We start from the raw sequence: 46,281 nt of genomic DNA on the forward strand, positions 1-46,281 counted from the left end.
TCAATAGTAAACGACCACACTTTACCTGTTGCCATATTTACCATATCAATCGGATCGCCAAAATATTTCAGATCTCCTTTGTTAACTACCACCACCTGATTACAAGAGCTGGAAATATCTTCAATAATATGAGTAGAGAAGATTACGATTCGTTCTTTGCTTAACTCTACCAGTAAGTTACGGAATCGAATACGTTCACGAGGATCAAGTCCTGCGGTTGGTTCATCTACTATCAGGATACGAGGAAGGTGAAGCAATATCAATGCAATACCGATACGTTGTTTCATCCCTCCGGAGAAAGATCCAATTTTCGCATCCTTCCGTTCGTACATGTGTACCGACTTCAATACGTATTCAATACGTTCTTCGCGAACTTTCTTATCTGTAATTCCTTTCAGGATAGCCTGATAATCAAGGAACTCCCAAGAAGACATATTCTCATAAGTACCAAACTCTTGTGGAAGGAACCCAATCAATCCCTGCAATTCTTCCCGATATATGCGGCTATCCAGACCATTAATCCAGATACTTCCGTAACTCTGTTCAAGGATACCGCAGATAATACGCATCATAGTAGACTTTCCGGCTCCATTGGGTCCCAACAATCCGAACATTCCGGTTTTAATCTCAAAAGAAACACCCCGCAATGCCTTAAATGGTTTACGTTGCTTACCAATTAGAGGAATACTTTTTACCATACGGAAATACGGACGTTTAAAGCCTGCAAAGCGTCCTTGCACCCGTTCAATATTTATTTCCTTATTATAAAGGTATTGAGAGGTTACATAAATAGCAATACAGAAAGCCCAAAGAACGCCAACACCAATCACAAATTTGGGGTTATCCATTCTCATCAACATCATAAACCAAATGATGGGAGGTATACTCCAAAAGATAATTCGATTGATGTTCTTTACAGTCTTACTTTCGGCAGACTTGAAGTAAAGGTATGTACGTATCTTCCTCCAAAGATTTAGAGTCAATGCATAGACTACAAAGGATAACAGGAAGAACCAAAGTTTACTATTTATAAAAAAGTAAGTGAAATATATGAGGAATCCAAATAGAGCAAACTCCCAAATCGTATTCCTGAAATCTTTCAATGAATGATATTCGGTGCTTAACCCCAGTCTCTTACGGATGTTCAATCCACTCTTCCACTGGCGACTGAAACGTCCGGGCCAATCATATATTTTCACCAGGTTGCGTACAGTAATGCGAATCTCTTCATCCGGATTCACCACCTCGGCATTTGCCCGGCGCAGACTGGTTTGTATGAAATAAGTAACACCCGGAATCAAGGCTGTCAATGCTACCAGGTAGATAGATTGCCAGAGCATACCATCGGCATACAGATAGATAGCCAACACTCCAACCACATAAATAACCAAATGCAATGCCCACAATTTACGAGAAAGTGAACGATACCATTGAAGTGTATTCTCAAGCCCCATACAAACAGTTGGAATAAACACCAAGGTGAGAATAGCTGAAAAAGCCAATCCACCAATTACCGTAATAGCGAATGGAGCACCAATAGCACCTGAGTATTCGGAATCTCCCATAGCCAAAGGCATCATGGCAATAATGGTGGTAATGGAAGTAATCAGGATTGGACGAATACGAGATAAACCCGCCATCATCAATGATCTGTTTCTCCGATATCCCCGTTTGCGTAAGATGTTCGAATAATCAATGAGGATAATACCGTTATTCACCACTACTCCCAATAAAATGAGAAAACCGGTTAACGTATTGGCATTTAACAGACTATTACTTGTCAGTAATAAAGCCAACAAAGAACCAATAGCTGCCAAAGGTATGGTAAACAGCAATACAAAAGGAGTAGATATTGATTCAAACACGGACGCCAGAATCATGAATATCAATATAAACGCCGCAAATATCAAGAACTTAAAGTCTGCAAATTGATCTTCTTCATGAAATACTTCCACGGCTACACCAGCCGGAAGATTGTAAGTAGCCATAAAGTCATCAATATCTGCACGATATGCTTCCAATAAGGTTTTAGAAGATTCTGCATTACGCGAAAAGCTGTAGAATACCTCCAACTGTTTATCTTGGTTTACACGCATAATCCGCGATCTTCCTCTTCCATAATTGATAGAAGCTAAATCACTCAAGTCATGTAGCCCTCCTTCCGCATTTTGTATTTGTACGGCTTTCAAGTCATCTACATTCTTCTCCCTCTTCAACAGTTCCTCTTCTTCTTCCGTTTGAGGAGTATTGGAACGAATGATGATATCATAAGAGTCGTCTCCAATCTTAAGATTAGTTCCGGATGAGAACTCATTATTCAGCGAAGAAAGTCCGGAAGATATATTATTTCTCGTTATATTGTAAGTAGTTAAGAGGATGGGATCAAAATCCAATCGCAATTCAGCTTGTCTTCCTGTATAAGAAACCCAGGAACCTCTGATAAACTCTTGTTCATTTACAAAATAGCGTATATCTTCGGCTACGAGTTGCATCATATCATAATCGGAGCCTTTCACAACAATACGTTCGCGGTTATCTCCAATTCCCATCATGCGCATAAAGTTACCAAGCCCACTCATGGCAGCAGAGGCTCCACCTCCTCCACCGGAAGCTTCGGCAATGTATATATCGGCTCTCCCGGTATTTGACAGTTTGCCTTGAACATCGGCTTTAATATCAGCAATGTTTCGTTTACTTATTTTCTGATAGTCTTCCTGCAAAACCAATGTTAAGACTGCCTCCGACTCCCGAATACGACAGATGAGTTCTTTCTTTTCCGGAAACTCTTCCAATCGTTCTTCCATTACCTTCACAATAGCATCTGTGTTTTCGAGGGTGCTTCCTCTGGGCATAGTAACATAAATATTGAAACGATCGGAGTTAACATCCTTCATTTGCTGCACATTGAGCGTAATAGAAAGTATCAGTGTTACAAATAATACGATAACGGCTCCAAAGATTGTAACTCCCGGATTCCTCATGGCTGTCTTCAACAATACCAAATAGATCTGTATAGGACGCTGAGTGATGGATATCTTTTCATAGAAAACACTGTTTCCATTCTTCTTCTTTAAAATCACATACGTTACCATAGGTACAAACAGCAAAGCAACAACCAATGATATAAGTAAAGTAGAAATAATGGATACACCAATATGATGCCCTATGAGTTTTATCAAAAAATTATCCGAGAAGATAAAAGGAAGAAATACAGTAACCGTAGTCAATGTGGCAGCTACAATAGACCTCCAAACCTCTTTAGTACCTTGAAGCACAGAGCGTTCGGGTGTTTCACCGGCTCCGGATAAACGATAGATATTCTCCAAGACGACGACACTATTATCCAGCAACATCCCCACAGCCAAGGCCATCCCTACCAATGTTAAACTATTGATGGTAATACCAAAAGCATAAAAGAAATTGAAAGCAGTATATACGGAGATAGGTATGGATAAAGCTATCAGAAACACTAATCTTAGATTCTTCAAGAAAAGCCATAAAATAAGAATGGCCAATAATCCCCCGGTAATTGCCAGATTAATAATTTCATTGATATTCTTTTCCATCACTTCGGCTGTATTCTCTTGAACAACAATCTCTACATCGTACAGAGCCAGCTTCTCATTTAGTTTATCAATCGCATCGACAGCCCTGTGAGATAATTCAATCAAGTTGGCTTGAGAATCATTTGTCAGCGCTACCGAAATAGCATCTTTTCCATTTACACGGCTATAAGATGTTTCCTCTTTCAAATCAAAGAAAACGGTGGCAATATCTTTCAAATGAATGGGCCCCGGAGCAACCACAATGTTCTCAAGATCGGAAACCTGTGTATATAAAGAATTTACATGTACAAAGAACTTTCCATCGGGTTCGTTGCTGTAACCTACAAATGCTTTTTCCTGAGTATTCTGAGATAATGTGTTACTGATACCTGCCGGAGTCAGATTCAATGCTTTACACATATCAGGGTCCAGTTGTATTTCAATGGCTCTTTCACGTCCTCCGTATATGTTTACGGAAGCAACTCCGTCTATGTTTTCCAACTCCGGACGGACTTCTCTATCCACTACATTCCTAACACGATCCACTCCTCCGGACCCGCGCACTTGCAGTGTAATAAAGTTATTTGCCATTTGGGCCACATCAACTTTCTGTACACGAACATCAAAACCTTCCGGTAAAGTAGAAGCCACTTCAGCAATCTTTTCCTCCAACTTAAGCGAAGTAATCTTAAAATTCACATTGCTTTTAAAATCAATGCGTATATTTGATTGCCTGTTATCTATATTCGATTGAATCTTATCAACTCCTCCAATGGCGCTTATAGCTCCTTCCAAAGGAATAACCACTTCCGACTCTACGTAAGAGGGATCCATATCCTGAGAGGAAGAAACCTGAACAAACAAAGTCGGGAGTTCCGCGTTGGGCAATAATTCAACTGGCAGTTGCTTATAAGACACATACCCAAGCAGGGTAAGTGCAATAAACAACATGCTAATTGTTATTCTTCTATGAAGTACAAAATCCATTCTCCCTTACTTTTTTAGTATCTTATTCTTTGTTTGCTCCAATATGTAATATACACACGGAATCACCATCAAACTCATTAGAGTAGAAGTTATCAAACCACCAATCACAGCAATAGCCATCGGAGAACGCAAAGACGCTCCCTCTCCAAAACTGAGAGCCAATGGAACCAATGCCAAAACAGTAGTCAAGGTAGTCATGATAATAGGGCGAATACGTTGCTGACCAGCCTGTACAATCGCTTCGACTAATTCCATACCACCGTTTTTCAGTTGATTGATGCGGTCTACAAGAATAATTGAGTTATTCACAGCAATTCCCACTAACATAACAATACCGATAACTCCCATAATATTAATGGTAGTACCTGTGACGAAGAACAGTAGAATTGCTCCAACCACAGCCAAAGGTATAGTCAGCAATATAGTGAAAGGATGCAATAAGGATTCAAACTGAGAAGCCAGCACCATATATACCAGTATCACAGAAAGTATCAATGCAAACATTAAACTATTCATTGACTCTTGTCTTTTCTCTTCTTCCCCTGTAACAGTAATTGAATAATTAAGCGGAAGTTCGATGTCTTTTACAGCTACTCGAATATCCTGAGCAGCTTTATCCAACGACACCTTAGAGTCTATGTTAGCCAATATTTTACTGATTCTATTTTGATTTCTTCTAAATATCTCTTTGGGCGCATTGGAATGTTCAAGAGTTGCAATTTCCTGCAAACGGAATTTCTGCTCACCGCTCTTGATTATCAAGTTGTTCAAAGCTGCAAGATTTACATCGGGAAGTTTAATCACGATATCGCGCATCTCGCCTCTGTATTCCATCTTACCTGCTTCTTTTCCGCTTAATTGTTGTTTCAATTGTTCAATGACGGTACCCACACTTAAATTATTAATTCCTGCCATGGTGCGATCTATGGAAACAATAACTTCAGGAGCTCCATCTTCGGTAGAAGTCATGATGTTAAAGAGTCCATCTACTTGCATCATCCTGTCTCTTACTTCCTGGGTAATCTTTGCTATTTCATTTAAGTCTTCACCTTTTACCTCTACTACTATAGGAGCATCTTCGCCACCTAAAATATTACTTAGTGAGTTTTCTTCTTGTTTAATGGTAAGTTCTAATACACCGGGGTTTTCAGCAGCGGCTATCAAATGCTCAATAACGTATTCGGGAGATACAGGGCTACTCTTTGAAAGATTCACCTTCATTGTAGCTGTGTTTTCTCCTTCAAAGATTGAATTTTCGGAGTTACTTCCTGTACCCACATGGCTGTATACGGTACATAGAGAATCACCGGAAATGGAATAAATAAGCTCTTCGAGGGTTGCCACAGCATCAGAAGTACGTTCTAATTGTGTTCCTTCCGGAAGTTTTACCTGTACGGAAAAACTTCTTCCCTCTGTTCGTGGCATATATTCAGTACCGATGAAAGGAAGACAGAAAAGCGACAAAACGATGAGCAATAATGATATTCCAATAACCACCCAACGACGATTGATTAACTTACGAAGTGTTTTGGTATATCCGGTTATTTGAAGCGACTTCTTATCCTCTACCACATTCTTTTTACTTCCCATTTGTTTATACAACATAGGAATAACCAGAATAGCCACAAATAAAGAAGATACCAAAGAGAATGTTACCGTCCATGCCTGGTCTTTAAACATTTCGCCGGTAGCACCATGAAGATATACTATCGGCAGGAATACAACAATGGTGGTAAGCGTAGATGCGATAACGGCTCCTGCAACCTCAGAAGTTCCTGTAATGGCCGCCTCTTTTATACTCATCCCTTTCTCCTGATTCCTGAATATACTTTCAATTACCACAATCGCATTATCAACTAACATACCGGCTCCTAAGGCAAGTCCTCCCAGAGTCATGATATTCAATGTTAACCCATTAAAGAACATCAAGTTGAAAGTAGCAACAATGGAAATAGGAATAGCCAAACTGACAATTAACGTTGTGCCAATTCGGCGTAAGAATATAAACAGAACAACAACAGCCAGAATAACTCCCAGGATGGCACTTTCTTTTACATCATCTATAGAGCTTTTGATGAATGTTCCCTGATTGGTAATAATCTTAAAATTATATCCGGGTAATGCTTGTTCAATAGCCGTAAGTTGTTTGCTAACCACATCCACCACTTTCACCGTATTGAAACGCATTTCTTTATACACAGAAAGGCCAATACTTCTTTCTCCATTGATGCGAACGATGTTTTCGGGTCTTGCATTCTCAAATCTAACAGTAGCTACTTCTTTTAATAATACCGGTGCCTTGTTTTGATTTGTCGATTCAGATCCTTCTGTTAGGGTTTCTACAGGTTTGTAGCCAACAATAAGGTTCTCAAAATCAACTTCCTGAGTAAAACCGCTGTTACTTTTTACCAAATATTGAATACCCAACTCCGAAACCCGTCCACCGGAAATACTTTGATTGTTGGCTTCAATCTTCGAAACAATCTCATCAATATTCAGTTTAAAAGCCTCTAACTTATAAGGATCGGTATGAATGAATAATGAAGTAACCTCATCACCCGAAAGAGTAACATCGGCCACCCCTTCCAAACGAATTAGCTCATTGCGAATATAGCTTTCGGCCACTTTGCGTAATTCGGACATATCCTTAATGGTTCGGTGCGACAATCCCACCAGAATTACAGGAGAAGTATTAGGATCATGTTGCGTAATCTTAAACTCTGTAATATCCGGATTTTGAGAAAAGGCACTCATTGCTTTCTGCAGATCGAGAAAAGCTTCATCCATATCTTTTCGCCAAGTATATTCCACAGTTACACGTGCCGAACCGGCTTTTATTATGGAAGAAACCTGTGTAACATCGCTCTGGCGAATAGCCATCGACTCTATGTTCTTTACAAATTGTTTTTCTATTTCCTCGGGAGGACGTTCTCCTGCTTTTATTTCTATAAACAGGCGCGGATTATTCAAATCAGGCAGCAAGTCTACACTTAACTGATCGTATGATATTTTACCCAATAACAAAATAGCAAGTATAACCATACTAATTGTTACCGGATTACTAACCGCAAATTTTACAATATTCTTCATCGGTCGTATGTTTTCGGCTGTTTATCTTTGAACCTTTACTTTGCTGTTTTCTCTCAATGTTTCGAACCCTCTTACCACCAGGTTATCATTAACATCAAGCCCGCTCAATATTTCTATATTATTTTCGTCTTCCATGCCTGTATTGATATCCCGACGAATAGCCGTGTTCTTCTCTACAATATATACATACTTTCTGTTCCGATGAGATTGAATAACATTCTTAGGTATGACAATGGAGCTATCAGCTCTATCTACAATAACATCTGCCTTTACAAACATACCGGGACGCAACTTCAATTTATCATTCTGAATGGTGATCTTTCCTTTAAAAGTACGGGTTTCCATACTTACCGCAGGAGATAATTCGGTGATGGTTCCTTTCAATGTATCATGAGGCAAGGTATAGTGTGTAATAAATACCGGTTGAGATACTTTCACATCGTTAATAGCACTTTCGGGCAGGTTTACATCCATGTACATTTGCGCATAGTCCATAATTCCTACCATCGGTTTACCTTGTTCTACTTTTACGCCGGGGGTATAGTGTGGCAAATTAACGATTACTCCATTAAAAGGAGCTTTAACTGTCATCTTTTCAAGATTCAACTTTGCATTCTCGTAATCATAACGGGCATTGGTTACCTTTACTTCGGTATTGCGCATTTCGCTCAGTGTTACTCCTCCTTTTTCATGAAGAGTTTTCTGTTTGCTTTGTTCTTGTTCTGCTATTTCAAGACTTAGTTTTTTGCTATCAATAGCAATTCCGTTTTCATATTCAACATCTGTAAGACGTATAATAGTTTGTCCTTTATTAACGGTATCTCCCAATTTAAAAGGTTTGCCCGTTTTAGGATTTATCTGGAGTTTATAATTTCCGGCAATCTGCGAATTTAATTCTACTCCATAAGTAGGATTGGCTGTTCCTGTTGTATTAAACAGTTTACTGATAGAACCTTTTTTTAATTCTGTAACAGAAACAGGTGTAGCAATATCATTCTGAGATCCCTGAGGCTGATTATTACAAGAAGCCAATACAGCTACAACAATAACAGACAATGCGATAGTATTTATAGTTTGTTTCATGACTGGATTTATTTTTCGGAGTTAATATCTTTCAGTGGTACAATAGCCATATTATTCTCAAAATCGTATAGAGAAAGGATTTTCAGGTTTAATAATTCAATTTTATAATTGATTAAAGCCTGAGAATAAGTCATTTTCTTACTTGATAGCTGTGTTTGGAATTGATTCATATCCATACCTGTAATGTCTCCTTCGCGATAGCGAATGATATTCAAATCATACGTAAGTTGTGCATTCCTCACATTTTGCTCGGCTATTCTAATCTGTGTTTTGAGGTTTTCCAAGCTACGCCATGTTTGACGAATATTTAATTCAATATCTTTTCTTTCTTCATGAGCTTCAAGCCTGTTTATTTGTTGAGCTATTTTTTGTGCACGAATACGGGCTTTCTTTTCTCCCCAGTCGAACAAGGGAACGGAGAAACTTACAGAGATAGTTGGACTCTGCATCCGATCTTTATAAATATGCTCAAACTTTTCATTTACTCCAGTGAAACCAAATGATAAATCTACATTTCCTTTAAATTCATTTAGAGCTTTTGTGGTAATCATTTGAAAGTCTAATTCCTCTGTGGCTATTTCACGTTGTCGCAATTCAAGTCTTGAATTTAGTCCTTGTTCTATTGCTTTATTTAGATCAACCTCAACTTCGTTTATCTTTACTTCGGCAAAGACAACAATATCTTCATCTAATCCCATTCCCAATGTTTGTTTCAACTGATCTTTTGCGTTAGATAAGGATACGATTCGCTCTTCAACAGAGGAGTTTGCTGTTGCAAGATTCAACTCAGCCTGAAAAAGCTCATCTTTAGCAGCCAAATCTGCTTCTACCTTATTCTTTATAATATCATAGCTTTGTTGCGCATTGGTTAATTCTTCTTTACTAATCTCCAAATTGCTTTGAGCCATATATACCATATAGAACTGATTCGTAATCTGTTTTTCTGTATTCAGACGTTGTAGAGCATAACTTATATTGGCATTTTCCAAATCAAACTCAATTCGCCTCAATTCCATTTTTCTTCGGTTATAGGTAAAAATGGGTTGTTCCAGTCTTAATGATAAATTATTATTAAATTTTTTATTACTACCTTCCTTTTGACTACTGGAGCTACCATTCTGCCATCCAAATGTATTCGTCAAAGAAACTAACCCATCTGTCCACAATATAGGTTGTTCAATACGGAAAGTACCATTTGAGTTGAAATTTTCACTGTTATACCATTTAGAATTAAAGCTATCAAAATTACTCCTTTTACTATAATCTATAGGAGTTATATTAAGTAAAAACTTAGACTTGAGAGAAGCTCTTTGAGCTATAAGATTCTGTTGATACCGCTCTAAGTTCATAAAAGAGGTACGTAAGTTTGGGCTGTTTTGAGCCGCAATATCCATCGTTCTTTCTAATGTGAGCACTTCCTGTCCATAGACGAGTGACGAGGTTCCCATAAGGATGCTCACAGCAAGAATAATCTTCTTCATTCGTTGAAACTTGCTTTGCATAAGTCTGTTTAATTTATATTACTGTCTTTTTACTATTTTCACTGCATCGGCTGTTACACTTCTGATTTTACTCTCATTGGTTAATGTAACTTTCACTGTATCTGTATCAAAATAATATACTCCAAGTTGTTCCCATTCTCCGTTGGGGTTTCTCATATTAAGATAAGCATCTTCTTCTTCTCCGTTGTATGCTACTTTAAAATGATATTCTTTTCCGTCGTGCCTTCGATTCCAGCTCTCACTATCGTAGGCCCAATAATAAATTTCATAATATCCGGCACCATTAAGAGGTGCTTTCCAGGTGGCTGTTTGAGTACCGTCTCCACTCTTTATTACATAAGCCGAACGAATGTACTCTCCGTAATATCCACCATTGGTAGTAGGTGTCCATTGCAAAGGAGGACGCCAGGACTGCACTCCCATATACTTAAATCCACTATCTTCAATTCTATCCAGCCATTTGGGAAGAAGCCCTACTATGGCAGGTTCAGATAATGAGAATAAGGGGTCTTCATTATCTATGATAATTTCATTGGGACTTTGTTTAACACCTCCCTCAATTACAAAATCGCCTTCTTCATCAACGGTTGTTCTGTTTTCCTTCACAATATTACGTACAGGAAGGTAGATGGTTGCCGGTAAGTTATTAGATATAATAGTATTGACTTCTATATTACGAGGTTCTTCTTCCCATACAGAAACCAGCATCTTTGTTTCATGAGGCTTCAATGTAACCTTCCGGCTGGCTCTTGGATCGGGATCGTCATTCCAATACCCTCCCACGCGTGTATTAACGTGTACTATACCATCGTGATCGGAAAGATTTGAAATAGTTACCTTAAGCACAAAACTCTCTTTACCCCTATTTATAATATGAGATACTTCGGGCGGATAAACCGTAAAATACGGAAGAGGAGTTGGATGATTCCATTTTGTTATTTCCGATCGAATATCTGTTTGAGTTATATGCCCTAATGTGTCTAATAGATTTTCAAACTGAATGTTTTTAAATGTATTTCTTCTTAGCATTGTATACAATGAGTCTTTAAAAGCATTTACCCCAATGCCCATTTCAGGGACAGAGAAAAGCACCGCCGCTTTAAGACCTATAATATTATCTTGAATATCCCGATACTTGGCATCTCCTAATAACTCCTTAAATGAATGTCGATCTAACAATAAATTTGCTTTTTCATTATTGGATATACCATTGTAATTTCTTTCCCAGCCGCCATCTTCCGACTTTCTTTGCAAATAAAGCTCTACAATTCGGTTAGAAACCGACCATTCCGACGAAAATATATTATATCTAAAATTATAGAACTGAGGAAATACATAATAAGGATTGGCTTCCGAAGTTATCTCCATTCTTCCGCGTTGGCCCATAGAAAAATCAACCTTTCCTTCCGAATCCATGAAATTGTACAAAAGATCATCAAAAGTTCTTATCTTAGCTTCGTATTCATCAATTTGCCGATCCCATTTAGACCATTCAATGCGGTTTTTCCATCTTCTGCGTATATCCATTTCATCAAATATCCATCCTTTTTCCGGAAAGAGTACCATCTCCGGTTGCATGGTTTCTTGCGATTGCGACCAAGCATGCACATACGTATGGAATTGAGCCGGCACTTCAATCAAAGAAAACTGCTTAAACGGATAATTGAGTTTAGTTTCCCTCTCCATGCGTTGTTTGGCTTCTTTCAGCAAATGAGGAATGGTATCTTGAATACTGTCGAGCTCGGCACTAAAGAAATCATGCCCTTCTATATACCAGGCATTAAACAAAACACTATCGGCCTCAATACTTTTCCGTGCATATTTGCCAATAATTAATGAAACAGCCTGTACCGGATAGTCTGTAGAATACACATATACACCTTCTGCTTCAGAAATATTTCTTCCTTGTGATAGGGGTATTAAACCGGGCAAAGGTTTAATTGTAATGTTGAAATCGCTAAAATAAGATTGTAGCCAGTCGGGATTTTCATCACTAAACGAAATCCCCGGACGTGGGTACCAATAGGTTTCCGGAGTAAATAACAAATAATTATCTGTTTGAAAAGAATATTGTTTATCTACATTAATCAACATTCTTTTGTTTTCCTTTTGAAGTACTTCTTCGGGAATATCTAAATAACAAAAGTCGTTATTTATCTTACCATGATATTTAATGGTAAGGGAAATACTGTCTCCCTGAGTTATTTCTTTTTCAAAATCGGCAAGAATAATCTGATGGTCACGAGTATACTTAACAGGGGTTCCTTCATACTCTATATGATCTACCTGCAACCCCGGATTTAAACAAAAAGCAAATACAGAAGAGCTTTTCAGAGCTGTACCCTTCACCTTTACCTCGGCGGTAATAGAGGAAGGTTGTTGTTCCACCCAGATATCATATTTATCAATAACCATTTTAGGTGTATTCACATATTTGTTATTGATTTCCGTATATTGTTTACGCACGCTGCCTTCGTGCAATATCAGACGGATGTGGTTAAAACCTGCCGCTCCACTCCCAAGCAACATTAAAACGCCTAATGCAACCCAGGGATAACTGCTTCGGGAATAATTGGGCAAACGATTGAAAAGAGAGATGGTTAAGCAAATAAAAGCAATACCGGCAAAAAGATAAATTGCTCTATGATTGAGTACAGTTACATAATTGGTAAATCCAACAATCGAAGACTTCATTAACGGAAGGCTGTATGCCATATAGTCAAACAAATAATAGAATTTGTTTCCTATATAAAAAATGGTGAGCCCGATATATCCAAGTAAAATAACAAAAGTCAAAGCCTGGTTCTTTAATACCAGCATCATAAAAATAGAAAGGCCGATAATGAAAATTAAAGTCGGAACACAAATAATAAAGAAATATTGAAGGTATGCCAGTAAATCAACGTATGCTCCGGTTGACATATAATTAAATAAAAGCGTCATTCCCAATACGATGAGATTCAAGATCAGAAAAACCCGTAGATTTCCCCAAATCTTACCAATTACATACTCGGCATTACTCAAAGAGTGTACATAAAAAACTTCGGAGGTATCGAGCTTTTTATCTCGTTTAAGAAAGTCTGAGGCCAGAAATATGGCAATAACCGCCTGCCCTGTATTTAGCAACAACAAACTAACATAAGGAATATTGGATGAAACGGCTTTCATCATCCAACTGCCCCAAGCATCTTCGGATAACAACATGTTACCATTATAAATACCCAAAATCAACAAAGCCAATACTGTAAACACCCTGAAAAACCAACTTCGTACCAGGAGTTTACTTTCGTACTTTGCTACCGACTGTACATTATGAATAAATGACATAGGATGATAGTTCGTTAAAATAGTTTAGTTTGTTAGTTGTTTATTAATCGTTCGTCCAGAGGTTTAGTTCGTTTTCCATGTAGTACACGTATGCGTGTTCCAGATTTGGGGGATAGGGTTCGGCATCAAATCCCACTACTTCCTCGGTAACGACTTGCACCTCCCAGCCTGTTCCGGAAGGAATGGTAGAGATTACCGGATATTTTTTATCCACTTCGTGCAATTCATCTGCCGATACTTTAATTCGCCAAACTTTACCTTCGGTACGCTTTATCATTTCTTCGGGAGAACCATAAAAGGCAACTTCTCCTTTATTCATTAAAGCCATGTGCTTGCAAGAGCTGGATATATCGCCCACAATGTGGGTGGAAAGTATAATGGTTACTCCGTTTTCACTTACTTCAGATAGCAGGTTACGGAAACGGATTCTCTCTTCCGGGTCGAGCCCCGTGGTAGGTTCATCCACTATAATAACTTTCGGATTGTGTATTAAAGCCTGTGCAATGCCCAAACGGCGTTTCATCCCTCCGGAAAGTTTATTGGCATATCGTTCGCGTACATCAAACAGTCCTACACTTTCGAGCATATTGTCGACAGCCTGTTTACGTAATTTGCTATTATTCATACCGGAAAGACGCGCTGCATAATCTAAAAACTCATACGTTTTATATTTAGCAAAAAAACGGAAATCCTGAGGTAAATAGCCTAATATGGCTCTGATTTCTTTGCGTTGCTTTCTTAAATCATAACCAAAAACATTCACCTCTCCGGAACTGGGTTCCATTAAGGCAACAAGTATACGCATCAAAGTAGATTTACCTGCACCGTTAGGACCCAATAATCCAAACATGCCGGTAGGTATTTCAAGGTTTAAATTTTTAAGTGCATGGTTCCCATTGGGATACACTTTATTTAAGGCTTTAATAGATATGCTCATCAATTGGTAGTGTTAACGAGGGCTAAAGTAGCATTTTTTTAGTTACATGTTCCAAATTCAAACTTGTTTTATGAAAAATACATGAATGAGGAACATTTTTTATGATTTGAGAACAATTGAAGATCGTTTAATGTACTTATAAGTATCTCTTTTGCACAAGAAAACTATTATTATTTCATGCAAAAACTATTTCATTTCCTTGCAAAAATTATTCGTCCACCCGCGGTGTACGTTTCGTCCACCCGTGGTGTACCTTGCGTCCACCCGCGGAGTACTTTGCGTCCACCCGCGGGTGGACGAATAACTTTTGCTAAGAAAAAGAATAGTTTGCAGGTGAAAAAGGAATAAATTTCAGCTGGATTACAAAAAAACCGATATGCTATTATTGCATACCGGCTTAGAAACTGTTTTGAATTTTATTCTGTGATAAATTAGTCTTATTTTTTGTTTAGCTATTGCTTTATTTATAAGGAGCATAGCGGGCTATGTGACTGCAAATAAAGTGATAGATAAGCGAAAAAGAAGGCTGATTTAGCCAGATATAAGCAATAATAGATTATTCCATAAAATTCAAAACGGTTTCTTACACTATATTTCTGTTTAATACTTTAAAACTCAAATCCTAATTTGAGGCTTACTCCGTGTGATTCCGAGTCGTAATACCAATTATCATAATAATGCCAACCAAAATCATACTCATCATACGACTGATAAGAATAGGAAAGAGAAAGATTTAAGGCTGTTCTTCCTGCTAATCCAATACGTACTCCGCCACCTATCGTTGCAAATCCCCCTTCTACATCACCAACAGTACCTCCGGTTCTCACATCTACAAACGGAGAAACTTTTGATTTTAAAAAGTTGGCGCGGAAATTTGCATAAATCGGCACGGAGTGTTTTTCAATATCTGTGTAGTAACGATATCCCATACCTCCCCCTACAAAAATATGGTTATTAAACTGATAACCGTGTGTAGTTGTTACCTCAAAATGATTCAGGTTAAACCAATCGTCATAATCACCTCCCATAAAGGCATAGCCAAAATCAACGAATCCTTTATAGCCGCGCAATGATGATTTTTTAGGAGCATACTCTTGTTTCGTTGCTCTCCTATAATTGTTTTCTTTTAATATTTTCTCTACCCGATCCATGTTATACACAAAAACACTTCCATCATAAGTTTGTATTTTTACAGTTTTATCAGGTATTTGTTCAAGAACATGCCCCTTAATTATACTTCCGTCTTTTAAGTAAAGAACATCAATGTAGTTTTGTGCAAAGGAGTAAATATTCGCCCCTAAAAGTAACACAAATAATAGAACAGCTTTTTTCATTGTTTTAATATTATAGTTAAGTTTTGTGCAAATATATAAGTAATATCTATATCTTTGTCGCAAAGATTCTATTAATTTATTCACAAACAAAACTTTATTTTGCTTTATGGAAAAATATTCTATTCGTTCATTCATTCAAGAGACAGCACAAAGTGACACAAAAAATGGTTTATTCGAACTTGAAAAAGAACATCTGTTGGAACTCAATATAAACAACCAAACAATTATGATAAAAAAAGGAGCTATGGTTGCTTATGATGGTGAAATTAAATTCACCAGAGAAGGTATGTTAAGTAAAGGAGTGGGCAACTTACTTAAAAAAGCTGTTAGTGGAGAAGGAACTTCTATGATGAAAGCTTCCGGAACCGGCAGAGTATATGTAGCCGACTTAGCTAAAAAAGTTCGCGTACTCTACCTGGAAAATGAAACTATCAATGTAAACGGGAATGATGTATTGGCGCACGAAGAGTCTATCAAGTCAGATATAAAGATGATGAAAAGCGTGGCCGGAATTATGGGAGGAGGTTTATTTCAAGTCCATTTAAATGGTACAGGACATGTAGCTATCACTACTCATGGAGATCCTCTTACATTATTGGTAAAACCCGGAAAACCTGTATATACAGATCCTAACGCCACAGTTGCATGGTCAGGCAATTTAACTCCTAAAATTAAAACCGATATTTCTCTTAAAACATTTATAGGACGTGGCTCGGGAGAAAGTTTTCAGCTACAGTTCGAAGGAGATGGTTGGGTAATTGTACAGCCGTACGAAGAAACTTACGGAACGGCGGAATAAACTGTGCTTGAACACAGAGACACGAAGACACAGAGCTATTAAATAAAAATTTCTGTGCCTCCGTGTCTTTGTGTTCAACTTAATAAACTCATTTACTCCCAATCCAGAATAACTTTACCGCACTCTCCCCCATCCATAATTTCAAATCCTTGTAAGAAATCATCTACGGATAAACGATGAGTTATAATTGGATTTAAATCTATGCCCGAAATAAGCATTTGTTCCATCTGATACCAGGTTTCCCACATTTCGCGACCATAAATACCTTTTAATGTCAGTGCTTTAAAGATAACTTTATCCCAATCGATGGCAGTACCTTCTGGTTGAATACCCAGTAATGAGATTTTAGATCCATTGTACATACTGTCAAGCATCTCATTAAAGGCTTTGGGAGAACCCGACATTTCCAAACCAATATCAAAACCACTCATGTGTAGTTGCTTTACAGCCTGTTCGATTGTTTCTCCTTTAGCCGGATTTATAGTTAAAGTAGCTCCCATCTGTTTGGCAATATTCAGTCTGTAATCGCTTAAATCGCTGACAACAATGTATCTGGCTCCGGCAAACCGACAAATAGCTGTAGCCATAGAGCCAATCAGTCCGGCACCTGTAATCAATACATCTTCGCCAACAATAGGAAAAGATAAAGCTGTATGTGTGGCATTTCCAAATGGGTCCATGATACTGGCCATTTCATCCGAGATACGATCATCCAAGCGCACCACATTCTCTGCCGGAATAGATAGATATTCAGCAAAAGCACCGTCTCTATTCACCCCAATACCTATTGTATTTTCGCATACATGTTTCTTACCACGACGACAGTTACGGCAATGCCCGCAAGCAATATGCCCTTCTCCTGTCACCCGATCTCCAACATTAAGGTTTTTTACCCCCTCGCCTATTTTAGCCACTGTACCTACATACTCATGCCCAATAATCATGGGAGTTTTGATCGTCTTCTCCGACCATTTATCCCATCTATATATATGAAGATCTGTTCCACAAATAGCGGTTTTCTTGATTTTTATTAAAACATCATTGACTCCAATTTCAGGCATTGGAACATCTTCCATCCAAAGACCTTTTCCGGGACGTGATTTAACTAAAGCTTTCATTATTACGTTTTTTTTTAACAAGGTTATAAATATCAGAAACTATTTTGAATTTTATGGAACAATTTATTTATTGTTTATATCTGGCTAAATCAGCCTTCTTTTTCACTTATCTATTGCTTTATTTTCAGTCACATAGCCCGCTATGCTCCTTTAAAAAAAGCAATAGCTAAACAAAAAATAAGACTAATTTATCACAGAATAAAATTCAAAATAGTTTCTGATTCAAAGGTATATTATTCTTTTGGATTATAAATAAGAAATCCCACTTGTTTTTAGCAGTAACGCTAAATCCAAGTGGGATCTTTTGTTGTATTCATTTCCTCTTTAAACTTTTCCGATCTAATCTTAAAACAGATCGAAAATTAAACTTTCTGTTAGCTGTAAATTAAAACTAATTTCAATTCAAGTAACTAGAAAGATCAGCTGCAGAGATGTTTTTGGCTATAATCACACCATTAGCATCCAGTAAATAGTTAGCGAAACCACGGTTTAGATTGTACTTTCTAAATAAACCAGATTCCTCTCCTTTTGTTTCAACGAAACAGGTGGGAGTAACTATTTGATCCCTACGAATAGTCTCATCAAAAATCGATTGATATTCATCAAACGAAACAGAAACCATTTGTACATTAGAGTGAGCAGATTGAGTTGCATGGCTTAAACTTGCGTTAAGCATCCGGGAATGCGCATCATAACTTGCCCAAAAACTAAGCAAAACGTATTTACCTTTCAACTCGTTCAGGTGAGTCGTTTGCTTATCCGACATATCTTTGATTTTAAAATCCGGGGCTATGTCGCCCGTGTTTAAACCTCCGGTAGGTTTATCTTTCGCAACGAAAGAAGTCAAGGAACTAATGAGTAATACAACAAAAATCCATTTTACATGCTTCATGCATTGGGGTTTTGGTTAATACTATTCCGGGAACTGTTATCACAGTTATTTCTTCCCGGAACCTTATCTATAACAAAACATTGATAAAATAGTTTTGCTAATATCAGTATTCTCAATACTGAAATCGGGCGCAAAGTTATGCAGTTATTGTAATACGATCCAAAAAAACAAGCCTTTTTCTCTCTTTTTTGGGTTATTTTTTATGTTATTTAGCATAAACAGAGGTTTTTTTCTTACTTTTGCATAAAAAATCAAGACTCTCTAATTTGAATTATGCAACAATCATCCAACACCGAATTAATTTTAATTCGTATCACCGGAGAAGATCGTCCCGGGCTTACAGCTTCAATTACAGAAATCCTGGCTAAATATGATGTTACCATTCTTGATATTGGTCAAGCTGATATTCATAATACATTATCTTTAGGTATTTTATGCAAAACCGAAGAACAACATTCGGGATTTATTATGAAAGAGTTGTTGTTTAAAGCTTCTTCTTTGGGAGTTACTATTCGTTTTTATCCTACTTCGACCGAAGAATATGAGGAATGGGTAAAAATGCAAGGTAAAAACCGATACATCTTAACCCTTCTTGGGCGTAAGCTTTCAGCCCGTCAAATAGCTGCGGTTACTCGCATCCTATCGGAACAAAGCATGAATATTGATGCCATTAAACGACTTACCGGTCGTATTCCTTTAGATGAGAGCAAGGAAAGCGCCAGAGCTTGTATTGAGTTTTCGGTTCGTGGCACTCCCAAAGATCGCGTAGCCATGCAAGAAGAATTAATGATACTTGCCCGTGATTTGGAAATGGACTTCTCCTTTCAGTTAGATAATATGTACCGAAGAATGCGCCGTCTTATTTGCTTCGACATGGATTCTACACTGATTGAAACCGAAGTTATTGATGAGCTGGCCATACGTGCCGGAGTTGGCGATCAGGTAAAAGCGATTACAGAACGTGCCATGCGTGGCGAAATAGACTTTACGGAAAGTTTTAGGGAACGTGTTGCATTATTAAAAGGACTGGATGAATCTGTAATGCGAGAAATAGCCGAAAGTCTTCCTATTACAGAAGGAGTTGATCGCTTAATGTATGTTTTAAAAAGATATGGATACAAAATAGCTATCCTTTCCGGAGGATTTACCTATTTCGGCAGATACTTGCAAGATAAATATGGTATTGACTATGTATATGCCAATGAACTGGAAATTGTAGATGGAAAGCTCACCGGAAACTATTTGGGAGATGTTGTAGACGGAAAACGAAAAGCTGAACTTCTTCGCCTGATTGCACAAGTAGAAAAAGTGGATATTGCACAAACCATTGCTGTAGGCGATGGAGCTAATGACCTTCCGATGCTTGGTGTAGCCGGGTTGGGTATTGCTTTCCACGCTAAACCTAAAGTAGTAGCTAATGCCAAACAGTCTATCAATACAATTGGTCTGGATGGCGTACTTTATTTCTTAGGTTTCAAAGATTCATATTTAGATGAACGGGGCAAACTCTAATTTTATTGATTATCTTTGCTCACAAATAAAAATGAAATGAAGTTTTCTGAACTAAAGTTAGAAGAGAGTGTAGTTGAAGCACTTGATGCAATGCGGTTTGATGATTGTACACCTGTACAAGAGCAAGCCATACCTATTATATTAGAGGGAAAAGATTTAATAGCAGTTGCACAAACCGGCACCGGCAAAACCGCAGCCTTTCTTGTGCCCATTCTCAACAAACTAAGTACGGGAAACTATCCGGAAGATGCCATCAATTGTGTAATAATGTCTCCGACTCGTGAACTCGCACAACAGATTGACCAGCAGATGGAGGGCTTTTCTTATTTTATGCCTACATCAAGTGTGGCTGTTTACGGAGGAAATGATGGCATTTTATTTGAACAACAAAAAAAAGGTTTGGTATTAGGTGCCGATGTAGTAATAGCTACCCCCGGACGCTTGTTGGCGCATTTGAATCTTGGCTATGTAGACTTCTCTAAAGTATCTTTCTTTGTGCTCGACGAAGCAGACCGTATGCTTGATATGGGATTCTTTGACGATATTATGCAAATAGTTAAGTATTTGCCCGAAGAACGGCAAACTATTATGTTTTCCGCAACCATGCCTGCCAAGATTCAGCAAATGGCAAAAACCATCCTACGTAATCCGGAAGAAATTAAACTGGCAGTATCTAAACCGGCAGAGAAGATTATACAGGCAGCCTACATTTGCTATGAATCTCAAAAATTAGGAATCATTCAAAGCTTATTTGCAGATCAGGTACCAGAGAAAGGAATCATATTTGCTTCGTCCAAAATAAAGGTAAAAGAGGTTACCAAAGCACTTAAAAGAATGAAACTGAACGTTGGCGAAATGCATTCCGATCTGGAGCAATCGCAACGGGAAGCTATTATGTATGAGTTCAAATCCGGCAAAATAAATATTCTTGTAGCTACAGATATTGTATCCAGAGGAATTGACATTGATGATATCCGATCGGTAATCAACTATGATGTTCCTCATGATAGCGAAGACTATGTTCATCGTATCGGCCGAACCGCCCGTGCCAACAATGATGGGGTGGCAATTACTTTTGTCAGCGAAAAAGAACAAAGCAATTTTAAGAGCATTGAAGATTTCTTAGGCAAAACAATCTATAAAATACCCGTACCAGCCGAACTTGGAGAATCGCCGGAATACGCTCCCCGAGCAACGAGATACACAGGTGGCAGAAAACCCAGAAAGAATTATAAAAGCAATGGGGGAAATAAGAAGAATACCCAAGCAACTTCTAAAAAGAAATAATTCTTTTTACTCCACAGCTGATATCAATAGTTTACCATCAAAACTTATCAGCAAATTAATAATATTACAAACCGGGCTATCAGGTATACATAAATTAGCTTGGTACAGAAATCCCTCTTTGTCAACATGAACAAATTCCATATCGGCAAGGATGGATGTAATATAAAGATCTTCTGAGATGTATTCTTTCAATTGCTCTTTGCGAATATCGCTTGCAAATAAACAATTCTTTCCTTCATACACACAAATATGCATAATGTTATCATAGTATACATTATCTACACTCAATCCGTCTTCTGAATAAATGGTTTTAGTCACTTTCATTGTAGAAGGATTAATATAGACATAAGCCCTATATCGTACATTATTATAATATACAACAGAATCTCGTTGGGTTACCTCTGTATAAGTAGGAATAATATGGTGCGAATTATCCGGAAATGCCAAAGAATCAGATTCATTTTCTGATTTATAAAGCTTTACCTTATTTCCGGATAAGGTCTGAAAATAAAAAGTGTAATCGGTCTGCCTATCTATATAATAACGGGCGACCTCATTTCCATAAGTAAAAAGACTGTCTTTGATTATTTGAAAATAAACCGGTGTAGAATTGGAATCTGTATGGTAGATTGTATCACCAACAATATACAAATACGGAGCATCTGTTTCTTCATCAAGCCAGATTCCCTGTAACAATTGTTTTGCTTTCTGATTTTCAGCCCTTCCAGAAGACGTTATAAATCCTCTACTTGTACAAGATGCCAACAACAGAATAGTCATTATACTTATGATACTCCTTGTCATAGTCAAAGTTTTGTGCAAATGTACACAAAACTTTGAAATAAGCTTATTATTTACCTATACAATAATAATCGAATCCTTGTTCCTCTATTTCTTTCTTCTCATAGATATTCCGCCCATCAAAGATCACGTGTTTATTCATTGCTTTTTTGATAACTGCCCAAGAAGGCAAACGAAATTCTTTCCATTCAGTAATAAGCATCAAAGCATCGGCATCCAGAACAGCATCATACATATCATTGGCATAATAAACGGCATCCCCTATTTTTCCTTGAGATTCCTTCATGGCTACAGGATCATAAACGCGTATATTACATCCGGCCTTCAACAACAAATCAATAATAACTAAAGAAGGCGCTTCTCGCATATCATCTGTTTCCGGTTTAAAGGCAAGTCCCCATAAAGTAATCGTTTTCCCTTTAAGATTTCCTTGAAAGTGTTTTTCTAATTTCCGGAACAAAATACTTTTCTGCAAATCATTCACTTCTTCAACAGCCTTTAATACGCGCATGGAATATCCGTTCTGTTCCGCAGTTTTAACTAATGCTTTTACATCTTTAGGAAAACAAGAGCCCCCATATCCAATACCCGGATACAGGAATTTTCGTCCGATACGAGTATCCGAACCAATGCCATTGCGTACCATATTCACATCGGCCCCTACTAACTCGCAAAGATTAGCAATATCGTTCATAAAGCTGATACGTGTAGCAAGCATAGAATTGGCTGCGTACTTTGTCATTTCAGCAGAAGGGATATCCATAAAAATAACACGGAAGTTATTTAGCAAAAATGGTTTATAAAGTTTGCTCATCAGTTTTTCTGCACGTTCCGACTCCACTCCTACTACTACTCTGTCAGGACTCATAAAGTCGCTGATAGCATTTCCTTCTTTTAAGAATTCAGGATTAGAAGCTACATCAAACTCAATATCCTCCCCTCTTTTATTTAATTCTTCTTTTATAGCATCTTTCACTTTACATGCAGTGCCTACAGGAACAGTACTTTTAGTCACAACCAATACATATTTTTTCATATTCCGACCAATCGTACGGGCTACTTCCAATACATATTTTAAATCGGCGCTTCCATCTTCGTCCGGTGGAGTACCTACAGCACTAAAAACAACCTCTACATCATCCAATACGCTTTCGAGAGAAGTGGTAAAGTTCAATCTCCCTGCTTTAGAATTACGAAGAACCAGCTCTTCCAACCCATTTTCATATATTGGGATTATGCCATTTTTAAGAGACTCTATTTTTTCGACATTCGTATCAACGCATGTAACATTCACTCCAATTTCAGCAAAACAGGTTCCTGTAACCAAACCCACATAACCTGTACCCACAATTGCTATTTTCATTCTTTTATCAATGCATTAAGTTTAAGAATCAGATCATAAGTAAAGCACAAAAATACAACTTTTTTTCTCATATTCATCAACACAAGCAAGAAAGCGTTTATAAATTGTTAATAACAAAAAGCAATCCTTCTTCTCATATCTGCAATTTATATACTACTTTTGCACTCATGATTGATTTAGCCCAGCATATTGAAGTTTTATTATTGGAAAATGATTGTGTAATTATACCTGGTTTCGGAGGGTTTGTTACTCATTATTCCCCAGCTCATTGGTCGGAAGAAGAAGCTATCTTTCAAGCACCAACTCGCATTATAGGCTTCAATCCTCAGCTAAAGATGAATGATGGCATACTGGTTCAATCATATATGGAAGTATATAATACAAGTTTTGCTGATGCAAGCCTTATTATTAAATCTGAAGTAGAACAGCTTATCAATACACTTCATAAAGAGGGAAAAATTGAACTTGCAAACATTGGAGAGTTATCATACTCCATAGATAATTCATACATATTCAATCCGTATAATCACAACCTAATATCTCCTTCTTTATATGGACTGGATACTTTTGGCATTACAGAGCTGAAAGATCTGCTTAAACCAACAGAGAAGCCACTTGATTTACCAGCCGTTCAGCCAACTTCCAAAAAACATTATGAAATTAAGATTAACCGTACCTTATTAAGGAATACAGTTGCTGCTGCCATAACCATTATCTTGTTTTTTGCCTTATCCTCTCCTATTGAGAATACACAGATAGAACAAGTAAATTATGCACAATTAATACCCTCCGGCTTTCTCGAAAAAATAGAGAAACACTCTCTTTTAACATCACTCGTAGGAATACAGGCAGAAGAAGAGCAACAACGCCATCAGCCCCAACCACAGCCCAAGGTTCAAGTAGAAGAACCAATTAAAGAACCTCTACCTATTGAAACAGAAACAATAAAAGAGCCAATAGTAGTAGAGAAGAAAGTGCAAAAGGCCTCTAAACAAAAAACAATTAAAAAGAAACAACATACTTATCATATTATCGTAGCCAGTGTCGCAAATTCGAAAGAAGGGAAAGAGATTATTGAACAGCTTCATAAAGAAGGCTATAAAAATGCCCAAATAATAACAAAAAACGGCAAAACAAGAGTCAGTATTTTCTCATTCTCCGATCGTAAAAAGGCCGACAATCAACTACTTAAATTACGAAAAAACAAAGCATACAAAAGTGCTTGGCTACTACCTGTTAAGTAAAAGAAAACCTAAAATGAAACGAATACTCTGTCCCAAATGTGAAAATTATCTTTCTTTTGATGAAACCAAATATAGCGAAGGGCAATCATTAGTCTTTGTATGCGAACATTGTGGAAAACAATTCAGCATTAGAATTGGAAAGACCAAAATGAAAGCTACCCGAAAAGAAGAAGAGTTAAATGAAAAGGTTGAAGGCTCTGAATTCGGAAGCATCATTGTTGTTGAAAATGTTTTTGGTTATAAACAAATACTCCCATTACAAGAAGGAGACAATATAATAGGACGACGTTGTGTGGGAACTACCATCAACACGCCTATAGAAACGGGTGATATGAGCATGGATCGCCGGCATTGCATTATCAATGTAAAGCGAAATAAGCAAGGAGAGATCATCTACACACTAAGAGATGCCCCAAGCCTTACCGGAACTTTCTTAATGAATGATATATTGGGAGATAAAGACAGAATCCGTATTAATGATGGGGCAATTATAACGATTGGAGCTACTACACTTATTCTCCGGATTTCTTAATTAGGGTTTCTATTTCATACTTAAAACACCAAATAGAAAAATCGCATGAAAGGTTTAAAACCATCCATGCGATTTTTATATATTCGGAAACACTACTCTTTATACTCAGTAGGTAGAATCTTTATTTCCATTAGTTTTTTCTTATTCTTGCCGAAATACAAATAGTCGAAAACAACATCATGCTTTTTCAAGTATTTCATGTCCTTAGAGGTTTTGATGCCGGTTATTATTACTTCACGCAAGTTACTGTGCACAGCATTCAAATCCAGACTATCCTCATTAATGCCAGAAAGCGTATAACAGTATTTTATATTACGACTATTTTTCGGAGATACAACACTGTCAAGTCGTGTAAACTCATCCATCATCTTAGGGCACGATTTACTCATCTCTACCGCTATTTTCCCTATTTCATCTTCTACAGACGTACTGAACAAAGAAGAAGATAGTGAATAAGCAACTACAAATCCAATCGCACTAAAAACTATCAGAGCAATTTTTTGCTTTTTAGATAGAGAGTTTAATGTTTTTCTATTCATCGTGTCTTCTATCAATACACTTCTATTTCTGCAGCTATTCTTTTAGCCTTATCTCGCAACGCATCCATGTCGGCACCTAAAGGAGCATAGCACAATACAACGGCCATTCTTCTGTTCTTTCTGGTAAACGGTTTGCCGAAAATGCGTACATAAGTATCTTCTTCTGCAGTAGCTTTTTCTATTCCTTTATAACGTGGCGATTCTTCGCTTGCAATGGAAGAAAGCACAACAGCACTTACCCCCGATCGCTCTAATTTAATAGCCGGAATAGGAAATCCAAGTACGGCACGTAGATGTAATTCAAACTCATTCAGATTCTGAGTACCTGCCAGCGTTACCATACCTGTATCGTGTGGACGGGGTGATAACTCGGAAAAGTATACTCCGTTCTTATGACTCAAGAAGAATTCTACCCCCCAAAGTCCGGCACCGGTTAGGGCTTTGGTTACTTTATCTGCCATATCCTGTGCCTCTTTCAAGTGCTCGGGATCAATATGTACGGGTTGGAAGCTTTCCTGATAATCGCCTCCTTTTTGAATATGTCCGATGGGAGGACAGAAAAGCGTAGGACCATTCTTTTGAGTAACAGTAAGCAAAGTTATCTCTGTATCAAATTGAATAAACTCTTCAATAATCAGCTCTTTAATATCTCCACGACTTCCGCTACACCCATATTCCCAGGCATGTTCCAGATCATCGGCAGTCTTTACCAAAGATTGCCCTTTACCAGACGAAGACATTAAAGGCTTTACGATACACGGAAAACCAACTTTGGGGGCAGCTTCTTTCAGTTCCTCCAATGATTTTGCATAAAAATATTTAGCTGTTTTCAGCCCTAACTCCTGTGCTGCTAAATCGCGAATGGCTTTACGATTCATGGTGTAATTTACGGCACGAGCACTTGGAACAACCAAAATTCCTTCCTTTTCAAAATCATATAACCTTTCGGTGCGGATTGCTTCGATTTCGGGAACAATAATGTCCGGCGCATGTTTCTTCACCACTCTATCCAGTTCATCACCATTCAGCATATCAAACACTTCGCATTCGTCGGCTACTTGCATGGCGGGTGCTCCCGGATAAGAATCACAAGCTACCACATATTGCCCTTTACGCTGGGCAGAAATCACAAACTCTTTTCCTAATTCACCGGAGCCCAGTAAAAGTATCTTCTTCATTTATTTTATTTTTAAGTTTTTAAAAGGGTATATGGAACACAGAGACACAAAGGCACAGAGATTTAATTAAACTTGGTTTTGTAAATAAAAAAACTCTGTGTCTTTGTGTCTCTGTGTTCCAATTAAATTATTGATGTTGATCGCGAAGCAAATCATTCACCGTTTTAACAGGATTGAATGTTGAAAGGGGTACTTCCACAAAAATGGTATTCCAATCGCTCATCGCTCCATTCCATAATCCCGGCAATTCAAGTGCTTTCAGTTCCTTACCGTTCTTTGATTTATAAGAAATAAATCCGGTAGCTTTATCTACATAATTAGACAAATCGAACTTCTGCCCTTTATAACCGCGCACTGCACAAACCAAATCTACCGGATTAAAATGAGTTCCTTTTTCAAACATTTCTTTTTTAGCCGGATCATTCATATCTATTTGCGAGCTTTCCAATATTTGCAAAGAGATGGTTCCGTCTGCGTTATAAGCAAGGAATGGCCCCCCACCGGGTTCTCCTACATTCTTTACCATACCACACACACGCATGGGGCGATTCAGTTTTTTCTTCAGGTAAAGCACCAGTTCTGCATCTTCCAGGTTTTTGGTATTCGGATTCTTACAGAAAAGTTTCTTCTGAACAAATTGAAGTACCTCCATTATTTGCTCCTGTGTATACTGTCCACTATCTAACAAAGCAAGATATTCGAAGGCTTGTTTCTGTAAAGCAACCAAAACCCCGGCAATCAGCTTTTTATAATGAACCGTATCTTCTTTCAACTTATCAGGTACTACATTATCTATATTTTTAATGAAGATAATATCTGCATCTAAGTCGTTCAGGTTTTCGATTAAAGCTCCATGTCCGCCCGGACGGAACAACAACTTTCCATTATCCCGGAAAGGTTCGTTATTCATATCTGCGGCAATGGTATCGGTACTCTGTTTCTGTTCCGAAAAGCCCACATTGAAATCAACATTATAAAGTGTTGAATAGTAATCTTTTGTTTTATTCACCAATGCTTCGAAAAGCGGAAGATGCTCCGGCGATACTGTGAAGTGTACATTAGCCTTTCCCGTTTTGCTCGATCCGTACAAAGCGGCTTCTACCAAATGCTCTTCCAACGGAGTGCGTACTCCATCTTCATACTTATGAAATTGAAGTAACCCTTTGGGAAGTGAACCGTAATTTAAGCCACTCTTATCCAGAAGCAGCTTTACGATTGTTTTATATTCACCATCTTTTATCAATGAATGAACATCCTTGTTTTCTGCTTCCAAACAAACTTCATTCAGTTGTTCGAAGAAACCGAAGTTAGCAATATTATCAAAGAAAGTTTGTTCGAACTTCGTTGTAGGACGGTCATAAGCGGCATCCAAAAACTCAAAGAGGTCTTTAAACATTCTACTGGCAGCGCCGGATGCCGGAACAAACTTCACAATAGTTTTATAAGTATCTGTATATTCTTTCCAAGCATTCAAGAAATTTTCTTGTTCTTCTGCGGTAGGAGCCAAAATTCCTTTCTCTATAGAAGCCGCCGCTTCAAGTTTAAGGTATGGGAAACCAGTTTCAAAGCTTTTCAGTTGTTCTACAATCCGTTCTTCCGAAATTTCTTTTCGGTCAAGCAATTCTTTGTCTTGGGATGTTAACATTTTACTCTATATTTTTATTAATTGATGCCCAAAAATACAAAATACTATTTACTTGTTATCATATACTAAACAAAAAAAGCTACTTTTACAGTCTAAAACCGAAAGAACATTTATGGAACATAATTCATTTTTCACTGAAGAAGAAAAGAAAGAATTATTCCGTCTATATAAAGCATTGATTAAATCAGCAGGTGACACCATCACTCGGGAAGAAAAAGTAAAATTAAAGAAATACCTAACCCTGGCTGTTGAGAGCAACAATCTTAAAAGGAATAATTTTGGCATGAATCCCATTATACGGGATTTACAGACTGCTGTTGTTGTATGCGATGAAATGAGTATGAAAGGCTCCTGCCTCACAGGCATTATGCTCCATGAAATCGTTAAAAACAAAATTCTTAACTTAGAGAATGTAAAGAAAGAATTTGGCGAAGATGTAGCGAGTATTATCAAGGGGCTGGTAAAAGTCAACGAATTATACTCCAAAAGCCCTACCATAGAGTCTGAAAATTTCAGAAACCTACTTTTATCTTTTGCAGAAGATATGCGGGTGATTCTTATCATCATTGCAGATCGTGTAAATATCATGCGCAAAATAAAAGATTTGGGCGATGAAGAAGACCGGATAAAGGTAGCCAACGAAGCTGCTTACTTATATGCTCCTTTGGCTCATAAGTTAGGTCTTTACAAAATAAAATCCGAGCTGGAAGATTTATCTTTAAAGTACACCAACAGAGAGACTTATTATTTCATTAAAGATAAACTGAACGAAACAAAAGCTTCGCGCGATAAATACATTGCCGCTTTTATTGCGCCTATCAATGAAAAGCTGAAAGAAGCCGGCTTGAAATTCGACATCAAAGGAAGAACCAAGTCCATTCATTCTATTTGGAATAAGATACAAAAGCAAAAAACGGCTTTCGAAGGAATTTATGACCTGTTCGCCATCCGTATTATTCTGGAATCGGACGAGGAAAAGGAAAAGCAAGAGTGCTGGCAAGCGTATTCCATTGTAACGGATATGTATCAGCCCAATCCTAAAAGGCTACGCGACTGGCTCTCTATCCCTAAAAGCAACGGATATGAGTCTTTACACATCACTGTAATGGGTCCGGAAGGTAAATGGGTAGAAGTGCAAATACGTACCCGCCGGATGGATGATATTGCCGAACGCGGACTTGCCGCTCACTGGCGTTACAAAGGAATTAAAGGAGAAACCGGACTGGACGAATGGCTGACCTCCGTACGCGAGGCACTCGAAAACCCCGAAAGCGACTCCATGAAAGTGATGGATCAGTTTAAAATGGATTTGTATGAAGATGAAGTATTCGTCTTCACTCCCAAAGGTGATCTTTTTAAACTGGCCAAGGGGGCAACGGTGCTTGATTTCGCTTTCCATATTCATTCCAAATTAGGAAGCAAATGTCTTGGTGCGAAAGTTAACGGTAAAAATGTTCAGCTCAAATACAAGCTTAACAGCGGAGATCAGGTGGAAATCATGACCTCCAACAACCAGACTCCGAAGCAAGACTGGCTAAATATTGTTACCACCTCCAAGGCAAGAACCAAAATTCGCCAGACTTTAAAGGAAATGGCGGCCAAGCAAAGCGACTTTGCCAAAGAAACCATCGAACGTAAATTCAAGAATCGCAAGATGGATTACGATGATGCCGTTATGATGCGTTTAATTAAAAGACTGGGATACAAAAATGTAACCTTGTTCTACCAGGATATTGCCAATGAAACATTGGACGTAAACTGTATTCTGGATAAATACATTGAACAGCAGAAAAAAGAAAACGACAGCCACGAAGAAATAGCCTACCGCAGTGCCGAAGGGTATAATATGCAAACGACGGCCGATGAAATCACCAGTAAAGAGGATATTCTGGTGATTGATCAGAACCTGAAAGGTATTGAGTTTAAGCTGGCCAAGTGTTGCAACCCAATTTATGGAGACGATGTTTTTGGCTTTACAACAGTTTCCGGCGGTATCAAGATACATCGCACAGATTGTCCCAATGCCCCCCAAATGCACGAGCGGTTTGGTTATCGAATTGTAAAGGCACGTTGGGCAGGAAAATCTCAAGGCACTCAGTATCCGATTACATTGCGCGTGGTAGGGCATGATGATATAGGTATTGTTACCAACATAACTTCCATCATATCTAAAGAAAATGATATGAGCTTACGCTCCATCAGCATCAACTCCAACGACGGACTCTTTTCGGGGATGCTCACAGTAATGGTAGGTGATACAGGACGTATGGAGGCTTTAATTAAGAAGTTAAAAGCCGTAAAAGGTGTAAAACAAGTTAGCAGGAATTAAATGTCACTATTATTTTTCACCACAGAGGACACAGAGAACACAGAGGTTATAATTAATAATACGATTCCCTGCGGTATATCGGGTGGACACTCTGTGCCCTCTGCGTCCTCTGTGGTGAAAACTGATAATACAAACCAAACTCATAGCAAATGAAACATCCGTTCAGCATAAAACAACGAATAAAAAGTTTCGGCTATGCCCGGAAAGGCATCCGAAGTTTTATCAGTAAAGAACATAATGCCTGGATTCATTGTGCAGCCATTATCGTAGTTACGTGTGCCGGGTTTTATTTCAATATCAGTAAAGGAGAATGGGTGTCCATCCTCCTTTGTTTTGCTTTGGTACTTGCTTCCGAAGCATTTAACACGGCTATTGAGCGCTTAGTCGATTTGGTATCTCCGGATAAACATCCCATAGCGGGAGATGTAAAAGACATAGCTGCCGGGGCTGTTTTAATATGTGCCATTGTATCGGCCATTATAGGTGCTATTATTTTTATACCTTATGTTATAGAATATATTATATAAAAAAAACATTTTTTACTACCTTTACTTCATATTAATAATATAAAACGAAATGGAAAACAGAAGTCTCGTAACCATTGCCAATCATAGCCGGGAGAAAATCCTATATATGATTGAAATGGCGAAACAATTTGAAGAATCCCCCAATCGTAAACTACTGGAAGGAAAGATCGTTGCTACCCTCTTTTTTGAACCTTCCACCAGAACCCGTCTTAGTTTTGAAACGGCTGCCAACCGCCTTGGAGCTAAAATCATTGGTTTTACAGACCCCAAAGCTACAAGCTCGGCCAAAGGAGAAACATTGAAAGATACCATTATGATGGTAAGCAGCTATGCCGATGTTATCATCATGAGGCATTATTTAGAAGGGGCAGCCAGATATGCCAGTGAGATAGCTCCCGTTCCTATTGTAAATGCAGGAGACGGTGCCAATCAACATCCTTCTCAAACAATGTTAGATTTATATTCTATCTATAAAACGCAGGGAACGCTTGATAACTTAAATATTTATCTGGTAGGCGATTTGAAATACGGCAGAACCGTACACTCGCTACTAATGGCCATGCGTCATTTTAACCCAACCTTCCATTTCATCGCTCCCGAAGAGCTCAAAATGCCGGAAGAATATAAACTCTACTGCAAAGAGCATGGCATAAAATACGTAGAACATATCGATTTCAACGAGGAAGTAATTGCCGAAGCAGATATTTTATACATGACTCGCGTTCAGAAAGAGCGTTTCACCGACTTGATGGAGTACGAACGCGTTAAAAACGTATATATCCTCCGCAATAAGATGCTGGAAAAAACTCGGCCAAACCTACGTATCCTCCACCCTCTTCCACGGGTGAACGAGATTGCTTACGATGTGGATGATAGCCCCAAGGCATACTATTTCCAACAAGCCCAAAACGGTCTTTATGCCCGTCAGGCCATTTTATGTGATGTATTAGGAATTACTTTAGACGATATAATCTGATTGTAGTATGGATGCAAACAAACAAGCGTTACAGGTAGCCGCCTTGAAAAACGGTACCGTAATTGATCATATACCCTCCGAGAAACTTTTCACCGTTGTATCACTTCTCCGCCTGGAACGAATGGATAATAACATAACCATTGGTTTTAATCTGGAAAGTAAAAAGCTCGGCAAAAAAGGAATTATCAAAATTGCCGATAAGTTCTTTTGCGATGAAGAAATTAACCGCATAGCAGTAATAGCTCCCAACGTAAAACTGAACATCGTACGCGATTATGAGATAGCAGAGAAAAAGTATGTTCAATTGCCCGATCAACTAAAAGGCATCGTAAAATGTGCCAATCCAATGTGCATCACCAATAACGAACCGATGAAAACATTCTTCAAAGTAATAGATAAAGAACGTTGCATCATCAGATGCCATTACTGCGAGAAGGAACAACAAAGAGAACAAATAGTTATTATTTGAGTTTATAGTTTTGAGTTTATAGTTTATAGGCGCATACTGTAAACTCAAAAACTACAAACTATAAACTCAAAAACTACAAACTACAAACTCAAATCCTACAAACTCAAATCCCATGAAACAAGACTGGAAACCCGGTACACTAATTTATCCACTTCCGGCAGTATTAGTTAGCTGCGGAAGCGAAGAAAGTGAATACAATATTATAACGGTGGCATGGACGGGCACTCTTTGTACCAATCCTCCGATGTGTTATATTTCTGTTCGCCCCGAAAGGCATTCTCATTCCATTATTAAAAAGAATATGGAATTTGTTATTAACCTGACTACCGAAAAAATGGCTCATGCCACCGATTGGTGCGGAGTGCGCTCAGGAAAAGATTATAATAAGTTTAAGGAGATGAAGCTCACTCCCGGTAAATGTACTGTGGTAAATGCTCCATTGATCGAAGAGTCTCCACTGTGCATCGAATGCCGGGTAAAAGAAATTATCTCTCTCGGATCGCATGATATGTTCATTGCCGATGTAGTAAATGTACGAGCCGAAGAAGATCATCTAAATAAAGAAAGTGGAAAGCTGGAATTGGCAGAAACAAATCCACTTGTATATTTACATGGCAACTATTTTGGTTTGGGAGATAAAATTGGTAAATTCGGCTGGTCGGTAGAAAAGAAGAAAAAGTAATATGAAACGCTTGGTTATTCTGTATATTCTCTCCTCTTTTACCTTGCTCCTTTGGAGTCAGGGTAAGAGCGAAACTGTATCTTTACAGAAAAAGCCTTCTCTGAATTTTGGGATGAAAGTAGGGTTTAACTCTTCCATGTACACCGTCTCCGAATTAAAGATCAAAGATGTTACCATTGATGATACTCAAAACAATTACAAGATAGGATATTTCGCCTCCATTTTTATGAGGTTAAATATAGAAGACCATTATATACAGCCGGAAATTGCTTATCAGTACAGTAAATGCCAGGTTACATTTGATAAACTTGGCGCCCAACACCACGAGCTTGAACCCGATTATGCATCTATCAGTTCCAAGCTTCACAGTATTGAATTACCGGTATTGTATGGATACAGTATTATAAACAGAAACCCTTATGGACTTTCCGTATTTATTGGTCCTAAATTCAAATATCTGTGGAATAAGAAAAACAAAATCGAATTTGAGAATTTCGATCAGGAGTTGGAAGAAGAATTAAGACCGCTCAATATCAGCATCACAGCCGGATTAGCCGTTAATATTTCCAAGATCTTTTTTGACTTCAGATACGAGCATGGACTTAATAATATTTCCAAAGGAATTAGCTACGTTCATTACAACCAGGAAATAAGCGAAAAAACCGCCAGTAACATGACCTTTAAGCGGAGAGAAAATGTACTTAGTTTCTCATTTGGAATGATGTTTTAATTCTTTTTTCTACCTTTGCACTTCAATTTGAAAGTTATTACACTTATATCATAAACAGAATGAAAAGAGATGATTTAATTTTCGAAATTATCGAAAAAGAACACCAACGTCAGCTGAAAGGTATCGAGCTGATCGCATCAGAAAACTTTGTAAGTGATCAGGTGATGCAGGCCATGGGTTCCTGCCTTACCAATAAGTATGCCGAAGGATATCCCGGGAAGCGCTACTATGGAGGCTGCGAAGTGGTGGATCAAAGCGAGCAACTGGCTATCGACCGTCTGAAAGAGGTATTTGGAGCCGAATGGGCAAATGTACAGCCTCACTCGGGAGCACAAGCAAATGCTGCGGTATTTCTGGCAGTGATGAATCCCGGTGATAAATTCATGGGATTAAATCTGGCTCACGGAGGACACCTTTCTCATGGTTCATTAGTAAATACTTCGGGAATTATATATACTCCCTGCGAATATAACGTAGACAAAGAAACAGGACGTGTAGACTACAACCAAATGGAAGAAGTTGCACTTCGTGAAAAACCCAAAATGATTATTGGCGGTGGCTCTGCCTATTCACGCGAGTGGGATTATAAACGCATGCGCGAAATAGCCGATAAGATAGGTGCTATCTTATTGGTAGATATGGCTCACCCTGCCGGTTTAATTGCTGCCGGTTTGTTGGAGAATCCGTTGAAATATGCCCATATTGTTACGTCGACTACACATAAAACACTTCGCGGACCTCGTGGTGGTGTAATTATGTTGGGTAAAGACTTCCCTAACCCTTGGGGCAAAACTACTCCTAAAGGAGAAGTTAAAATGATGTCGCAATTACTCGACTCTGCCGTATTCCCCGGTATACAAGGTGGTCCGTTGGAGCATGTAATTGCAGCTAAAGCAGTTTCATTCCTCGAATGCTTGCAACCGGAATATAAAGAATATCAGATGCAAGTTAAAAAGAACGCGGCTGCATTGGCACAAGCATTAATGGATCGCGGCTTCGACATTGTATCGGGAGGTACCGACAATCACTCTATGCTTGTAGACCTTCGCGGAAAATATCCTGAATTAACCGGTAAAGTAGCAGAAAAAGCATTGGTTGCTGCCGATATTACTGTTAATAAAAACATGGTTCCTTTTGATAGCCGTTCGGCATTCCAAACATCAGGTATCCGTTTAGGTACTCCTGCCATTACTACTCGTGGTGCCAAAGAACCATTAATGGCCGAAATTGCAGAAATGATTGAAACCGTATTATCTAACTTCGATAATGAAGAAATTATTGCTCAGGTTCGCAAACGCGTTAATGAGACAATGAAAGATTATCCTTTATTTGCTTAGTGTTCTAAATTAATTTATAAAATAGGCCCCCTCCGCCCTTTGGGCACCTCCCCCTTGCAGGGGAGGAATTCCTGTGGCATCGAGGACTTGGCTTCGGCGCCTCGCCGATCCTCCCCTGCAAGGGGGAGGTGCCCAAAGGGCGGAGGGGGTATAGTACAACTAATAATGAGCATCTACTTATTAATTATAGAAGATCATAAAAAGAAAAAGAGCTGACATTTGTTAGCTCTTTTCTTTTAACTATTATTCCTTATCAGTACCCCATTTCGTGCAGTGCTTTACAAAGCTGATCGGGACAGGAAGTAGAACGTCTTCCGCATCGTATGCCTTCCAGTTTGGCTATTACCTCAGCTACCGGCATTCCTTTCACAAGTTTTGAGATGCCATGCAAACTTCCGTTGCATCCGTTCCAATACATAGCTTCTTTCAGGATACCGTCTTCTACTTCTATTTCAATGGTTGTACTGCAAGTACCTTGGGTTTTATAGATATACTGCATTACTCCTCTACCTCCTCAGCAGGTTTCATGTTTGTATATACATTCTGAACATCTTCGTCATCTTCCAACTTCTCTACCATTTTCTCGATAGTAGCACGTTGTTCTTCATTCAAGTCTTTTTCATCTGTTGGAATACGGGTGAATTCAGAACTTTTAATTTCATATCCGTTTTCTTCCAAATATTTTTGAATGGCGTTGAACGACTGGAATTCGCCGTACAATGTAATTTCATTGTCTTCTTCGTCATAATCCTCGTCTACACCAAAATCAATCAGTTCAAGAATCAGATCTTCCACAGCCATGCCTTCTTTCTTACCAATGGTAAATACCGACTTATGGTTAAATATAAAATCAAGACTTCCGGAAGTACCCAACGACCCACCAAACTTAGTAAACACGCTACGCACATTGGCAACCGTACGAGTGGTGTTATCAGTAGCTGTTTCTACCAAAATAGCAATACCAAAAGGACCATATCCTTCGTACACCATTTCCTTGTAGTCTTTTTGATCTTTGCCCATCGCGTTCTTAATGGCACGCTCTATGTTGTCCTTGGGCATATTCTCACGTTTGGCTGTAGCAATAATTGCTCTAAGGTGAGGGTTGTTTTCCGGATCGGGGCCACCTGCTTTTACTGCAATAGCAATTTGTTTACCAACTCTTGTAAACACACGAGCCATATTTCCCCATCTTTTCAGCTTAGTAGCTTTTCTATATTCAAATGCTCTTCCCATTGGATTTGAGTTTTTAAGTTTGTTTTTAAGTTTGGAGTTTGAGTTTGGAGTTTTAAGTTTGTAGTTTGGAGTTTGTAGTTTTTAGTTTGGAGTTTATAAGTTACACAATGAACCTATAAACTAACAACTATAAACTATAAACTCACAACTATAAACTTAAATATCACCTAAGTTTAGCTCCCAATCTGTCTTCCAGATTCTTCACCATCTTAGACATTATTTTATCAATCACTTTATCTGTCAATGTTTGGTTTTCATCCTGGAGCAAGAAGTTTACTGCATAAGATTTCTTTCCTGCTTCCAGATTCTTTCCTTCGTACACATCAAACAAAGATACTTCGCGAAGCAATTTCTTTTCTGTTTCGAAAGCTATTTTCTCTATTTCGGCAAACTGCACCTTCTTATCCAGCAATAAAGCAAGGTCGCGTTTTACTGCCGGGAATTTAGATAATTCCTTATAGTTGATCTTTACCGAGCGAATGGCTTTCATCAGCTCTTTCCAGTCGAAATCGGCATAATACACTTCATTATCTATGTCGAAAGCTTTTAAGTGCTTCTTTCCTACTACTCCTAAAACAGCCAATCTTTTGCCACCCCTTGTATTTACGGAAAGTGCAGTAGAAAACACATCATCTGTAAGATTGCCTACCACCAGATTTCTTAAATCCAATCCTAAGCGAATCAATATATTCTCAACATAAGCCTTTAGTTCATATACCGAACTGTTCTCATCGGCATGTGCCCAAGAGTTCGAGACTTTCTTTCCGGTAATCCAAAGCGCCAGGTGATAATCTTCGCTATAAGCCGCCAATGCCTTCTCCGGATTCTTTTTCTCCTTATTGAAATAGTAACAATTACCGAATTCAAAGAATTTCAGATCCGCGTTTTTACGGTTTGCATTATAGGCAATACTCTCCAAACCTCCGAAAAGTAACGTTTGGCGCATGCCATTCAAATCGGTACTTAACGGATTCAAAAGCATTACGGTTCTATCTGCCGGGTAAGATTCCATTCCTTCATAATAAGCCGCACGGGTCAGTGAGTTATTCATAATTTCGCTGAATCCGCATCCTACCAACTGTTCCGAAACCAGGTTCTGAAGCTTATTCGATCTGTCTTCTTCTCCTTTAGTGGTCAGGCTCGATTTTAGCGTAGTAGGTATTTCCACATTATTATATCCGTAGATACGGAGAATGTCTTCAATAACATCTACATCACGCTGCACATCCACCCGATAAGGAGGTACGGCAAGTGTCAACCCTTCCGGTGTTTCTTGCTGTATTTTCATTTCCAGGCTGCATACAATGTTTTTGATTGTTTGCACCGGAATCTCTTTACCAATCAATGAGTTTACTTTGTTGTAAGACAATTCTACGATAAAGTCCTCAATCGGTTTATTATATATATCCTTTATTTCGGAAGAAATAGTTCCTCCCGCCAATTCTTTAACCAATAGGGCAGCCAACTTAAGGCAATAGATGGTAATGTTAGGATCTACCCCTCTTTCGAAACGGAAAGAAGCATCCGTATTCAATCCATGACGGCGAGCCGTTTTACGAACCCATGTAGGATGAAAATAAGCACTTTCAATAAATACATTTTTCGTTTCTTCCGTAGCACCCGAATTCAATCCTCCGAATACCCCGGCTATACACATAGGAGCTTCTTTGCTGCAAATCATCAAATCGCGATCTGATAGTTTACGTTCTACCCCATCCAGTGTAACGAAAGGAGTACCCTCCGGCAATGTTTCCACCACTACTTCATGACCGGCTATCTTATCTGTATCGAAACAGTGTAAAGGCTGACCAAAAGCATGAAGAATGTAATTGGTAATATCCACCACGTTATTAATCGGACGCAATCCTATCAAACGAAGTTTATCCTGTAGCCATGCCGGGCTTTCTTTTACAGTCACCCCTTTTACGGTGATACCGGCATAACGCGGACAAGCTTCCTCGTTTACCACTGTAATGTTGATGTTCAACTCCTGATTATCAACCGCAAATTCATCAACAGACGGCTTTTTTAAAGTTGCCTTATATCCGTTTTGAAGTAAGTAAGCATATAAATCACGTGCCACCCCATAGTGTGAGCTACCATCGGCACGATTAGGCGTAATATCTACTTCGAGCAGATAATCGCTTTTAACATTAAAATAATCCTTGGCAAGCGTTCCGGGCACTGCTTCGGCAGGAAGCACCATAATACCATCATGGCCGGCTCCTAAACCGATCTCGTCTTCCGCGCAAATCATTCCGTTCGACTCTACGCTGCGGATTTTAGATTTCTTTATTGTAAAACTATCATCGCCACTGTAAAGGATAGTACCAATGGTAGCAACTACCACTTTTTGTCCGGCAGCCACATTAGGTGCCCCACATACGATTTGCACCGGTTCGCCGTTGCCCAAATTAACCGTTGTGATGTGCAAATGGTCTGAATTAGGATGATCTTCGCAAGTAAGAACTTCAGCAATAACCAATCCCTCAAGACCTCCTTTAATGGTTTGAACCTCCTCTACTCCACCAGTTTCCAGACCAATGGAAGTAAGCGCAGCAGCTACTTCATCCGGAGATAAATTGAAGTCTACATACTCTTTCAGCCAGTTATACGAGATATTCATATATATAATTTTTATTGTTTTTCAAAACGATGGGCAAAGTTAATAAGTTTTTTTCACCCCTCAAACACATTCATCCCCTTATTATGTGTAAACTTCACCCTTCCCGTTTCTCCATTCCGATGCTTAGCCACAATTACATAGCCCACCCCCTCGGTGGATTTGCCATTTTTATCTTGCTTAAACCCTGCCAATAGCGGGCGATAAAGCAATAATACCACATCGGCATCCTGCTCAATAGCCCCACTCTCGCGCAGATGCTCCAAAGCAGGAATCTTACCGGGCTGATTCTCGGGCTCGCGATTCAACTGACACAAAAGCAACACCGGAATATTCAGCTCCTTTGCCAATAACTTAGCCTGGCGGGTAGTTTGCGCCACCACCTGCTCGCGGTTCATACGCGAAGAAGCCGAACGGGTATCCAACAACTGGAGGTAATCCAGAATAATCATATCGCACTGCTTTTTCTTACAAAGCATACGGGCACCTGCCCGGATATGATCTATACTCATGGAGGGAGAATCGTCTACCAAAATAGAGAGTTTCTTTAACGCAGCAATCGCCTTCCGCGCCTTTTTCAACTCCTCTTTAGTTAGCTGACCGCTCCGCCACTTGGAGGGGTCAATACCCGCCTGCCCGGTAATCATACGGTCTGCCAAGCGTTCTCCCTGCATTTCAATACTATAAACCACCACCTTATGTCCGGCACGCGAAGCGGAAAGAGCTATATGCAAGCCCATAGCCGTTTTACCCACCGAAGGACGGGCAGCAAGCACCACCAGGTCGCCCCGCTGAAAGCCGGAGGTCATTTTATCTAAAGCGGAAAGCCCGGTGGGAATACCTGTCAGTCCGTTGCGGCTCTCCTTCATGCGTTGCTTGCGTTGAGCATCAGCATCCTGCAAAAGCGTAGCAAAATCACGGCGATTCTGTTTCCAGGCGTAGGTGCCTTCTACGCCGTCCAACATACGGTGGGTTTCCATCAGGGTATCCTGGATATCCAGAGTCTCGTCCGCAGCATGAGAGTGAAGTAGCTGCCCGCCAATCATCAGACTACGGCGCATATATTTTTCACGAAGAATATGCACATGTGTTTCCAGATGGGCACTACTCGCCACCTGTCCGGAAAGCCGGGAGATGTAGTAAGCACCGCCTACCTCTTCGAGCGTACCGCGAGAGCGGAGCTCTTCAACCACGGTTATTATGTCAATAGGAGCAGCACGGGAGTACATATTTTCCAATGCTTCATAAATAAGCTGGTGCTCTGCCTTATAGAATACTTCTTTATGAAGCATGCTGTCTATACGGCTCATGGCATGGGTTTCAATGAGTAAAGCGCCTAAAACCACTTCTTCCAATTCCACAGAGAAAGGATTCAAAAGAAGGGAAAGGTCGGTGGGTGGGGATGGGGTTAGTTTTTTCATTGTTTGTCCGTTTTGAGTTAATTCACCACAGATTCACACAGATTTTCACAGATTATTAATTAAAAGTTCTACCTTCTTTGCTTTTATAATTTATAGTGAAATGATTTAATCTGTGGAAATCTGCGTTAATCTGTGGTGAAATAGTTTTCCTGTTCGAATCAACCCCACAGAGTAATTATATAAACATTCCATTTAGATATTATGTAACTTTAAAAAATAAGAGAGGAAGGCTATTTTCAGTAGCAAATAATTAAGAATATAGTACGGCATGATAGTTACCAACTTTCAATTCTTTTTCCCGTTTTTCTGTTCTTTTATTCTTGATTAATCAAAAACATCTTCGCTGAATCCATCCTCATATTCATTCAAAAAACATTTACCGGAAATATAGCCGGAGGCTTGCCGACAGAAACGTGTGTTCTTCAGGTGACCATAATACACAGATGCACGACCCGTAGCAAGAGAACGCTCTTCGGGCGTAAGCCTCACCCACTCTTTGCGTGCCTCGTATTTGTTCACCTTATCCATGCGCGTCACAGAATGGTAGTGCTCCCAGAATTCTTCGAAAAGGCGGTCTACCTCTTCGGGTGTTTGCGTCTGTTCCGGCTTATCTTTCTTCAACGACCTGCCCGTCCAGCAATCGTACTCCATCACACGAAGGCGGGTAACACGATGGTATTTCTCTTCCGATAGCCGCTCAATATAACCCTTATCTATCAACTTTTTGAGCAAGGTACGAACATGGCTCTTACTGCACCTCATACAACGCGCCCACTCTTCGAGGCTACGGTAAGACTCGCCGCGACGGCAAACAAACTCCTTACCTCCTACCCGATACGGACAGTCTTTATAGTTAACCCCCAACAAAAGATGGGCAAAGAACGCTGCTTCCTCCGAGGAAGAGGTACAAGGAACACTCTGCAACAACAGTTTCACAAACTCGCGGGGAAGGAAGATATAACCCTGACTAAAAGCACTTGCTAATAACTTTTCACTTGGTTTCATTTCTTATCTATTTTTTAGTATTGATTAATAATGCACAAGCCACGCACACCTATTAAAGGCGCTATATCCTGTTTTTCAGGACTTTACAAGAAAACAATAAGCTGTTTTCGCACAACAACCGACACCTATAAAAAAATAAAAGATTAAAAAACTATTTATTGAGCAATATTTCCCAAAAAGAATAGATACCTTTCCAACAACGCAAAATCACCGTTTTACAAACATTAATCTTTTAATTCCTGATTCGCATAGCAAATATAAGTATTATTATTAAACATCCAAACCATTTCGCAAGAAATATTTCAAATAATCATTTCTTAAACCATAATTAATCCGATTTGTTTATATAAAAACGAGCAAATGCTTATTATACATCATTAAAAACTATTTCTTTATTACCCACATAAAACTTATACATTATGTTTTTATCTAAATTTATTGCCGGCAACGCCAAAAAACTAATCGAAAGAGGAGCAGACAGAACAGCAAGCGCCAATATGAGCACCATGCGAAGCGCGTGTTCCTTTGCAGGACAATCAATTTCCTTAGCCAAGTTTTTCACCTGCAACAACCTGATAATGTATCAGCACTACCTGCAACGCAGGGGAACTTCGAGAAACACCATCTCTTTTTATATGCGAAGACTCAGGTCGTTATACAATCAGGCTATCAGAGAAGGGTTAATGCAAAGAATACCCGGATTATTCTCGGTAGTATTTACCGGATATGTACGAACCAAGAAAAGAGCAGTAGCGCCCGAGGTGATAAGAAAACTACAGGAAGCAGACTTATCGCAAGAGCCCGACTTAGCATTCTGGAGAGATATTTTCATGCTTAGCTTTTACTTGCAGGGAATGTCTTTCGTGGATATGGCACACCTGAAAAGCGAGAATATACAGGAAAGAACCATCGTTTATGCGCGGAGCAAAACAAGCACACAGATATCTATACCTTTAAGTGGCCCCGCCATCGAGATATTGAGGAAATACCGCCAGGCGCCCGAATGTATCTACCTGCTTCCTTTTATCATAGACCCGAAAAAGAAAGAAAGTACACAGCGCGAAAGTGCCCTAAAAATGTTCAATAGAAAACTAAAGATACTGGCAGAAATGCTGGGGATAAAAACCAAAATAACATCATATACAGCAAGACATACCTGGGCAACCACAGCCTATCATCAGGGAGTACCCTTACCAATCATCAGCCAGGCAATGGGACACAGAACAGAAGAAGTAACAAGGGTATATCTGGATTCTTTTAACTTAGAAGAAATCAGCAAAGCACAAGAAGCGGTTTTGGATACTATAGCGCCAAAAGCATTAAATAGAAAGGAAAGAAGAATGTGGAAGAGAGTAGGAAATGGGAAGGATTATGTCCGTCACCGTGCAAGTGACGGACAAATCCGATGCAAACATAATGCATTTGGTTGAAACACGCAAACAGAAAAGCGGAGCAAAAAACAAGAAAGATAGAACAATACCCCAATAATTAATTTATTTTGATTTACAAAAGAAATCAAACAGGACATACTATGTATTATAGTGAACCAAAATAAACGGTAATTCTATTCAACATTTCACAAAACACCTATTAAATCAAAACTTAACACCTATTAACACTTAAAAGAGGGCGGAGAGTCTATAAAATTAGGTCGGACCTAATAAGTGATTAAGTCCGACCTAAAGCCTCGTTAAGTCCGACTTAATACTTGGTTTAGTCCGACATAAAAGGATGAGAATAAAATGCAAAGTGTAAGCCTGCAAATCAAGGCTCTCCCAAAGCCTCTACTATGAGCTGAACCTGCCGGGGAGTAAAATAATGGGCACGGGGGTTCATACCGGTAGCCAGAAGAGCGTCATATAAGCCATTAGCTTCGCGAATCCAGACTTTAAGCGTTTTAATAGAAGATTGGTAAGACATGCCCGGATTATAGAGGCGGGCAAGCTCTGCTTTGCCATAAGCGGCAATTTTAAAACATGATTCGGTTTCCATTTATCACCTCATTTTTGATTACTATTATTACTACACAAATATAATCATTTATAGGCTGTATTCAAAGAAAACAGGACAAATAATACGTGGAAATATTTAGCTAAAAAACTTCGTAAAAGATTATATATCAATATACTACAATATCATTTAATGGACAACCCGGTGGTTGCGTATTGTATCTTTGTATTAGTAACCGGGAGGTAGGTTACGATTAAACAATAATCAATATTTATTCATCTAATTCTTTATTTTATGTCTATTGTGTATAAGAAGGCACTACGTGCCATACCGGGAAAGCCGGATGCAGAAAAGAAGTATTATCCGGAGTTATTAAGCATGGGGAAGAGCACGGATCTGGATGCCATTGCTTACGAGATCAAAGAGAAGAGTTCGTTATCCAAAGGGGATATACTAAGTGTGTTGTCCAACTTCGTAGAAGCCATGAGAGCTGCGCTCTTTCAGGGGCATTCGGTCAACATCAGAGATTTTGGGGTATTCAGTCTTTCGGCACAAACTGAAGGGGCGGATACGGCGAAGGAGTGCACAGTTAAGAAAATCAAGTCGGTGAGAATCAACTTCAGAGCCTCTACAAGTGTAAGACCCAGCATGGCAGCCACGAGAGCAGGAGACAGAATGGAGTTTATAGACTTGGCTACTTATTTAAAGAATTTATCTGCGGCAAATGGAAATGAAGATAATTCGGACCCATCAGGTGGTGATTCAGGATCAGGAGGCGGAGGAGACGAGTTTATTGATCCATCAGCATAATGACAAGCAATCGCCCCGATAGGGGCGAGATGTGCATAACCCCGGGTAAACGAAGTGCAGCCCGGGGTAGATAAGCCACACCAACCAACCTGAGCCCCGAAGCGGGCTCAACCGGAATACGATTCATTACACCTTATTATATATAGCTAAACAGCATAACAATATAATTATGAAACAACTTATCATCAAATTAACCGAATGTATTGCAGTGATACTGCCTTTCCTTAAAAAGAAGAATGCAAAAGAAATCAGGGAGTTTAGTGAGCTGATTATGGATCAGTACACTTTTTTAGTGGATCAACTTGAAAAAGTACTCAAAGATTATTTTGAGCTAAGTGATAAAGTGAAAGAAATGCACGCAGAGATCTTTCGACTCAGGGAAGAGATTGCAAGGGCTACAACTCCACAATAACATATTGATATTCAGAAGGTTCAGCCCCTTCGGGGCTGTATCGAGGAGGGAGACGACCCTACCCCGGGCTGCACTTCGTTTACCCGGGGTTATGCATAGTACAGCCACTTCGTGGCTAAGCCTTCCGGAAACGATTTGGAAATAATCTCTAAAAAACAGCAATAACTAAAAGAATATAGGTAATGAGAAAAATCAATTTAATAGTAGTACACTGTTCAGCTACCCGAGAAAACATAAGATACACAGAATCGCAACTCGAAGAAGACCACAGGGCACGAGGATTCAATGGCACAGGATACCACTTCTACATCCGAAAGGATGGGCACATCATAACTACCCGACCCTTAGAGAAAATAGGGGCACATGCCAAAGGATACAATGCGCATTCCATTGGAATATGTTACGAAGGAGGGCTCGATGAACGAGGAATCCCTAAAGATACAAGAACCTCCTGGCAGAAACATTCTTTACAAGTACTTATCAAAGCATTACAAATGGACTATCCCGATGCTAAAGTATGCGGACACAGAGATTTAAGTCCGGATAAAAATAAGAACGGGAGGATTGAACCATGCGAATGGATCAAAATGTGCCCATGCTTTGATGTACTCAAAGAGCTATAACAGCTTATCAAAAGGAGGTTCAGGCATTTGTCCGTCACTTGCACGGTGACGGACAAAAACAGAAACTTTAAAAATATATCAAAGGTAACATGAATGCAAGAGCCTTATACTTGTTTTTTTTAAATGCTGTAAACACGATCTGTTATTTTGGCTCCGATCGTATCAACATTAAAAGCCATAGAGTTATGCACAAACGCTATTTAGCAATCGCTTTCGGATGGTTAGTAATCTCTCCTACTATTTGTTTGGCACAAAACAATGGGGTACGCACCGAGATGCTTTCTTTATACAAGAAGACTTCCATGCCGCATGTTGTATTGAAAAACAATTTGCTACTCGATGCTACGCTTAGCTTTAATCTGGCGGCGGAGTTTCGGTTGTCGCGTCGGTATACGCTGGAGATAGGCGGTAGTTATAATCCCTGGACTTTCTCTTCCAA

At 39.0% G+C, this 46,281-nt stretch carries 36 protein-coding genes and 1 pseudogene (2 of these 37 only partly in view); 17 read left to right on the forward strand and 20 right to left on the reverse strand.

Annotation, left to right across the window (positions count from 1 at the left end; translation table 11 throughout):
- The 7 genes from D0T60_RS04510 to D0T60_RS04540 all read right to left on the reverse strand — a co-directional run.
- Positions 1–4,532 carry the 5' portion of an efflux RND transporter permease subunit gene (locus tag D0T60_RS04510; RefSeq protein ID WP_163216957.1) on the reverse strand. 172 nt of this gene lie to the left of the window's left edge, so the window shows 4,532 of its 4,704 coding nt (coding positions 1–4,532); its start codon is at positions 4,530–4,532; its stop codon lies beyond the left edge, outside the window.
- Between the two features lie 6 nt (positions 4,533–4,538).
- Positions 4,539–7,622 (reverse strand): efflux RND transporter permease subunit, encoded by a 3,084-nt coding sequence (locus tag D0T60_RS04515; protein ID WP_163216958.1) that lies wholly within the window; start codon positions 7,620–7,622, stop codon positions 4,539–4,541.
- 21 nt (positions 7,623–7,643) lie between these two features.
- Positions 7,644–8,705 (reverse strand): efflux RND transporter periplasmic adaptor subunit, encoded by a 1,062-nt coding sequence (locus tag D0T60_RS04520; protein WP_163216959.1) that lies wholly within the window; start codon positions 8,703–8,705, stop codon positions 7,644–7,646.
- A gap of 8 nt (positions 8,706–8,713) precedes the next feature.
- Positions 8,714–10,207 carry a TolC family protein gene (locus D0T60_RS04525; RefSeq protein ID WP_163216960.1) on the reverse strand — a complete coding sequence of 498 codons (1,494 nt, stop codon included), beginning with the start codon at positions 10,205–10,207 and terminating at the stop codon, positions 8,714–8,716.
- An 18-nt stretch (positions 10,208–10,225) separates the two neighbouring features.
- Entirely contained in the window at positions 10,226–13,534 is a 3,309-nt protein-coding gene (locus D0T60_RS04530) for a xanthan lyase (RefSeq protein ID WP_163216961.1), read from the reverse strand.
- 43 nt (positions 13,535–13,577) lie between these two features.
- Entirely contained in the window at positions 13,578–14,471 is an 894-nt protein-coding gene (locus tag D0T60_RS04535; RefSeq protein WP_163216962.1) for an ABC transporter ATP-binding protein, read from the reverse strand.
- A gap of 608 nt (positions 14,472–15,079) precedes the next feature.
- A complete protein-coding gene (locus D0T60_RS04540; protein WP_163216963.1) occupies positions 15,080–15,805 on the reverse strand; it encodes a hypothetical protein in 726 nt (241 codons plus the stop codon).
- Positions 15,806–15,911: 106 nt separating this feature from the next.
- On the opposite strand from D0T60_RS04540, the gene D0T60_RS04545 reads away from it, so the two are divergent.
- Positions 15,912–16,604: an AIM24 family protein gene (locus D0T60_RS04545; protein WP_163216964.1), complete on the forward strand. Its 693-nt coding sequence runs from the start codon at positions 15,912–15,914 to the stop codon at positions 16,602–16,604.
- A gap of 92 nt (positions 16,605–16,696) precedes the next feature.
- On the opposite strand, the gene tdh is transcribed toward D0T60_RS04545, so the two are convergent.
- Positions 16,697–17,722, reverse strand: a complete 1,026-nt coding sequence (gene tdh / locus D0T60_RS04550; protein WP_163216965.1) for an L-threonine 3-dehydrogenase — start codon at positions 17,720–17,722, stop codon at positions 16,697–16,699.
- A 397-nt stretch (positions 17,723–18,119) separates the two neighbouring features.
- A complete protein-coding gene (locus D0T60_RS04555) occupies positions 18,120–18,614 on the reverse strand; it encodes a TlpA disulfide reductase family protein (protein ID WP_163216966.1) in 495 nt (164 codons plus the stop codon).
- Between the two features lie 273 nt (positions 18,615–18,887).
- Between D0T60_RS04555 and serB the strand changes: the two genes are divergently transcribed.
- Both serB and D0T60_RS04565 read left to right on the forward strand, forming a co-directional pair.
- A complete protein-coding gene (gene serB, locus D0T60_RS04560; protein ID WP_163216967.1) occupies positions 18,888–20,126 on the forward strand; it encodes a phosphoserine phosphatase SerB in 1,239 nt (412 codons plus the stop codon).
- A gap of 36 nt (positions 20,127–20,162) precedes the next feature.
- A complete protein-coding gene (locus D0T60_RS04565; RefSeq protein WP_163216968.1) occupies positions 20,163–21,413 on the forward strand; it encodes a DEAD/DEAH box helicase in 1,251 nt (416 codons plus the stop codon).
- Positions 21,414–21,419: 6 nt separating this feature from the next.
- Here the strand turns inward: D0T60_RS04565 and D0T60_RS04570 are convergent, their stop codons facing one another.
- Together D0T60_RS04570 and D0T60_RS04575 are read right to left on the reverse strand one after the other, a co-directional pair.
- Complete coding sequence (locus D0T60_RS04570) at positions 21,420–22,217, reverse strand: DUF4738 domain-containing protein (protein WP_163216969.1); 798 nt, start codon at positions 22,215–22,217, stop codon at positions 21,420–21,422.
- A gap of 46 nt (positions 22,218–22,263) precedes the next feature.
- Positions 22,264–23,577, reverse strand: a complete 1,314-nt coding sequence (locus D0T60_RS04575; protein WP_163216970.1) for a UDP-glucose/GDP-mannose dehydrogenase family protein — start codon at positions 23,575–23,577, stop codon at positions 22,264–22,266.
- A gap of 167 nt (positions 23,578–23,744) precedes the next feature.
- Between D0T60_RS04575 and D0T60_RS04580 the strand changes: the two genes are divergently transcribed.
- Together D0T60_RS04580 and D0T60_RS04585 are read left to right on the forward strand one after the other, a co-directional pair.
- A complete protein-coding gene (locus D0T60_RS04580; RefSeq protein WP_163216971.1) occupies positions 23,745–24,821 on the forward strand; it encodes an SPOR domain-containing protein in 1,077 nt (358 codons plus the stop codon).
- 13 nt (positions 24,822–24,834) lie between these two features.
- A complete protein-coding gene (locus D0T60_RS04585) occupies positions 24,835–25,353 on the forward strand; it encodes an FHA domain-containing protein (RefSeq protein WP_163216972.1) in 519 nt (172 codons plus the stop codon).
- Positions 25,354–25,445: 92 nt separating this feature from the next.
- Here the strand turns inward: D0T60_RS04585 and D0T60_RS04590 are convergent, their stop codons facing one another.
- The 3 genes from D0T60_RS04590 to D0T60_RS04600 form a co-directional block, all read right to left on the reverse strand.
- Positions 25,446–25,892, reverse strand: a complete 447-nt coding sequence (locus tag D0T60_RS04590; RefSeq protein ID WP_163216973.1) for a hypothetical protein — start codon at positions 25,890–25,892, stop codon at positions 25,446–25,448.
- 11 nt (positions 25,893–25,903) lie between these two features.
- A complete protein-coding gene (gene purT, locus D0T60_RS04595; RefSeq protein WP_163216974.1) occupies positions 25,904–27,070 on the reverse strand; it encodes a formate-dependent phosphoribosylglycinamide formyltransferase in 1,167 nt (388 codons plus the stop codon).
- Positions 27,071–27,197: 127 nt separating this feature from the next.
- On the reverse strand, positions 27,198–28,715 hold the full coding sequence (locus tag D0T60_RS04600) for a DUF4301 family protein (protein WP_163216975.1): 1,518 nt from the start codon (positions 28,713–28,715) through the stop codon (positions 27,198–27,200).
- A gap of 112 nt (positions 28,716–28,827) precedes the next feature.
- Here D0T60_RS04600 and D0T60_RS04605 point away from each other — a divergent pair, with 112 nt between their 5' ends.
- The 7 genes from D0T60_RS04605 (at position 28,828) to glyA (ending at position 35,765) form a co-directional block, all read left to right on the forward strand.
- Positions 28,828–31,044, forward strand: coding sequence for a bifunctional (p)ppGpp synthetase/guanosine-3',5'-bis(diphosphate) 3'-pyrophosphohydrolase (locus D0T60_RS04605; protein ID WP_163216976.1), 2,217 nt, complete (start codon positions 28,828–28,830; stop codon positions 31,042–31,044).
- 149 nt (positions 31,045–31,193) lie between these two features.
- Positions 31,194–31,571: a diacylglycerol kinase family protein gene (locus D0T60_RS04610; RefSeq protein WP_163216977.1), complete on the forward strand. Its 378-nt coding sequence runs from the start codon at positions 31,194–31,196 to the stop codon at positions 31,569–31,571.
- A 49-nt stretch (positions 31,572–31,620) separates the two neighbouring features.
- On the forward strand, positions 31,621–32,547 hold the full coding sequence (gene pyrB / locus D0T60_RS04615; RefSeq protein WP_163216978.1) for an aspartate carbamoyltransferase: 927 nt from the start codon (positions 31,621–31,623) through the stop codon (positions 32,545–32,547).
- Between the two features lie 7 nt (positions 32,548–32,554).
- A complete protein-coding gene (pyrI, locus tag D0T60_RS04620; protein WP_163216979.1) occupies positions 32,555–33,016 on the forward strand; it encodes an aspartate carbamoyltransferase regulatory subunit in 462 nt (153 codons plus the stop codon).
- 112 nt (positions 33,017–33,128) lie between these two features.
- Positions 33,129–33,698 (forward strand): flavin reductase family protein, encoded by a 570-nt coding sequence (locus D0T60_RS04625; protein ID WP_163216980.1) that lies wholly within the window; start codon positions 33,129–33,131, stop codon positions 33,696–33,698.
- A gap of 1 nt (position 33,699) precedes the next feature.
- Positions 33,700–34,428 (forward strand): porin family protein, encoded by a 729-nt coding sequence (locus D0T60_RS04630; protein WP_163216981.1) that lies wholly within the window; start codon positions 33,700–33,702, stop codon positions 34,426–34,428.
- 59 nt (positions 34,429–34,487) lie between these two features.
- A complete protein-coding gene (gene glyA, locus D0T60_RS04635; protein ID WP_163216982.1) occupies positions 34,488–35,765 on the forward strand; it encodes a serine hydroxymethyltransferase in 1,278 nt (425 codons plus the stop codon).
- Positions 35,766–36,018: 253 nt separating this feature from the next.
- On the opposite strand, the gene D0T60_RS04640 is transcribed toward glyA, so the two are convergent.
- From D0T60_RS04640 to D0T60_RS04660, 5 genes are all read right to left on the reverse strand, one after another.
- Positions 36,019–36,264, reverse strand: coding sequence for a TIGR03905 family TSCPD domain-containing protein (locus D0T60_RS04640; protein WP_163216983.1), 246 nt, complete (start codon positions 36,262–36,264; stop codon positions 36,019–36,021).
- Positions 36,264–36,998 carry a YebC/PmpR family DNA-binding transcriptional regulator gene (locus D0T60_RS04645; RefSeq protein ID WP_163216984.1) on the reverse strand — a complete coding sequence of 245 codons (735 nt, stop codon included), beginning with the start codon at positions 36,996–36,998 and terminating at the stop codon, positions 36,264–36,266. The genes D0T60_RS04640 and D0T60_RS04645 overlap by 1 nt, the downstream gene beginning before the upstream one ends.
- A gap of 163 nt (positions 36,999–37,161) precedes the next feature.
- Positions 37,162–39,624, reverse strand: coding sequence for a phenylalanine--tRNA ligase subunit beta (gene pheT, locus D0T60_RS04650; RefSeq protein WP_163216985.1), 2,463 nt, complete (start codon positions 39,622–39,624; stop codon positions 37,162–37,164).
- 53 nt (positions 39,625–39,677) lie between these two features.
- Entirely contained in the window at positions 39,678–41,042 is a 1,365-nt protein-coding gene (gene dnaB, locus D0T60_RS04655) for a replicative DNA helicase (RefSeq protein ID WP_163216986.1), read from the reverse strand.
- Between the two features lie 324 nt (positions 41,043–41,366).
- Positions 41,367–42,047, reverse strand: coding sequence for a hypothetical protein (locus D0T60_RS04660; protein ID WP_163216987.1), 681 nt, complete (start codon positions 42,045–42,047; stop codon positions 41,367–41,369).
- A gap of 419 nt (positions 42,048–42,466) precedes the next feature.
- On the opposite strand from D0T60_RS04660, the gene D0T60_RS04665 reads away from it, so the two are divergent.
- Positions 42,467–43,477: a site-specific integrase gene (locus tag D0T60_RS04665; protein ID WP_163216988.1), complete on the forward strand. Its 1,011-nt coding sequence runs from the start codon at positions 42,467–42,469 to the stop codon at positions 43,475–43,477.
- A 334-nt stretch (positions 43,478–43,811) separates the two neighbouring features.
- Here D0T60_RS04665 and D0T60_RS04670 read toward each other — a convergent pair whose 3' ends face one another.
- Complete coding sequence (locus D0T60_RS04670; RefSeq protein WP_203558278.1) at positions 43,812–44,039, reverse strand: DUF4248 domain-containing protein; 228 nt, start codon at positions 44,037–44,039, stop codon at positions 43,812–43,814.
- 252 nt (positions 44,040–44,291) lie between these two features.
- Between D0T60_RS04670 and D0T60_RS04675 the strand changes: the two genes are divergently transcribed.
- From D0T60_RS04675 to D0T60_RS18925, 4 genes and pseudogenes are all read left to right on the forward strand, one after another.
- Positions 44,292–44,807, forward strand: a complete 516-nt coding sequence (locus D0T60_RS04675) for an HU family DNA-binding protein (RefSeq protein WP_163216989.1) — start codon at positions 44,292–44,294, stop codon at positions 44,805–44,807.
- 169 nt (positions 44,808–44,976) lie between these two features.
- Positions 44,977–45,219 (forward strand): hypothetical protein, encoded by a 243-nt coding sequence (locus D0T60_RS04680; RefSeq protein WP_163216990.1) that lies wholly within the window; start codon positions 44,977–44,979, stop codon positions 45,217–45,219.
- 182 nt (positions 45,220–45,401) lie between these two features.
- On the forward strand, positions 45,402–45,842 hold the full coding sequence (locus D0T60_RS04685) for an N-acetylmuramoyl-L-alanine amidase (protein WP_163216991.1): 441 nt from the start codon (positions 45,402–45,404) through the stop codon (positions 45,840–45,842).
- Between the two features lie 185 nt (positions 45,843–46,027).
- Positions 46,028–46,281, forward strand: a pseudogene (locus tag D0T60_RS18925) (DUF3575 domain-containing protein); it runs 40 nt beyond the window's last position.

Origin of the sequence: Bacteroides sp. 224 (assembly GCF_010500995.1) — a bacterium.
Lineage (GTDB): Bacteria > Bacteroidota > Bacteroidia > Bacteroidales > Bacteroidaceae > Bacteroides.

Excerpts from the sequence above, each read along its gene's own strand:
- D0T60_RS04665 (WP_163216988.1), top strand. The coding sequence starts at position 42,467 with ATGTTTTTATCTAAATTTATTGCCGGCAACGCCAAAAAACTAATCGAA.
- glyA (WP_163216982.1), top strand. The coding sequence starts at position 34,488 with ATGAAAAGAGATGATTTAATTTTCGAAATTATCGAAAAAGAACACCAA.
- D0T60_RS04575 (WP_163216970.1), bottom strand. The coding sequence starts at position 23,577 with ATGAAAATAGCAATTGTGGGTACAGGTTATGTGGGTTTGGTTACAGGA.
- purT (WP_163216974.1), bottom strand. The coding sequence starts at position 27,070 with ATGAAGAAGATACTTTTACTGGGCTCCGGTGAATTAGGAAAAGAGTTT.
- D0T60_RS04670 (WP_203558278.1), bottom strand. The coding sequence starts at position 44,039 with ATGGAAACCGAATCATGTTTTAAAATTGCCGCTTATGGCAAAGCAGAG.
- D0T60_RS04515 (WP_163216958.1), bottom strand. The coding sequence starts at position 7,622 with ATGAAGAATATTGTAAAATTTGCGGTTAGTAATCCGGTAACAATTAGT.
- D0T60_RS04530 (WP_163216961.1), bottom strand. The coding sequence starts at position 13,534 with ATGTCATTTATTCATAATGTACAGTCGGTAGCAAAGTACGAAAGTAAA.
- D0T60_RS04585 (WP_163216972.1), top strand. The coding sequence starts at position 24,835 with ATGAAACGAATACTCTGTCCCAAATGTGAAAATTATCTTTCTTTTGAT.
- D0T60_RS04555 (WP_163216966.1), bottom strand. The coding sequence starts at position 18,614 with ATGAAGCATGTAAAATGGATTTTTGTTGTATTACTCATTAGTTCCTTG.
- D0T60_RS04525 (WP_163216960.1), bottom strand. The coding sequence starts at position 10,207 with ATGCAAAGCAAGTTTCAACGAATGAAGAAGATTATTCTTGCTGTGAGC.
- D0T60_RS04645 (WP_163216984.1), bottom strand. The coding sequence starts at position 36,998 with ATGGGAAGAGCATTTGAATATAGAAAAGCTACTAAGCTGAAAAGATGG.
- D0T60_RS04570 (WP_163216969.1), bottom strand. The coding sequence starts at position 22,217 with ATGACAAGGAGTATCATAAGTATAATGACTATTCTGTTGTTGGCATCT.
- D0T60_RS04680 (WP_163216990.1), top strand. The coding sequence starts at position 44,977 with ATGAAACAACTTATCATCAAATTAACCGAATGTATTGCAGTGATACTG.
- serB (WP_163216967.1), top strand. The coding sequence starts at position 18,888 with ATGCAACAATCATCCAACACCGAATTAATTTTAATTCGTATCACCGGA.
- pheT (WP_163216985.1), bottom strand. The coding sequence starts at position 39,624 with ATGAATATCTCGTATAACTGGCTGAAAGAGTATGTAGACTTCAATTTA.
- D0T60_RS04565 (WP_163216968.1), top strand. The coding sequence starts at position 20,163 with ATGAAGTTTTCTGAACTAAAGTTAGAAGAGAGTGTAGTTGAAGCACTT.
- D0T60_RS04535 (WP_163216962.1), bottom strand. The coding sequence starts at position 14,471 with ATGAGCATATCTATTAAAGCCTTAAATAAAGTGTATCCCAATGGGAAC.
- D0T60_RS04545 (WP_163216964.1), top strand. The coding sequence starts at position 15,912 with ATGGAAAAATATTCTATTCGTTCATTCATTCAAGAGACAGCACAAAGT.
- pyrB (WP_163216978.1), top strand. The coding sequence starts at position 31,621 with ATGGAAAACAGAAGTCTCGTAACCATTGCCAATCATAGCCGGGAGAAA.
- D0T60_RS04640 (WP_163216983.1), bottom strand. The coding sequence starts at position 36,264 with ATGCAGTATATCTATAAAACCCAAGGTACTTGCAGTACAACCATTGAA.
- D0T60_RS04630 (WP_163216981.1), top strand. The coding sequence starts at position 33,700 with ATGAAACGCTTGGTTATTCTGTATATTCTCTCCTCTTTTACCTTGCTC.
- D0T60_RS04600 (WP_163216975.1), bottom strand. The coding sequence starts at position 28,715 with ATGTTAACATCCCAAGACAAAGAATTGCTTGACCGAAAAGAAATTTCG.
- D0T60_RS04540 (WP_163216963.1), bottom strand. The coding sequence starts at position 15,805 with ATGAAAAAAGCTGTTCTATTATTTGTGTTACTTTTAGGGGCGAATATT.
- D0T60_RS04685 (WP_163216991.1), top strand. The coding sequence starts at position 45,402 with ATGAGAAAAATCAATTTAATAGTAGTACACTGTTCAGCTACCCGAGAA.
- D0T60_RS04605 (WP_163216976.1), top strand. The coding sequence starts at position 28,828 with ATGGAACATAATTCATTTTTCACTGAAGAAGAAAAGAAAGAATTATTC.
- pyrI (WP_163216979.1), top strand. The coding sequence starts at position 32,555 with ATGGATGCAAACAAACAAGCGTTACAGGTAGCCGCCTTGAAAAACGGT.
- D0T60_RS04625 (WP_163216980.1), top strand. The coding sequence starts at position 33,129 with ATGAAACAAGACTGGAAACCCGGTACACTAATTTATCCACTTCCGGCA.
- D0T60_RS04520 (WP_163216959.1), bottom strand. The coding sequence starts at position 8,705 with ATGAAACAAACTATAAATACTATCGCATTGTCTGTTATTGTTGTAGCT.
- D0T60_RS04610 (WP_163216977.1), top strand. The coding sequence starts at position 31,194 with ATGAAACATCCGTTCAGCATAAAACAACGAATAAAAAGTTTCGGCTAT.
- D0T60_RS04675 (WP_163216989.1), top strand. The coding sequence starts at position 44,292 with ATGTCTATTGTGTATAAGAAGGCACTACGTGCCATACCGGGAAAGCCG.
- dnaB (WP_163216986.1), bottom strand. The coding sequence starts at position 41,042 with ATGAAAAAACTAACCCCATCCCCACCCACCGACCTTTCCCTTCTTTTG.
- D0T60_RS04660 (WP_163216987.1), bottom strand. The coding sequence starts at position 42,047 with ATGAAACCAAGTGAAAAGTTATTAGCAAGTGCTTTTAGTCAGGGTTAT.
- tdh (WP_163216965.1), bottom strand. The coding sequence starts at position 17,722 with ATGAAAGCTTTAGTTAAATCACGTCCCGGAAAAGGTCTTTGGATGGAA.
- D0T60_RS04580 (WP_163216971.1), top strand. The coding sequence starts at position 23,745 with ATGATTGATTTAGCCCAGCATATTGAAGTTTTATTATTGGAAAATGAT.
- D0T60_RS04590 (WP_163216973.1), bottom strand. The coding sequence starts at position 25,892 with ATGAATAGAAAAACATTAAACTCTCTATCTAAAAAGCAAAAAATTGCT.